Source organism: Corallococcus aberystwythensis (assembly GCF_003612165.1).
Taxonomy (GTDB): Bacteria; Myxococcota; Myxococcia; order Myxococcales; family Myxococcaceae; genus Corallococcus; species Corallococcus aberystwythensis.
Genome location: NZ_RAWK01000056.1, coordinates 1 through 41,220, shown reverse-complemented (window position 1 = coordinate 41,220; position 41,220 = coordinate 1). Strand labels below are relative to the sequence as shown.

Sequence of the window (41,220 nt, the reverse complement as noted above, 5' to 3'; positions counted from 1 at the left end):
GCTTCGAATCTCGTCGGCGCCGTCCAGTGACTTCCGCCGCTTCTTTTCGAAGGGGAGCGGCTTCTACTTCAGCGCCGCCTTCCCTGTCAACCGCTTGCTGTCAGCTTCTCTCACCGCTTGCCGTCCGCTTGTTGCCTGCCGGACTGCTGCTTCTTCGGTGGGGCGCGGCTTCTATCTCTTCGCCGCGTTCGCTGTCAACTCGCTCGTTGACTGCCCTATTTCTTTGTCGGTCCTGCGCTCCCCCCGAAGTGCCTTCCGCGCCAGTGCGCGGGCTTCGAGGTGAGGGGCGCGGCTTCTACCTCTTCGCCGCGTTCGGGATCAACAACCTTCGTCGATCCTTTTCTTCCCCCCGCGCTGACTTTCCGGGGCCCGGAGGGCAGCGGTTTGTTGCGCGGGGGTCCACTCTCTAACGCTTCAGTTCGACGACGTCAAACCCTAGTTGCCGGGGGACCTGAACCGCCCGAAGGCGCCCCTGCGAACCGCAGCGCGAATTCGCACAGGCCGAGCTCACGTGCAAGTCCCTTGTTGGTCGATGCCGTGGGGCCTGATGCGCTCCTTCGTGCTCGGACGAAGAGAGATCCAGGCAGGGCCTTCATGGCTGTCACGGGTGGCCGGCTGGGCGGTGGCCCGGACGCCTTGCCGCTGACCGGGCTGCCAGGAAGCAGCCGTGGTTCCCTCTGCTGCTACAGGGTTTGGGCATGCTCCCCGAGAAGATCTATCTCATCGACGTCCAGCCCCAGCTGGTGAAGGCCTGGGACGAGGCCTTTGACGCGTTCGACTTCGTCGCCGTGCGGCAGGAGGACTTCTTCGCCGTCCCCGCGGACGCGATGGTCAGCCCCGCGAACAGCTTCGGCATCATGGATGGAGGGCTCGACCTGGCGATCCGGGACACGCTGGGCCTTCAGGTCCAGGACTCGGTCCAACGGGCCATCTTGGAGCAGCACCATGGCGAGCTTCCCGTGGGTGCCGCCGTGGTCGTCCCCTCGGGTCACGACCGCTGGCCCTTCCTCGTCGCCGCGCCGACCATGCGCATCCCGGAGAGCGTCTCGCAGACCGTCAACGCCTACCTGGCGTTCCGCGCTGTCCTCCTGGCGGTGAAGCGGCATAACGAAACCGCTGGCGCTCCTGTCATCCGGACGCTGGTGTGTCCCGGGCTGGGCACCGGCATTGGCGGGATGGAAGCGCGGCGGTGCGCGACGCAGATGTTGCTGGCCCTGAAGCAGGTGCTCGCCCCGGCCCGCATCCCCTCCTTCCGCGACATCCATCTCATCCACCGGGCACTGCGCAGCGCCTAGGTCCACACATGACAAGGCCCCCGACCCGTTGACAGGTCGGAGGCCCCTTCTCCCTACGGATGCCGCTTCAAATCACGGCGTCGCGGGGTCGAACGTGGAGATGCTCCAGCCCATGCGCTCGTGGCCGAACTTGTTCCAGTCCGGGTTCTTGCCGTTGACGACCTGGCCGTCCGTGTAGGTCGGCGCCGCGGAACCGGAGCCCGAGCCCGAGAAGATGTTCACGCTGATGGTGGGGCCCGAGTACGTCGGGTGCGTGTTGTCCGACTGGATGTAGTCGTAGCTGGTGCTGCTGTTCGCCAGGTGCAGGTTCGCGTCGCGCAGCGTGCTGCGCAGGGTGACGCTGATGCGCTGCACGTAGGCGTCCTCGGTCTCGCCGGCGCGGTACGCGATGGCCGCGGAGTCAATCTGGCCGTCGCCGTTGCGGTCGTAGTCCGACGCCATCATCTCCGCGAACGCGTCCGCGCACTTGAAGCCGTACTTCGCCGCCAGGTTGCAGGCGCGCCAGTTGCTGCGCGCCAGGAGCGGCAGGAAGTACTGCTGCTTGTTCACCTTCTGGCCCGTCGTCGCGTCCGTGCAGGCCGTCAGCACGTTGTCCGCGTCATAGCCGGGGTAATAGATGTTGGAGATGACCTTCACCTTGGCGGTGGTCGCGTACTGGTTGATGGTCTGCATGCCACGCTCCATGTACGTGGTGCAGGCCGCCAGCGCGTTCTGCAGGCCGCTGTAGTTGCACGTGCCGGTCTGGTCCGTGAACGCGCTGCGCGCCTGCAGGTAGTCGTTGCCGCACATCTCGAACATCACGACGCGCGTCCGGGCGTCCTGCATGTACGAGCGCTCGGAGACGATCTTGTTGTTGTAGATGTCGTCCGCCTTCGCACCGGACTTCGTGCGGCGGATGACCTCCACGTTCGTGCCCCACTTCTTCGCCGCGTACTCACCCTCCACCACCGGGGCCGCACGACGCGCGACGCTGCCGATGCCGCCGTTGTAGCCGGCGAAGATGGAGTCGCCGTACGCCACCACCCGGTACGTCTGCGACGCCGAGCGGTTGATGGTCCACGACGTGTTCTGGTTGATGGTGCTGGCCATCGCGCTGCCACTGAGGGTGGTGGCGGCGAGGACGGCGGCGAGGGACAGCCCGCTGCGACGAACGGACATACCGGCTCCTGAAGAGGTAGGGGGTTCCCGCCCCGGCAATGGGGAGAGGCCGCGCACGGTACACGGGTTTGACTGTGGAATCACTTCTCAGACCCGAATTAACCCCGCAGTATGTATTCCATGTTGAACATGAATTCCGCCACGGCGCGTCAGACTGAGCCCCTTGCGTACCGTTCGCTGACGCGGCGCTTCAGATTGACGCGTTGTTTCACGGCTAGACTGCGCCGCCCATGAACCTCCCTCAAAGCGCCCGCGCACTGGGCCAGTGGCTGTTGCTGGGTGCCATCGTGGGAGGCGTATGCGGCGTGGCGTCCGCGGTGTTCCTGGCGCTGCTGGAAGCGGCCACGGAGTTCCGGCTGGCGCATGAGTCGCTGGTGTACGCGCTGCCCGTGGCAGGGCTCGTCGTGGGGGCGGTGTACGGCCGGTGGGGCGTGTCCATCCGGGGCGGCAACAATCTGGTGCTGGACACGGTGCACGAGGGAGACGCGGTGATTCCCCTGCGCATGGCGCCCATGGTGCTGCTGGGCACGGTGCTCACGCACCTGTTTGGCGGGAGCGCGGGACGCGAAGGCACCGCGGTGCAGATGGGCGCGAGCCTGGCGGACCAGATTGCGCACCGCTTCCGCGTGACTCCGGAGACCCGGCGCGAGCTGCTGGCGGCGGGCATCGCGGGTGGCTTCGGTTCAGTGTTCGGTACGCCTCTGGCCGGTGCGGTGTTCGGGCTGGAGGTCGTGTGCGTGGGCCGCCTGGGCTACGAGGCGCTCCTGCCCGCGCTTACGGCTTCCATCGTGGGCGACCTGGTGACTCGCGGGCTGGGCATCCACCACACCGCGTATCCTTCACCCCAGGTGTTGGCCTTGACGCTTCCCGTGCTGGGCCGGTGGCTGGTGTTCGCGGTGGGTGTCGCGGCCGTAGCGGTGGCGTTCATCGAGGGAACGCATGGATTGAAGCGGATCCTCGAGCGCCGTGTGCCGTGGCTGCCCGTGCGGATGGCCCTGGGCGGCCTGGGCGTGGTGGGACTGTGGAAGCTCGCGGGTACCAGCGACTACCTGGGCCTGGGCGTGCCCGGCATCCTTCGCGCGTTCGAGGATGTGTCGCTGCCCTGGGGGTCGTTCGCGTGGAAGCTCGTGTTCACGGTGGTGACGCTGGGGGCGGGGTTCCTGGGCGGTGAGGTGACGCCGCTGTTCTTCATTGGCGCGGCGCTGGGCAATGTGCTCGCCCGGTTGTTGGGGTTGCCCGTGGACCTGGGGGCGGCGGTGGGGATGGCGGCGCTGTTCGCGGCGGCGGCCAATACTCCGCTCGCCTTGTCCCTGATGGCGGTGGAGCTGGTGGGGGCTTCCGTGCTGCCACATGTGGCCATCGTCGCCACGGTGGCGTACCTGCTCACCGGGCACCGGGGCATCTATCCATCACAGCGCATTGCCCGGAAGAAGCTGGGCGGGCCGCTGCTGGACCGCATCGTCGCCTTGCGCGACCTGCACGCGGCGCCCCGGAAGGAACCCGAGGCGCCACGCTGAGCGGGCACTACTTGCAGGTGAACGACCAGCGGCAGGTGCCGGAGGCGCACTCCCTATCGCTGGAGCACGCCGCGCCCCGGCCTCGCTTGGTCACGCACTTGCCCGAGTTGAGCCCCCAGCCGCAGAACTGGTTCGCGCCACAGTGCGAGTCGCTGTCGCAGAGACAGCTGCCCGTGGGGTTCACGTAGCAGTCCGCGCTGCAGCGGTCGGTGGTGCACTCGCGGTCGGACTTGCAGGTCTGGCCGTACGCCTTGGAGCGCGGCGTGTAGCACCAGCCCACCGCGTTGAAGCAGCCTCCGCACGCTCCGGAGAGACACTGGCCGTCGCGGCTGCATGACGTGCCGTCCGTCTTGCGGTCCACGCAGTCGTTGTCGCTGGGGTTGGCCGGGATGTCGTTCTGGCAGTAGCGGGACGCTCCGCAGTCCCCGTCGTCGTTGCACACGCAGCGGCCGTCAAAGGTGGCGCAGAGCACGGAGGTGCACTGCTCGCTCTGGCACTCGTCGTCGAAGCGGCAGCCCTGGTTTAGCGTCTTGGAGTCCGGCGCGTAGGCCTTGCCACACACCGTGGGGTAGGCCTTCTCGCGCTCGTCCGGCGACACCCATGGCGCGATGCCGCTCGTGTCGATGTCCAGCGCGGGGTCCGCCATGCTGCCGTTGCGCGCGCTCGTCGCGGTGCGCTCCCACATGCGGATGAACACTTCCGACGAGCGGTCCAGCGGCGCCGTGTTCGCTCCCAGGTTGCGCACGTCCTGGAGCAGGTCCGGCAACAGGCCCACGTGAGCCAGGCCCTGCTCGTCGAACGGCGTGCCGAGCCGGCCCGGCGCTTCGAGCTCCTGCTGGTGGGCCTGCGCGTCGGCTTCCGCCTGGAAGCCCGCGGAGCATGCTCCGTTGGGGCCGAAGCGGGGCCGCGTCTGCTGGATGAAGCCGTTGAAGTCCGCGCCGAAGGCCATGGGGACCTTGAGTCCCTGGCGTCCGTACTCGTAGGCCTGGGCGAAGGAGCGGCTGGAGCCCTGGCAGTCGTTGGCGATGTTCGCGGGCGTGTACGTGCGCGTCTCGTCGTGCGCGGTGCGCAGGCCGAACATGCCTCCCGTGCGGCGGAGCATCTGCACCACCCAGGCAGGGGTGGTCTTCTCGTGCTGGGCGAGCTTGCCGTTCATCACCTCCCGGAAGTGGCCGTGGCTGACGAAGAGCGGGTAGTAGCGGTTCGTCTGGGAGACGGCGTAGGCGTCACGCACGCCCTTCTCCGACAGGTGGGCCAGGTCGATGAGCATGCCCTTGTCCATCATCGCCTGGAGGAGCTGCTGTCCGTCCGCGGTGAGGCCCTTCACGTTGCGGCACTGGGCGTCCACGTCGAAGCCCAGCGTGAAGCCGGCGGCGGTGATGCCGCAGTCCGTGTCGATGTGGCAGTTCTCCAGGAACTGCGCGGCCTGGAAGATGGCGTTGTGCGGGGCCGCTCCGCCGAAGCGGTTGTCCAGCTGGTGCACGGGCTGGAGGGTGCGCACGCCCAGCGCGTGGAAGCGGTTCAGCTCCGCTCGCCAGTCCTTCGCGCCGAAGAGCTTGCTGGTCTCGATGGAGAGCACCATGGCGAGCCTGCCCTGTGAGATGATGCGCCTGGCGTCCGCGGGTGACAGGGCGATCTCCACCCAGTCGTTGGCCGCGTCGAAGGCGTGGGCCATCTGGAGCTGGACCTCCACGTCCATCATCTCGTCACAGGCCCGCTTGCGGTTCTGCGGAGGCAGCGCTTCGCAGAGGAAGCCGTTGCTCACGGCGGACACCACCACCAGCGACATGCCTCCGTCGTGCGCCTGCTTGAGCCAGCCGCCCCAGGACTGCTGGTGGGCGATGGTGTCCCAGCGGGGCCACTCGGTGCCGGGCTGGCGGCGGCCCATGTGAAGGCCGGTGTCCCCTTTCGTGCCTTCCATCTTCCCGATGAACTCCGAGCCCACCGCTCCCGCGACGCCGAAGAGCTGGGACAGCACGGGCGCGCCGCTCAGGTCCACGCCGCCGGAGTTGGGACACAGGTTGAGCAGGCCGCTCAGGTCCATGCGGACGCGGGCGTGGTCGCTCTCCGGCCAGCCTCCGTCACAGGTGTCGAGCGCGCCGTTGACGCCGCCGTGGAACCAGCCGCCGCCGAAGGCCTCCTCGGCGAACATGTGGTGGTGCAGCTCCGCGAAGCCGGGCACGTCCACGCCCTGCTTCTGGGTGGCGGGAGATGGCGGGGGCTCCAGGTCCTCGATGGGGGCACAGGACAGCGAGGCCGCCAGCGTCAGGGCCAGCGGACTCCAGCGGAACCAGGGATGGGGACGGGACACGAACGCTCCAGGATGAGGGGAGCGTCCACATGCGTCAGCCCGGACATCGCGTGCAAGACGCGGTGTCCCAGGGTGCGTCCGGAAGCGTCAGCGAGGGGTCAGTCCCTTCACGGCACCGTCTGAGCCGTCAGCCCCACGGCTCCGTCGTCTCGCCTGCGGAGCTCCGGGGTGGCGACCCGGAACTCCGTGGGCAGCATTCTCAGGATGCGTTCGCGGCGGTAGCGGGCGTTGACCAGGCGCTGCTCCAGGGCGGCCTTCTCCGCTCGGGTCGCCTTGTCGGGCTTCGCGGTGCGCTGGGTCAGCGCGGTCAGCCTTCGCGAGACCTCTTCAATCTCACGGTCGATGAGCACCGGCTGGATGTTCCGCTTCGCTTTCGCCTTGCGGCCCTTGGCGTTGTTCTCAATCCAGACCGGCAACACCGAGACGTCTCCCAGGGACACCGGGGCTCCGGGCTCCGCCCTCGTCACTCCGACTCGCAGGAGCAGCGTGTCCCGCTTGTCTCCGTCCCTCCCCAGCTGCCCCTTCACGTGCCGGTAGAAGCGCGCCTGGTTCGCCACCAGGTTGCCCAGCGAATAGGCGATGAAGCCTCGGCGCCCGGACTTCGTGGTGTAGGCCTCCAATGGCTGGAGCACGTGCGGATGGTGTCCGATGACCGCGAATGCCCCCGCCTCCAGGAAGGCCTGGCCCAACGCCCGGTCCAAGGGATGCGGCGTGTCCGCGTACTCCGTTCCCCAGTGCCCCATCACGAACAGCGCGTCACACTTCGCCGCCGCGGTCCGCACTCGCTCCATTGCTTCTTCCGGCTTCAGTCCCCTTCTTGAGGCGTGCTCCGGATAGGTCAGCAGCGCCACGTGCGGCGCGTCCGCTTCCTTCGGGTTGCTGAAGCCGTTCAGGCTCCTCGTGAAGGACAGGAAGCCCAGCTTCACTCCCCTCACCTCCATGAACACCGGCTCCCAGGCCGCGTCCTTCGTGGTGCCCGTGCCCACGTGGCGCAGTCCCGCCGCGTCCAGGTGGCTCAGCGTCTCCACCAGGCCTTCCACGTGCTGATCCCTTGCGTGGTTGTTGCCCGTGGACACCACCTTCACTCCGGCGCTGACCAGCGCCTGCACCATCGCTGGAGGCGCGTTGAAGACCAGTTCCTTCGTGAAGGCCTTGGTGTTGGCCGTGACCGGCGTCTCCAGATTCACCACGCTCACGTCCGCCGTGCGCAGGACGTCCGACATTGGACCGAAGACGTGATCCCAGCCTTCGTGGTTTCCGTTTCGCGCGTGGGCTTTCGCTACGGACTTCACCTCGCCGTGCGGAATCACGTCTCCGCCAAAGACGAGCTCCACGCGCGCGGGCGCGGCCATCCCCCACAGCGGGATGAACAGCAGCAGGGTCCCCCACCCTCGCATCACTCCTGCTCCCGTACCCCGATGAAGACCTCCCGGTTCCAGGGGTCTCGCCGTGTCGTCGCGGGACAGCCGGCTTCCTGCATCCACTCGAGCCAATCATCCCGCCGGAACAGGCCGAAGCGGTGGCGCTCCTGCGACATGCTCACCGTGCCGTCCGCTTCCCTCAACAGGTAGGCGAAGGCCGTCTCGAACGTCTCGTCGTCCGGATCCGGATCCCACGTCCACATGAGGTAGCGCATGCCTCGCCCGTCCGGCGAGTCGTGGCCTCCGGATTCGGTGAGGGGCTCGAAGGTCTCACGCACGCAGTCCGGCAGGAGCACCACCCGGCCTCCCGGACGGCAATGCGCGGCGGCCGTGAGGACCGTGGCCCGCGCGTCCTCCCGCTCCACCGCGTACATGATGGCGTCGTGCACCATCACCCGGTCGAACGTGCGCCCCAGCCGCAGCGACCGCATGTCTCCCACCCGGTGCTCGCACTCCGGGTTGACGGCCCGGCTCACCGCGACCATCTCCGGTGAGCGGTCCGTCAGCGTCAGCGTGAAGTGCTTCTTCAGGTGGAAGGCCAGGCTTCCACCCCCCGAGCCCAGCTCCAACATCGTGCGCGCGGGCCGCTCCTCCGGACGCAACATGGGGAGCAGATCCTCCGCCTCCTCGCTGTACTCCTCCGGGGGCGAGAACAGCGGCCACCAGGCAGCGAGGTCTGTATAGAGGTGTGGCTCTTCCACGGGAGGGGGAATCACGGTGCGCAACGACGCCATGCGGGCTTCCTCGGAGACGGGTTACCGTTCTATCGCCCGGACAACCCGTGCGTCCATGAGGCCTAACGGACCTGGATGGCGTCCGCGACCACGTAGGTTCCCGCCGTCACCCAGCGGCTCAGCTGGACCTTGTTCCACCCCGCCGGGAAGCTCCACGTGCCCAGCGTGTTCCACCGCGCGCCGTTGACCGTCTGGTTCACCTTCACGTTCGCCAGCTGCGTGCCGGACGCGTTCGTGATGATGAAGGGCGCTGCCGTGGAGCGGTCACTCGCCGCCGTCCACCACGCGTCCACCGTCTTCGTTCCCGCCGCGGAGAGGTAGAACCAGAATGTCGCCGGCTCCGACACCGCCGCGCCCGGGGACACGAGGTAGCTGCTGCCGTAGTAGCCCGCCACGTTCGTGGACGAGGCCCAGCTCGAGCCCGTCAGCTGGATGTATCCCTTTGACTGGTCGTTGCTCGCGTTGTTGCTGTCGATGACCAGCCCCGTCGGCGAACCGCCGCCGGACGTCCACAGGTACGTCACGTCCACCCAGTCGTTGTTCGACATGCCCAGGTCCGTCCAGAACGTCCCGTCCGCGAGGTCGATGCCCGCGGGGTTCGCCGGCCGGCGCCCGAACTGATCCAACCCGCCGTTGAAGTTGTCCTGGTACGCCGCCTGCGCCTCCGGCTTGCCCTGCGGCAGCGTCTTCCACATCTCGCGCACGCTGGACGGGTTCCAGTAGTCGTCCTTCGTGTTCCACGGGCCCACGTCCCAGACGGACGTCGTCGCGCATTTGGCTGTCTTCGAATAGCAGACGCGCACCTGGTACTCGGAGCCGCCGTTGGACGCGAGCCCCCGCCGCGACGGCAGCGCCACGAAGCGGTCGTTGCTCTTGATGACGTGGCCGTTCGCCGTCGTGCCGCCCACCAGGCCCTCACGGGTGGCGTAGACGCGGTAGCTCAGCGGCGCGAGCGTCTGGAGTCCTTCCTCCGTGCCGGTGCCTTCACGCCAGCCCTCCAGCGTCACCTCCTGGACCGCCGGGCCCCGGCCTCGCTCGTCCGCGATGAGCGCGAGGCGCACCTGCACCTCCGTGCCCGAGCGGGGCAGACGCACGGCCTCGTCTCCGGTGGCGGTGCGCCATTCGCTCCAGGCGCCTCCGGGGGTTCTCACGCGCACGTCCACTTCGACGCCCTGCCCCAGGCCCACCGTCGCCTGGACTCGTGGGCGGAAGGTGTCCACGGGCTGCTCGAGCGTGCGTGACGGGAACTCGAAGAGGCCCGTGAGGCGGCTCAGTCCTTCGGGCCGGCGCATCACTGCGTTGGGTTCGTAGCGCAGCCCATCCCGTGTGCCCACGAGCTCCGACGTGCCCGTTCCGGCCGAAAGATTCTCCGCCCAGCGCTGTGCTCCGGGCTCCGCCGCCGCTACTCCTTCCGCGAAGACCGCGCCCAACATCACCGCCATCAGGGTGGACCGCCACGACGCGCGCATGCCTGGACTCCCGGGAAACGGATTTAAACGCTTAGACCGCTCAACGTTTAAATCCGTCTTTCCCGGTTCTCAAGAGTCAAGGCGTGAAACTGTCATGGCTCAGTGCATCACGTCCCATTGATGACGGAGCGGATCCACGGCGTGTACGTGGCCACGTTGGTGAACACGGAGAACGTGTCGCACTGGCTGGAGCCGAACCCGCTCGTAATCCCATACAGCGTGCCGTTGAAGGCCAGGGGGCCGCCGTCGTCCTTCGTGCAGACGTTCGCGTTGGCTCGCGGCGCCGTGCACAGCACCGTGCCGCTGACGTAGGTGTTCCCCACCAGGTCGCGGCAGGTGGCCGTGGAGGTGATGCTCAGGTTCACGCGCTTGAGCGCATCCGAGGTGGGCCCGGTCTGCGTGCGGCCCCAGCCGCTCGCCGTGTAGGTGGCACCCACGGGCGCGGGGGAGTCCGGTAGCGTCAGCGTCTGGATTGCCTGCGACAGGTTGAAGGGCTGGGCCAGTTGGAGGAGCGCCACGTCATGGACCTCTCCGTTGTAGGAGGGGTGCATCACCTTGCGCGACACGGCGCGGTACTGCTCGTCCACCTCCACGGCGCTCAGCCGCAGGTCTCCCGCGTAGATGCGCATGGACGCGGGCGTGACGCCCTGGACGCAGTGGGCGGCGGTCACCACCCAGCCGGCTCGGATGAGCGTGCCTCCGCAGGTGAACGCGCCCGAGACGTGGAGGCGTACCTGATGGGGCAGCTCGTAGCGGGCGGCGAGGCCTCCTCCGGTGATGGCCTGCTCCTGCTCGGTGGGCATGGGCTCCCCACCACAGGCGGCGAGGAGCCCCAAAGCCATCAGCGCTGATGCGAGACGTGATGTGTTCATGCGGTGAGACATGAAGGATTCACGTCTCACCGTCAACCGAGTAAATCAGGACTAGTCAGTCCGCCGACTTCGTGCCGAAGAGGCGGTCTCCCGCGTCACCCAGGCCCGGCAGGATGTAGCCGTGCGCGTCCAGCTTCTCGTCGATGGCGGCGGTGAAGACGCGCACGTCGGGGTGATGTTCGCGCAGGTTCGTCAGGCCCTCCGGACACGCGAGCAGGCACACGAAGCGCAGGGAGCCTGGATGGCTTCGCTTCACGCGCTGGAGCGCCGCCACCGCGGAGTTGCCTGTCGCGAGCATGGGGTCGCAGACGATGACGTCGCGGTCCTCCAGGTTCGCGGGCACGCGGTAGTAGTACTCCACGGCTCCGAGTGACTCCGGGTCGCGGTACAGGCCGATGTGGCCCACCCGCGCGGAGGGGACGAGTTGCAGCAGGCCGTCCAGGATGCCCTGCCCCGCTCTCAGGATGGGCACCAGCACCAGCTTCTTGCCGTCCAGCGCCCAGCCCATGGTGCGTGCCATGGGCGTCTCAATCTCCTCCTCGCGCAGCTTCAGGTCGCGCAGCGCCTCGTACCCGAGCAGGAGGGAGATCTCCTCCAGCAGCGCCCGGAAGGCCGCCGTGCTCGTGTCCGTCCTGCGCATCACCGTCAGCTTGTGCTTCACCAGCGGGTGATCCACCACCGTGCAGTTCGGGAAGTCCATGCGTCCTCCTTGATTGGATTTTCAGAACACCGTGCCGTCACTGCGGATGCGGATGGGCGGCACGCCTCCGGGGCGCAGCTCCGCCGCCACCCGGCGCCCCGCCGTCCAGGTCCCGCCCTGGAGCACCTTCGCCAGCGGCAGCTCCTCCGGGGTCAATTCCAGACGCCCGCGCACCAGCGCGGCCACGCGGTCCAGCAGCGCCACCGTCAGCGCCCGCCACTCCACGATGGGTGCGTCGCCCGGGGAGTACACCTCCATCGTCAGGCGCGGGTCCTGCGGCACCAGCACACCCAGGTCCACGAAGAGGCCGCCGTTGCGGTACTCCGGCAGGCCCGTGAGCGCGTCCAGCTCCGTCACCGCCACGCCGGCATCCGCCAGTGGCTCCACCAGCGAGTACGCCAGCCACTGGGACAACTTGTGGAAGGGCACCAGCGCGTCCGCGCTCCCCGGCGGCCCGAGCGCCGGGTGCGGCCACACGTCTCCCAGGTTCACGCCGTCCACCGTCGTGCGGCCCGGCCAGATGGGGCCCAGCACCTCCAGCACCGTGCCCAGCACCTCCGCCGCCCGCACGCTGCGGCGGTGCGCGGCCAGCATGTCGAACATGGACCCCGGCCTGGGCAGCACGCGCGACAGGCCCTGCAACAGGTGCAGCCTGCCCTCCACGCCCAGGAGCGGGTTGGACTCGGACACCTGGAAGCCGCGCTCCAGGTGCTCGCGCGTCATGCGGCTCAGTGCCTCCGCGTCCGCGCGCAGCGGCCGGTCTGGATCCGACGAGAAGCCGCCCGCCATGAACATGCGCAGCGACGCCACCGCCAGCCCCTCCGAGCGCACGTACGAGGCGCCTCCGGGCTCCTGGTAGCGCCACGCCGGGCCGCTGCCCGCGTCCAAGAGCACGCTCACCACCCCCAGGTCCACCTTGGCCCTGGCGCGCTCCTCTGGCGGCAGCGAGGCCAGCCTCGCCTCCAGCTGCGCGAGCCGAGGCACCCCTCCCGCGTCGAAGTGCCTCCAGCGGCTGTGCACCGGGATGTCCAGGCGGGGGTACGCCTCGTGCGTCACCGCCAGCACCCGGTCCACCACCGTGGGCAGCCGGGACGGCTCCACCTTGAAGTATTCGAGTCGTCCGGCGAGTCCCAGGTCCAGCACCTGGTGACAGCGTTCGCGGATGGCCGCCGGGCTGCGCAGCCACGCCACCGTGGGGGACACCTCCTGCACCCGGATCGCGTCAAGCATCGAGGTCCCGTCCCTTCACCTGCGCCAGCGCCCCCGCGTCCGCCACCGGGCCGCGCGTGAAGTAGCCCGCCGCCTTCTTCGCCTCCATCTCCACCTTCGCGTCCGCCGGAATCAGCCCGTCCGGAATGGGCACGCGTTCCAGAATCTCGATGCCCGAGCGCACGATGGCGTCGTGCTTCATGTCGCTCATGGAGACGAAGCGGTGGATGCGCGTGATGCCCAGCCAGTGCAGCACGTCCGGCATCAGCTCCTGGAAGCGCATGTCCTGCACGCCCGCCACGCACTCCGTGCGGTGGAAGTACGTGGCCGCGGAGTCGCCGCCCTCCTGCCGCTTGCGCGCGTTGTAGACGAGGAACTTGGTCACCTCGCCCAGCGCGCGGCCCTCCTTGCGGTGGTAGACGATGAGCCCCACGCCCCCCTGCTGCGCCATCCGCACGCCCTCCTCGATGCCGTGCACCAGGTAGGGCCGGCAGGTGCAGATGTCGCTGCCGAAGACGTCCGAGCCGTTGCACTCGTCATGCACTCGCGCCGCCAGCGGCACGTCCCGGTCCGCCAGCGAGGCGATGTTCCCAAACACATACAGCGTCAGCCCGCCGATGGGTGGCAGGAAGACGTGCAGGTCCGGGCGGGTGATGAGCTCCGGGTACATGCCGCCGGTGTGCTCGAAGAGGCCCCGGCGCAGCGCGCCCTCCGTGAGGCCGAAGCGCTCCGCGATGCCAGGCAGGTACCAGACCGGCTCCACCGCGGCCTTCACGACCTTCACGTCCCCGTTGGCTGCCACCAGGTCGCCGTCCACCTTGAGGCGCCCGGCGGCAATGGCCTCGCGCACCTCCGGCATGTTGATGTGGGCCCGGGTGACGGCGATGGTGGGCCGGTAGTCCACGCCCTGCTCGGCGTAGGCGCGGAACACCTGTGACGCCACCGCGCCCCAGGGGTCCAGCGACACGATGCGCTTGGAGTCGCTCCACGACGGATACGGGCCCACCTGCGCCGCGGGCGAGGTGTTGGTCAGGTCCGCCTTGTGGTCCTGCGGCAGCTTGCCCGCGGACACCGCCAGCGCGCGATAGATGGAGTACGCGCCCGAGTGCGTGCCGATGACGTTGCGGTTCGCGGCGTCCGAGAGCGTGGCCACCACCGGGCCCCGGCGCAGCGGCTCCGACTCGCCCCAGCGCAGGGGCACTCCGGGCACCTGCCCGTCGGGATGGGACGTGAGACGGATGTGATTGACGGGCTTCTTGTCAGCCATGGGTGCACCCTCCTTGTGGGGCGCGGGAAGAGGACAGATGTCTGGGAATGGGCGAAGCAGGAGGACGCCAGGGCGTGGCGTCAGCTCATCCAGGAGCCGTCGGTGCGCGCGGACCACTTGCGCGTCACCTTCTTGAGCTGGCTCCAGAAGTCGAGGCTCGACGGTCCGGTGACGTCCCCGTGGCCGTACTTCGACTCGCCCGTGCCGCCGAAGGAGAAGGGCTCGCGTGGCACCGGCACGCCCACGTTCACGCCCACCATGCCGGCCCTGGCGCCCTCCACCACCGTCTGCGCCACCGCGCCGTTGGTGGTGAAGATGGACGCCGCGTTGCCATAGGGCGAAGCGTTCTCCACCGCGAGCGCCGCCGACAGCGTAGGCACCCGCACGATGGACAGCACCGGGCCGAACAGCTCGCGCCGCGCGGCCTCCATCTCCGGACGCACTCCGTCCAGCACCGTGGGCCCCAGCCAGTGGCCGTTCGCGTACGCCTCGCCCGCGGGCCGCTTGCCGCGCCCGTCCAGCAGCACCCGCGCCCCGTCCGCCTGGGCCTTGGCGATGGCCGTCTCCAGCCGGTCCACCGCGCCCCGGTCGATGAGCGCCCCCATGCCCAGGCCGACCTCCAGGCGCGATGCGCGCCGGAGGATGTCATCCACCAGCGGCTGCACGTTCCCCACCGCGAGCATCACGCTGGCCGCCATGCAGCGCTGGCCCGCGCAGCCGGTGAACGAGTCCACCACCGCCTGCGGCGTGAGCTCTGGATCCGCGTCCGGCACGACGATGAGGTGGTTCTTCGCGCCGCCCAGCGCCAGCACGCGCTTGCCGTGGCGGCTGCCCTCCACGTAGACGTGCCGCGCGACGGGAGAGGAACCCACGAAGGCCAGCGCCTTCACATCCGGGTGCTCCAAGAGCGCGTCCACCGCGGGCTTCGCGCCGTGCACGACGGAGAAGACGCCGGGCGGATAGCCCGCCTCCACCATCAGCTCCCCCAGCGCGGTCGCGGTGAGCGGGACCTTCTCCGACGGCTTGAGGATGAAGGCGTTGCCCACCGTGACGGCGATGGGGAACAGCCACAGGGGCACCATCGCGGGGAAGTTGAACGGCGTGATGCCGGCGACGACGCCCAGCGGTTCGCGGCGGTATTCGCAGGTGACGCCCCGGCTCACCTCCAGGTGCGCGCCGCCATCCAGGTTCTGGAGCGACAGGGCGAAATCACAGACCTCCATCCCCTTGAGCAGCCCCGCGCGGCCCTCCGCCACCGTCTTGCCGGATTCGCTCGCGGCCAGGTGCGCGAGCCTTTCCAGGTGCGCCTCCAGGAGCGTGCGGAAGCGTTGCAGGAATTGGGTGCGCTCACGCAGCGGGGTGGCGCGCCAACCCTGCGCGGCGGCCTTCGCGGCCTCCACGGCCTGGGCGACACCCGAGGCGGTGGTCAGCGGCACCCGGCCGATGAGCGCGTTGGAATAGGGACTGCGGACCTCCTGCGCGGACGCTCCGGCGGGAGAGACCCACTCTCCGCCCACGAGGTTGCGACAAGAGACAACGCTCTCGGGTAACCGAACAAAGGACACGCGCACCCCCCCGGTGTTGCGTGACGAATTGGACGGCAAGGATAGACGCAAACCCGGAAGCCAGGGCAAGGCGGGGAGCGTCAGCGTGTCCTTGTCTGATCGGAAGCGATGGATCTCCCCAGGTTGCTTTGTCGCAAACCCGACCGATGCACGCGGAAGGGATTGCCACCGCCCGGGTGCGCGAACGTGCGCGCCGCGCTTCGTCAGGCCTGGGAGAGCATCCGCTGGTGCCGCTCCGACAGCGTGGTGACGTCGGTGAGGGTGCGCAGCTCCGCGATGGCGGTGGCGTCCTCGGTGTCCGGGTTGAGGCCGAGGGAGATGGCCTCCAGGTACAGCTCCAGCGACAGCAGGAAGCGCGAGTCGGCGGTGAGCGGGTCGCCCTGCTCGCGCATCAGCTCGCCGTCCTCGCGCACCAGCTTCGCGAGCATGCGCGTGCGCGCGGCGGTGCCGAGCAGGCGGGAGGTGGACTCGGCGTCCGCGAGGATGAGCGCGCCGTACTCCATGCCCAGCACGGTGAGGACGGTGTCGCGGATGAGGCTGCGTGCGTCCCCGTACCGCTTCTCCTTCCGGGCCTTGAGGATGCTGGCGATGGCGGCCGCGAACTGCTCCACGGCGCGCTCGATGAAGTCCTTGCGGAGGGACATGGGGCACGCAGGGTAAGCCCGTCCCGGGGCGTCCGCACCTTTCCCACCGTGGAGCCACCCTCCTGTCACATGAAACCCAGGAGGTTCCCTGGTTTCAGTGTCTTGGGGTGAGCGGGAGGGGCCTCCGGACGCACTCCGGGTGCCCGGGAAGCGCGGCGGCACGTGTACCGCGTGCCGCCTCGCATCAGGACCCGCGACTTCAGTCCGCGATGGACCACGAGTCCGCGCAGGGCTCGATTCGAGGTCCTCCGCCAGGACCGTCGTGGAACCCAACAGCATGCACATCGCGGCAACGACAGTCAGCAACCGCTTCACAGGCAATCCCTCCCGTTTGTCAGTGACTCCCAACCCCTACCAAACAAACTGTCGCGGTCCACGGCGCTGAGGCGCCACGCTCGCGAGGAATCCCAAGGGGTTCCAGACGGCACAGCGATTGCTAAGGCTTTCACCACAAAGGGGTCAGGCCATGCCACTGTTCATGATGAAGTCTGGGATTCGCGCCGCCGTGCTGCTGTCTGTCTGCCTTGCCGGGAGGACCGCCTGGAGCGAGGAGGTCCAGCTCACCGTCCAGGACGTGCCCCAGCCGCTCGCCGCCGCGGTGAAGCAGCTGGAAACCCGTGAGGGTTGGGGCATCACCTATGAGGAGCCGCCCGACAGGCCCATGCCGAAGGGTTCCATCACCCTGACCTATGCCGTCACGTATGCCTCCCGGGCGGACTCCAAGCTCCAGGAGGAGGTCCTCACGCGGCTGCTCGCGCAGCAGACCGGGAAGGACACCCCACGCTTCCGGTTGGTGCAGGCCGGAGGGCTCTGGCATGTCACGCCCGAGCAGGGCTCTCCGCTGGAGACCCCCATCACCCTGTCCCGTCAGGAGCGCTCCCTGGGAGAGCTCCTCCAGCTTCTCTGCGCGGAGGTCTCGAAGCAGGGCGGAACGCAGGTCGAGCTGGGGACCACGGCCGGGCTCCGGTTGGAGACACGGGTCACCTTGGAAGCCGTGACCCGGGAGCCCGCGCGGGCCGTGCTGGCGAGGCTGCTCAACAGCCCTCCCCGGCGCGCGGCGTGGACCCTGCGGGCGCAGGGACCGGAGCGGAAGTACGTCCTTGCTCCCCACCGGATCTTCCGTCTCACTGGCAGCCCGATGCCGGCCGCCGGAAACGCGCCGGGACCGGCTCCGGTGAAGTGACCCGCCCCGGCGCTCCTGAGGATGGAGGCTTCCGGCGGAGCGCGGATCCACGGCTGGCGAACGGAGGGAACGACCAGACCCGAGGTCCCGTTCCGTATTCCGTTCACGCGCGGATCCACGGCAGCCCCGGGGTGATTCGCGCACCCCCCGCCGTCCATCATCTGGAGAGTCCACCGTGGGAGCGCCTTTCGCTCGCGCACAGCTGCGCCCGTCGTCCGAGGCACCGGCCCTGGAATGGGAGATCCGGTGGGACGTCACCCATCCCGAGCGCATCCGCATCATCCTCGCCACCGCCGCCGCGCTGGGTTCGCCCGCGCTGCTGCGGCAGGGAGACACGGCGTCGCCGCTGCGGCTGGAGACGCTGGAGCCAGAGGGCGGAGTCCTCCACTGGTCCGGCCTGACGGTGGATCCGGGCGCGGACGCGTGGGAGGTGGAGGTGTTCGGCCACGGCTGCGTCTACCGGATGCTTCTGTCCGGTGAGTCGGAGGAGCCGGGGACGTGGGTGACGCCGCTGCCGCGCCAGGTGCTTCGACTGCGCCGCCGGGCCCACCGGCGTGCTCCCGCGCCCGAGGACCTGCGCATGCGGCTGCCGCTGCCGGGATGGCTGGGCCGGGAGCGCCAGGCGGTGGACATGTCCGCGAGCGGGCTGTCGCTGCGGATGGGCGCGGGGGAGCGCCTTCCGCCCGGCCGGGTGCTCCAGCCCATCGTGCTGCGCACGGAGGGAGGCGAAGCCATGTCGTTGCGCGGGGAGGTGCGCCATGTGTCCGGCCGCGCTGATGGTGAGCTCCAGTGTGGGCTCCACGTGACGCCGCTGACCGCCGGGGATGCGGAGCGATGGCAGGCGATGGTGGCCCGGGCGCTCCATCCGGCGACGCGCACCGATGGGACGCGCGTGGAGGAGCACTGGCGGCTGTTCATCGACTCCGGGTACTTCAACCTGGCGGGCCGGTCCGTGGAGGACTTCGAGGCGCGACGCCGGAGCTTCTTCGAGCTGGGCCGCGGAGCCGGCACGATGGGCGCGGTCCTCACCGAGGTGGTGTGGCCGTCCGAGCGCGGCGTGGAGGCGACGCTCTCCGCGATGAAGCCCTACCGCTCCGTGTGGATGGTGCACCAGCTGGCGCGGCGCCAGGACGCCGCGCGGTTCGAGCGTCTCAAGGGCCAGATGCTGCGCGACGTGTACGCGCACTGCGTGGAGCATGCGCAGCGGGACCCGGAGTTCCGCTGGCTTGCGTCGTACATCGAGTCGACCGTGCCCTTCACGCTCCGCTCGCATGTCGGCTTCGCCGACCGGATGGCGGCGACGGGACGGACGCTGCTGCTGCCGATGCGAATGATTGACGTCGAGTGCGGTCATCCCTCGGGGCAGGCCCCTTCGGGGCTGGAGCTCGGGCCCGCGACGGAGGCGGAGCGGCGGCTGCTGGTGGAGCGGATCGCCCTCACCCGCCCCGCCTGCTACGCCGAGGCGCTGGACCTGCGGATGGAGAGCCTGGACCTGCGGGACGCGACGCGGGCCTGGCAGGCGGTGGGCCTGGAGCGCGAGCGGCACCTGCTGGTCGCTCGCGAGGGGGCGAAGCCGGTGGCGGTGGCCGTGCTGGAGTCCGGGCCGCCCGGCACCAATCCCTTCGGGCTGCTGGACTCCGCGCGGCTGTTCGCGCTGTCGCCTCGAGCGCGGCAGGCCTATCCGGCGCTGATGGACGGGGCCCGCCGCTGGTTCGCCCAGCGGGGCCGCGACGGCTTCACATTCCTGGCCGAGGAGGCCGGCGACGTGGAGGCCGCGGGCCTGCACGACGCGGCCCCCGACATGAAGCCGTACCTGTGGCTCATCCCCGCCGACCTCGCTCCCGAGTTCCTGGAGCACATCCACGAGCAGACGGCACCCCGTCCGCTCTCCCACCCCCAGAAGGAGCTGTCATGAGCCACATCCAGACGCAGTACCTGCCGCACGTGAAGGAAACCCGCGCCCGCCTGGAGACGGAGCCCGTCGTGCGCACGCTCCTGTCCCCGGACATCACGCCGGACCTGATGGCGCGCTTCCTCATCGAGTGGTCCGCCCGGGGCGCGTACATGACCGAGCCCGTGGACGGGTGGATCCGCGGCGCCGGTGAGCGCTGCATCGCGCTGGGACAGGAGAAGGTGGGCCGGCAGCTCATCACCCACGCGAAGCACGAGGCCGGCCACCACCTGATGACCCTCCAGGACGCGCGCGTGCTGACGGTGCAGTGGAACGCGAGCCATGCGCAGAAGTTGGACGCGGATGCGCTGGTCGCCCAGGCGCCCACGGCCGCCATGCGCGAGTACCGGCAGGTGCACGACGAGGCCATCACCGGTGACCTGCCGCTGGGCCAGGCGGCCATCGAGTACGAGGTGGGCTACCTGGCGGTGGTGCTGGTGCCGCGCATCCTGGCGCGCGTGCGCGAGGTGCTGGGACAGGGGACGCTGGACACGCTCACCTTCCTGCGCGAGCACGCGGAGGTGGACGTGGGCCACACCGCGCTCAATGAGCGGATGATGGAAGGGCTGCTGGCCACCCACCCCGAGGAGGGCCGGCGGCTGGCGGCGTTCGGCACGCGCGGGCTGGACTGCTACCTGCGCTTCCTGGGCGACTGCCTGGAGGCGGCGCGCCGGAGCGTGGCCGGCATCACCGCGGCGGCGGCCTGACGTCTTCCGGGAGGGTCACGGAGCCGCGTGCTTCCGTGACTCCCAGTACTCGCGCCGCGCGGGCACGGAGACGAGCTCCCGCTCCGGATAGCGCAGCGCGGTCAGCTTGCCTCCGAACACACAGCCCGTGTCCAGGCAGACCGTGCCGTTGACCCACTCGGCTTCCGGCACGGAGGTGTGGCCGTACACGACCGTCGCCTGTCCCTGGTACTGCTGCGCCCAGTCGGCTCGCACCGGCAGGCCGTAGGCGTCCGCTTCGCCCGTCGTCTCGCCGTAGAGGGCGAAGTCGCGCACCTCCGGGGTGTCCCGGCCGTGCATGGGCTCCTTCAGGCCCGCGTGCGCCACCACGAGGCGGCCGTCGTCCAGGACGTAGTGCGGGGCGCGGGCTTCGATGAAGTCCGCCACCGCCTGGGAGAACTCCGGGGGCTCGCGCTCCAGCTGCTCCAGCGTCATCGCGAGCCCGCGCCCTACGCGCACGTCCTTGCCACGCAGCTTCTTGAGCAACTTGATTTCATGGTTGCCCGGCACGCACAGCGCCGTGCCCGCCTCCACCATCCCCATAGCCAGGCGCAGCACGTCCGTCACGCCCGGCCCCCGGTCCACCAGGTCGCCCAGGAACACGACCTTGCGTCCGTGGGGCGCGCCCACGCCGAACCCAGGCGCTCCGTCAGCTCGCGGCGCGACCGTGTAACCCAACTCCGTCAGCAGGGCCTTCAGCTCATCGAAGCACCCGTGGATGTCTCCGATGATGTCGAACGGGCCGTGCTCGTCCTGGCGGTGGCTGGGCAGCGGGCGGTGCTCGAATGCCACCGCGCCCGCTGTCTCCGGCGTGAGCACGTGCACGTGCCGGATGCCTTCCTTCGTCAGCCCCTTCAGCGCGTTCTGGAGCTGCTGCACCTGGTTGCGCAGCGCGCGGGGACTGGGGTGCGACCCGGTGCGCGTCCGGTTGCGCTCCAGGCAGAGCGCTTCCGGCGTGTCCATGGCCACCGCGACCAGGGCGACGTGGTGCTCGCGCGCCAGGGTCACGTAATGACGGCGCGACTCGGCGCTCAGGGGCACTCCGTCGATGACGGTGAGCGTGCCCTTCGTGAGCCTTCGCGCCACCTCTTCGTGGAGCTTCGTTTCGTTGCCGGCGCCGGGCAGCACGTCCTCCGGGAGGAAGTGCTGGTGCGCGAGGGTGGATTTGCCTGAACCGGAAGGGCCGATGAGGAGGACGAGCGACTGCTCGGGGATGGGAATCGTCATGGTGGGAACACCGAGGTGGAGAGGTCGGCGCGCCGACCGGCGCCCCTTCCGGGGCAGGGCGCACGCCACCACTCCAGCGCGCGATCCCTTCCAGCGTCCGGGTCACGCGAACCTTCGCGGACCCTCCGGCGACAGACGGGATGCGCTCCCTACGTGTGAACGGCTTCCCGCCTGACATGCGTTACTTCAGGGGCAGCAGGTACGCATCCAGGTACACGTCCGGGCGACGGTCGATGTCGCCCTCGGGCGCGCGCTGGTAGCCCCTGCGCTCGTACATGCGCGCGACGCCCGTCGCGCCCCGGCGCACATGGAGGGAGATGGCGTCCACGCCCCAGCGCTTCGCGAGGACTTCCGTCTCCGCCAGCAGCGGCTGGGCCAGTCCCTGGCCGTGGAAGCGCACCGACGTGGCCAGGGCGCGCAGGTCCGCCGTGCGGGGCAGCCAGGCCTCGGAGCCGGATGCGCCGGGCGGATACAGGGCCACCGTGCCGGCGACCTCCCCGTCCACCTCGGCCACGAGGAGGGTGCACACCTTGCGCTTGGAGGCGACGTCGCGCAGGAACGTCTTGCGCTCCTCGGAGTAGACGACCTCCGGCAGCTTCTTCGCGTACTGCGTGATGTAGGCCTCCACCAGCAGGTCGCCAATCACCTTGTCATCGTCGGGCCGCGCCTCGCGGATGACGGCTCGCTTCACCACGTCCGTGCTCATGCGCCGCCGTCTAGCATGACGACCTGGAGCCTGCGCGGGTGCTTCCGGGCAGGCAGCCAGGCTCCGGATGAACACCCGTCAACCCAGCGTCAGTGCGTCTGCGTCGTCCGCTGCTGCCCACAACTTCCACACAGGCGCGTGCGTCCTCGCGACGCGCGGCCAAAGCCGCGGCCTGACTCCTTCGTGGGGGCACGGTCACGCCCGGCCCCCGGACACGAAGGTTGTACACCCCCCGTCCGACGCGGCCGCGAGCGGTCCCAACTGGTCCGACTGTCGGACCAGTTCAAGCTGCCCGGCTGGAGCGGGCGCCCCCCAGCCGCGTTGTCCCAACTGGTCCGACTGTCGGACCAGTTCGCGCGCGGCGGCGCCGACAGGGGCTCCTTCGTCGCGGCCGTTCCAACTGGTCCGATTGTCGGACCAGTTCGCACGCGGCTCCGCCGACAGGCGGGCTCCTTCGTCGCGGCCGTTCCAGTTGGTCCGACTGTCGGACCAGTTCAGGCGGGGCGCCGCCGACAGGGGGCCCTGCTCATCCCTGGGACCTGTTTCAGGTCCAAGGGCTTGGCGCGTTGCGGCAGGCGTGGCCGCTTCGACTTTCCTTCTCTGCGCCTACTTCCTACGCGCGGGCACGGCCACTCGGGCGCGCTGACGACGCATCCCGCCGAGCGCCCAGGCCGCGAACAACAGGCCTCCCGCGACCGCCGCCGTTCCGCCTCCGCCCGTGGTGCATCCTCCCGCCTGTGCTTCGGTGTCCGGCGTCACATCCGAGGAGGTGGAACCGGGCGTCCCCTTCGGCGGGCCTCCCGGGGCCTCATCCGGCACGGGCGCAGTGCCTCCGTCCGTTCCCGGCTGCTGGGTGCCTGCGTCCGGCGGCGTGCCCGCGCCCGGCGTCTTCGTGGCGGTCAGTTCCTCATACCGCTGGATGAGCTTCAGCCTTGCCGCGTCGAACGCGGCGCCGTCGTCCGTTACTCGCGACGCGGCGGGAATCAGGTCCCTGGCCACCTTGCGCGCGAAGGCCGGGTCTCCCGCGTCACTCACCGCCTTGAGCCACTCGTAGTCCTGCATGCCCTGACGGATGAGCTTGAGCCGCAGCGACGCCACCGGCACGTCCGTCTTGCCTCCAATGGCCTCCGGCGTGCCCGGATAGAAGAGCGTTCCGTCCCCGTTGCCGTTGAAGCGGTACTGGTCCGCCCACGCCGTGGAGAGCATGCCCACCGTCTGGTAGTACAGCTCGCCCGTCGCGCCCTGGAGGAACGTCACCCACTCCATCGCTCGCGCCTTCGCCGCCGAACGGTCCAGCATGTACGACGGCCAACCCGCGCCCGGCTTGTTCTCCGGTGCGTTGGTCCCATACGCACAGCCGTGGCTCATGCAGCTCTGATACATCCACAACGCCGTTCCACGACGCTCCAGGAAGTCCGTGTACGTCCCGCGCTGGTCGCCCCGGAAGTTCGCGTCCGTGCCGTCCAGGTGGTTCACCAGCGGCACCGCCGTGTCCACCTGGTCCTCCAGGCCGTTGGCCCTCAGCTCGCGCGAGTTCGTCGTCAGCATCGTGCGCAGCCCGGGCGCCGCCTGGCGCACCAGGTCTCCCGTCGCGCGCACCTGCGCGAAGGACGTGCCGTAGGGCGGCTCGTCCCCCAGCTGCACGTAGGCCCGGTCCAGCCAGCCCTTCTCCTTCATGTGCGCCGTGAAGTCCTTCAGGTTCGCCGCGTCGAGCGGCCCCACGTACTCCAGGCTCGTCATCCGCGCGCCCCGCAGCCGGGTGGGCGCCGTCCCTTCCAGGTACGGTCCCCACGTCGCGTCGAAGCCGCTCCACTCCGGCGGCCACGGCTTGCGCGGGAAGAGGCTGGACAGCGTGAAGCGGTGCTCCAGCGCCATCCGCTGGTAGCGCGTGAGCAACGGCTGCAGCTCTTCCGGCGTGCAGTCCTCGCGGCCCGTGTGCGCGCGGCACACGTGCGGCGGCCAGAGCAGGAACGCCGACGGCAGCGAGGAGGTGCTCGGCAGCGCCGCGTCCACCACCGTCAGCCTCGCCGTCACCTGCCGCTGGAAGCCTCCGTCCGCCTCCACCGTCACCGTCCCCAGGTAGTCGCCCGGCGGCGCGTCGTGGGGCACGTGCACGTCCACCCAGAGGGCTCGCGCCTCTCTCGCGGGCACGTCGAAGGGGAAGGCTCCGCGCGTCTCACCGGCGATTTCGTCCGTGTCCGGCACCAGCCCGTCCGGCCACGCGCCCACCGGCTCTCCCGCCACCGACGCCTGCTTCGTGGTGACGAGGGTTTCGCGATACAGCGTCACGTCCGGACCCGTCAGCTTCGTGGGGCCCTCCAGCGAGGGCAGCTTCGCGCGCACGCCCTTGCGTCCCGTGTCGCCGCCTTGCAGCGCGACCTGGAAGGAGACGAACTCGTTGCGCGCGGCGGTGAGCCGCACCTCGGTGGCGCTCCGGGCGGCGGTCCCCGGCCGCACCTTCACCATCATCCCCTCGCCCCATACCGCGGGCCCTGCCGCGAACACCGGGAGGGCCACGGTCAGCGACAACAGGGCGGCTTGGAGCGGTCGAATCGAGGGCATGAAGAGACCAACGCGACCTGGCCCTGGCTGGCTTCCCGCGTTGACCATTCCCTGTCAGCTGGGCAGGGCGGGCACCGGCCGCTGGCTTGCTCCCACGCCGGGCGCGGTGGGACGCTTGATGGCCTCATGGCCTGGTTCGAAGACCTCACTCCCTGTTCCGACCCTGGCGAGGGCGGCAAGCCCGTGCTCGCGGTGGGATGGATCGACCACCTGCACCCGTATCCTCGCGGCCACGCGTCCCGGCGCTTCGTGATGCGGATGGTGGAGCTGCTGGAGGACCCGTGGCAGCCCCGGCGTTCGCTCGGGTGGCACGACTGCGCCCTGTGCCGGTTCACCGAAGGGCCTCGCACCTTCGAGCTGGAGGGTGGGCCTCGCGTGAAGCTGGGCACCAGCAACCTCTTCATCCCCGCGTATGACCGGCTCTACATCGCCCCGTCGATGATGGTCCACGCCGTGGACGCGCATGGCTACGCGCCGCCAGAGGAGTTCGTGAAGGCGGTGCTGGTGTGCCCGCCGATGCGCTCGCCCGCGTACCTGGCCGCGCTGCGCGACGTGGCCCCGCCGTGGCTCCTGGACGCGGGCCCCCTGCCCCGGATGTCCGCGGGCGCCAGGCTGCGGGCCCGGTCGCGCCGCACGCCCCGGCTCATAGGAAGTCGCCGATGAGCCACGGGAGCTGTTCGCCCAGCTTCTGAAGCAGGCCCCGCCGCTTCCAGCCGTGCCAGTGGACCTCCGCCGAGTGCGTGAGGTCCTGCTCGAAGGCGGCGGCCAGCTCCTCCGCCAGCACCCGGTCCTCCACCATCACCGAGCCCTCGTCGGTGTGGCTGAGCGCCAGCGGATCCAGGTTGGTGGAGCCCACGACGCTCAGCAGGCCGTCCGCGACCAGCGTCTTGGAGTGCATCATGGAGATCTCGTACTCGTAGATGCGCACGCCGGCCTCCAGCAGCCGCGCGTAGGACGCACGCTGCGCGGCGAACACGGGCCCCACGTCGTGATGGCGGCCGGGCACCAGCACCCGCACGTCCACGCCTTCACGCGCCTTGAGGATGAGCATGTCGCTGATGGCTTCCGACGGCAGGAAGTACGAGTTGGCGATCCACAGCCGGTGCTTCGCGGACGCGATGGACAGCAGCCACATCCTCGACGCATCCGACAAGAAGCGGTGGCCCGTGCTGGCGACGAAGAGGGCCCGCGCATCCCCGGCGGGAGCGAGCTCCGGGAAGGACTCCGGGGGCAGGAAGTCCCCGCCGGACTCCTGCCAGTTCTGCGCGAACGCGAGCTGCATGCCGCGCACGACGGGGCCTCGCACCCGGATGTTGGTGTCGCGCCAGGTCTCCGGCGCGTCGCCATTGCCCAGCCAGCTGCGCCAGATGCCGAAGCCTCCGGTCAGCGCGACCTCGCCGTCGCGGATGACCATCTTGCGGTGCATGCGCGCGCGGAACCGCACCGCGTCCAGGGCCGTCACCGCGCCCTGGTAGGGACGGTAGATGCGCACTTCGCAGCCGGCGTCCGCGAGCACCGGGGCCACGACCTCGAAGTTCACGCTGCCCAGCGGATCCACGATGACGCGGCACTGCACTCCGGGGGCCCGCTCGCGCAGCGCGATGAGCAGCCGGTCCGACGGGATGCCCGGACGCCAGATGTAGCTGGCGATGTGGATGCTGGAGCGGGCGGCGCGGATCTCCTCCTCGATGACGTCGAAGACCCGGCCGTTCTGCACCAGCTCCATGCCGTTGCCGGGCTCCATCGGGATGCCCAGCGTCTGCTCGATGGCGAGCTCGCGCGCTTCCGGGTCCTCCGGCAGCGCGCGCAGGCGCAGGTCCTGTCGGTGGTTCGGGTAGGGACACCCCGCGGCGAGCAGGGCGAGCAAGATGGGCCAGACCAGCCGCACGGCCCCGAAGCTAGGGCAGCCCCCGCCCTCGCGCATCCGCCGTGTGCCTCCAGGTGGAGGAAGGGGGGGGAATGGGCGTGGCCACCGTCCACCCGCTGACGGTTGAAGCCCGTGACACGAGAGGCCGGTGGTGCTGGACGCGCCGCGTGCGCACTGCTGGGTGCGGACTTCGGATGCGCAGGGAGGACGGACACGGCATGGAGCGACGGGGGATGGCACCAGCGCGCGGGATGCTCCTGCTCGTGGGCCTGCTGGGGGCACCGGGAGTGGGCGCGCAGGAGGCCCCTCCTCCACCTCCAGCGGAGGCCGCTTCCTCCACGCCTCGGGATGATCCGCCGCCCACGCCCGAACCTCCGCCGCCTCCGCTGGAGCCCACCGTCCTGGATGCGCCGTTCCTGGACGCGGAGCCTCCGCCTCCCGCCGTGCCTCCGCGTGCACTGCGGCCCTTCATTCCCCACGGTGAGCCCGACACGGAGGCGCCCCTGTCCGGCGGCACCTGGGCCGCGCATGGCGGCGTCGCGCTCCTGCCCCTGGGCGCCGTCTGGGGCGCGACCCGCGTGGGTGGGGACACACGCCTGGGCGCCACCGCCGCGGAGGCCGCCGCGGGCACCGTGCTCGCCTCGCTCCCCGGGCGCTTCCTCTTCGTCCACCCCTCGTATCCACAGGGCCGGTGGCTCGAGCTGGAAGTCGGCGCGTTCGGCGCCGCCATGGTCGTCACGCCTCCCGTCGCCGCGCTCGGCACCTGGGGCATGGGCGAGGTCGCGTTCGGCGACAGCCAGGACCGCGGCCGCGCGTACCTGGGCGCGCTCGGCGGCGCGACCGTGGGAATGCTCCTGGGCATCGCCGCGCATGAAGGCCTGCGCCACCTGGCCGGCTCCAGCGAACGGCTGGACTTCCTGCGCCGCTACCTCGCGCTGTCGCTCATCGGCTCCGGCGCCACCGTGGGCTATCAGTGGAGCCGCACCCCCACTCCCAGGCGTTGACGCGTCGTTTCGCCGCACCAGCGTTTCAATTTTCTTCCCGCGTGCGGCACCTCGGCGCCCCGCCCTCCACGCCAGCGCGCGGGCCTGCAACATCGCCAGTGGCGATGTCAGCCCCCGTCCCTAGAGTGCTCCGTGCAGCGCCAACACCACGCAAGGAGACGACACCATGCAGGCTCGCAAGAACGTCCGTCGCATCGCCTTCGTCCTCGCCGCCGCCGCCACCGTGATGGGCCTGGGCATCGCCGCCACGCCGTCCTCCGCCGACGCGCAGGACTGCACGCCCCAGTGTTTCAAGAACCCCATCAGCGGGCAGATCACCTGTACGTACCCCTGCCCGTAGTCCCGGGCAGGCCGCGACCGTGATGCGAAAAGGCCCCGCCCGCTTCATGCCGGGCCGGGGCCTTCTTCATGCGCGAGGAGGCAAGCCGCGCTACTCCGTGCGCATGGCCTCCACGGGGTCCAGCTTCGCCGCGCGCGCCGCCGGGTAGATGCCGAACCCCAGCCCCACCCCGCAGCTCATCACCAGCGACACCACCACGGACCACAGGGGCACTTCCGTGGGCAGGTTGATCATCCAACGGGCCAGGTGCGCCAGGCCCACGCCCAGCGCCACGCCCACCGCGCCGCCCACCAGCGACAGCACCACCGCCTCCAGCGCGAACTGCGCGAGGATGCGGTAGCGCTTGGCCCCCAGCGCCTTGCGGATGCCAATCTCCCGCGTCCGCTCCGTCACGGCGACCAGCATGATGTTCAGGATGCCGATGCCGCCCACCAAGAGCGACAGGATGCACACGCCGAAGCTGGCCGCGGACACCGCGGAGGAGAGGTTGTTGAACATCTCCGTGGCGCTCGCATTGGTGTAGATGAAGAAGTCGTCCGGTTCGTCCGGCTTGAGCCCGTGGCGGCGGCGCATGAGCAGCGTCACTTCATCCTGGGCCCGCTGGAGCACGTCCGGGGACACGGCCTGGATGCTGATGCGGAAGTCGCGCACGCCGAACATGCCCCCGAAGGTGGACAGGGGAATCATGGCCTGGTTGTCCTGGCTGCCGCCGCCCATGATACCGCCCCGGCGCTTGAGCGTGCCCACCACCTGGAAGGTGCGGCCCAGCAGGCGGAACTCCCGGCCCAGGGGGTCCAGGCCGGGCCACAGCGTGTCCGCCAGGTCCGCGCCAATCACCGCCACGCGCCGCCCGTCCACGAACTCCGCGTCCGTGAAGGGCCGCCCGGTGGCGAGGCTCACCGAGTTGGTGTGGAAGTACTCCGCCGTGCCGGCCCAGACGTTCACGTTGGGGCGCGACTCGCGCTCCGCGGTGGAGGCCTTCTGGCCGCCCTTGGAGTCCTCACCGGCGGCCTGCGCGATGGAGGGCTGCGTGCGGATGGCGTCCAGGTCCGCGTAGGTGAAGCGCGGCCGGCGCGCGAGCTCCGAGATGGACAGCTCGCCCTGGCCGAAGGGCAGCCGCTGCACCTGGAAGCAGTCGCTGCCCAGCTCCGACATCTGGTCGTTCACCTGGTTCTTGAGCCCCTCGATGAGGGACATCATGGACACCACGGTGGTGACGCCGATGACGATGCCCAGGAGCGTCAGGAAGGAGCGAAGGGGGTTGGAGCGGAACGTGCCGAACGCCAGCCGCACCGTGTCCCAGAAAGCCATCCACATGGTCTGAAGTCTCCCGCTCGCCTAGTCGTGGCGGAGCGCTTCCACGGGGTCCAGGTTCGCGGCGCGCGCCGCCGGCCAGATGCCGAACAGCAGGCCCACCACCGCGGAGAAGCTCACGCCCAGCACCACCGTCATGGGCTGCACCGCCGCCGCCAGGGGCGTGAGGAAGTTCACCAGCCACGCGATGGCCATGCCCACCGCGGTGCCCAGCGCGCCGCCCACCGCGGACACGCTGGCCGCCTCCATGAGGAACTGGAAGATGATGGTGCGCTTCCGAGCGCCCAGCGCCCGCCGCACGCCAATCTCCCGCGTCCGCTCGCGCACGGACACCAGCATGATGTTCATGATGCCGATGCCGCCCACCAGCAGGGTGATGAGCCCCACGCCGGTGGCCGCGCCGTAGAGCGCGCCGGTGAGCTGCTTGTACATGTTGGCCAGCTGGTCCGGCCGGTTGATGGCGAAGTCGTCCGGCGCGCCGGGCTTGGTGTTGCGCTCGCGGCGCAGCGTCTCCGTGAGCCGGTCCTGCACGCGGGGCACGTTCTCCTGCTGGTCCACCGCGAGCGCCATCACCACGTCGCGCTGGGTGCCGAAGTGCCCCTGGAACGCGGGGTACGGCAGCATCACCACCAGGTCCACGTTCTGCCCCAGCACCGTGCCGCGCTCCACGATGACGCCCGCGACGCGGTAGGGCCGGCGGTCCACGAGGATGCGGTGGCCCACGGGGTTGATGCCCGGGAAGAGCACCTTGCCGATCTCCGCGCCAATCACCGCGACGGAGGAGCGGTTGTCCACGTCCGCCTCCGTGAGGAAGCGCCCCTGCGCCATCTCCACGGAGGACGTCATGGCGTAGTCCGGGCTGGTGCCCATGGTCTGCACGGAGGCGAGCTTCCGGTTCTGGAAGGCCACCTCCGCGTTGATGAACATCATGGGGGCCACGGCGACCACGTGCTCGGAGGCGTTGCGCAGGGGCTCCACCAGGTCCAGCGAGAGCGCCTTGCGGTTGCGGTACGCCCACCAGTCCCCGTTCATCACCCAGGGGAACTTGGACACCTGGAGCGTGTTGGAGCCAATCTTGTTGAGCTGGTCCGCGAAGGAGCTGTTCAACCCCTGGATGATGCCGACGATGGCCAGCAGGGTGCACACGCCCACGCCAATGCCCACCGTGGTGAGCACCGTCCGCAGCCGGTTGGAGCGCAGCGAGGTCAGCGCGATGCGCGCGCCCTCCCACACGTCGACCCGGAAGTTCACGAAACCACCCCTTCATGCTGGAAGCCGCGCGGCCCACCGGCACCGGGAAGGTCCCCGGCGGGCGGGCCGCGTCAGGCACTCTACGCCCAGGAGGGCCGCCCATTGCACGCGGCCTTCACCGGACGCCTGTTTCCCAGCGGGGTTTCCCGGTTTCAGGGCAGCACGGTCACCGTGTCGCCAGTCAGGCGCACCTTGACGTTGACCTCGTTGGGCAGCACGTCGGCCTCGTCCACGATGTGGTTCTCATCCACGCCCACGCGCACGGTGTACTCGCCGTCCGGGGTGTCCGTGACGTCCAGCCACTGGCAGGGCAGGTCCGCGGCGTAGACGTCCGACCAGCCGGGGGAGATGCCCGTGCCCGGGTCGTACCAGCCGTAGGGCTGGCCGTCCGCGCAGTACTGGGTGAAGTCGATCATGTAGAAGCCCTGCTTGCGCCCCAGGGACATCGTGTTGCCCTCCGCGTCCTTCAGGTCGTAGCCGGCGAAGTTCGTCAGGTGGTGGTGGTCGTGGCACTCGTCGTAGACGAAGAGGTCCGGGCGCTCCTCGGGTGAAGGCACCACCAGCGGGCCCGTGCCCATGTTCATGATGGAGGTGGTGAAGCGCAGCAGGCGCCGCTCGCCGCCCGCGGGCACGCAGCCCTCCTTCACCTCGCACGAGTCCGCCGTGAAGGAGCGCCGCTCCAGGTAGAGCGTGCGCGCGAGGACGTCCCGGTCCACCGTGAGGTCCGGCTTGCCGTTCACCGGGTCCACCGGGAGGTTGCACGTCCGCGTGGGCGCCAGCGCGGGGGCGGGCTCCTGCGAGTCCGGCACCGCGCCGCCGCCGAACACCATCACCCGGCCCAGGGTGGCGTCTCCCGTGGATGCACCCGAGGGCGTGCCGCTGAGTCCCGGGGGCACGCCCACCACCAGGTCGTCGTACCCGTCCCCGTCCAGGTCGCCCGCGGAGGCCAGGCCCAGGTAGTCGGTGCCCAGCGACGTCTGGGGCAGGAGGCGGTTGGCGCGCGGCCACGCCCACACCGGCTCCAGCGGGCCGGACACGTTCGCGGTGGGGCGGAAGAGGTACACGCGGCCCACGGCGCCGATGGCGAAGTCGTGGCCCGTGCCGCCCTCCACCATGGCGCCCACGGAGGCGACGGGCTCACTGAAGGTGAGGAAGGACTGTCCCAGGAGGGGGAAGGCCGCGTCGTCCATGGGCTGCCAGGTGACCTGCGGCGCGTAGCCGGGGCTCGCTGCATCGGACAGGTGCAGGCGCTGGCTGCCGTCCAGGAGCAGCAGCGCCTCCGAGCGGCCGTCTCCGTTCAGGTCGGGCAACCTGGCGAAGGACTCGGCCTGGCCCGTCCACACGGGCTGGGCCGTGAGCGGTCCTTCACAGACGCGAGCGCTGCCCGCCTTGCACCCCAGGAAGAGATCCACCGTGAAGTCGTTGTGGATCACGGCCAGGTCCTGGACCCCGTCCCCGTCGGCGTCTCCCGCGGACCTGGGGATGCCGGTCAGCTTGCGCACGGCGGTGAAGGCCCCTTCCGGCGCGCCCGGCGTCGAGCGGTACACGGTGAGCTCCCTGGGGAGTGTGGAGGAGACGGCGAGTTCGTGCCTCCCGTCCCCGTCCAGGTCCAAGAGCCGCGCACCGTTGAAGCGAAGGGTGGTGGAGTCCGGCGCGCGGAACACCGGCTGCGTCAGCACCTGGGACAGGTCCGGCCCGCCCTTGAAGACGCTGACGCCGAAGGAGGTGGCGACGAGCACGTCCGCGTACGCGTCCCCGTCGATGTCGCCCGTGCTCACCGTCATCTTGTAGCTGGAGGCGAGCGGACTGGGGTGCACCCACGTCAGCGTCGTGGTGACGGGCGTCTTCGAGAAGTCGCGCGCCTCGCCCGCGTACACCATCACGCGGCCGGGGTCCGTCTTGAGGGCCGAGCAGGGCGCGGACGTCACCAGCAGGTCCTTGCGCCCGTCGCCATTGACGTCGCCCAGCGCCACGCTGCGGCCGAAGCACTCGCGGGGGCTGGCGCCGTCACCGTTCACCAGCCAGCGCGGCGTCTCGGAGAGGGTGGGTCCCGCGGAGGTACCGCCGTCGTCTTGAGAGCCCGCGTCCGGCGTGCCGGCGTCGGGCTGGGGCTTCGGATCATCCTTGCAGCCCGTCACGGCCAGCAGACCCACCACCGCGAAAGACCGCACGAACCGCATCCGCATGTATGACTCCCCGTGGAATGAACGGGCCGGCCTTCCACCGGCCCTGCCCCGAGGAGCCCCTTCGAGGAGAAACGATGCGCGCGGACTTTTTCGCGCCGCCTCAGGGCAGCACGGTCACGGTGTCCCCCTTCAGGCGCACCTTGACGGTGGCCTCGTTGGGCAGCGCGTCGAGCTCGTCGATGATGTGTTTCTCATCCACGCCCACGCGCACGGTGTAGTCGCCGTCCGGGGTGTCCGTGACGTCCAGCCACTGGCAGGCGGTGTCCGCCGTGTAGACGTCCGACCAGCCCGGGGAGATGCCCGTGCCCGGGTCGTACCAGGCGAACTGGGTGCCGTCCGCGCAGTACTGGGTGTAGTCGATCATGTAGAAGCCCTGCTTGCGCCCCACGGCCAGGGACGTGCCGGAGGCGTCCTTCAGGTCGTAGCCCGCGAAGTCCACCAGGTGGTGGTGTTCGTGGCACTCGTCGTAGACGAAGAGGTCGGGCCGCTCCTCGGGAGAAGGCACCACCGCGGACGCGGTGCCCATGTTCATGATGGAGGTGGTGAAGCGCAAGAGGCGCCGCTCGCCGCCCGCGGGCACGCAGCCCTCACGCACCTCGCAGGAGTCCTGCGCGAAGGAGCGCCGCTCGATGTAGAGCGTGCGCGCGATGACGTCCCGATCCACCGTGAGGTCCGGCTTGCCGTTCACCGGATCCACCTGGAGGTTGCACATCTTCGTGGGAGCCAGCGCGGGCGCGGGCTCCTCCAGGTCCGGCACCGCGCCGCCGCCGTACACCACCACCCGGCCCGGCGCGCGCGTGCCGTCGTTCTCTTGCGACAGGCCCACCACCAGGTCATCGAACCCGTCCCCGTCCAGGTCGCCGGGGCTGACCACGCTGGGGAGGGTGAAGCCCAGCATCGTCTGGGGCAGGAAGCGGTTGGCGCGCGGCCATGACCACACCGGCTCCAGCGGACCGGACACTTTCGCCGTGGGGCGGAAGAGGTACACGCGCCCCAGCGAGGCGAGGACGAAGTCGTTGCCCGTGCCGCCCTCCGCCATGGAGCCCACCGTGGCGCTCTGGTAGGCCACGACGGGGAAGGCCGGGTCGTCCATCAACTGCCACACGGGCGTGGCGGAGTAGCCCTGGATGGAGGCGTCCGACAGGTGCAGGCGCACGCTGCCCCTGAGCCCCGTGAGCAGGTCCGGACGGCCGTCTGCGTTCAGGTCCGGAATCCCCCGCATGCTCTCCGCCAATCCCTTCCACACGGGCTGCGTGGTGAGCGGTCCATCACAGGCGCGCAAGCTGTCCGCCTTGCAGCCCAGGAAGAGGCCATGGCTGTACTCCTCCTCAGGCAGGGTGATGAGCAGGTCCTGGGCGCCGTCCCCGTCCGTGTCTCCCGCCGACTGCGCGAAGCCGGACAGCACGCGCGCGTTGGTGAAGGGCCCCTCCGCCCCGCCGGGCGTCGCGCGATAGAAGGTGGTGCTGCCGGTGAAGGTCGTGACGAGCAGGTCGTCCAGTCCGTCGCCATCCACGTCCAGCAGCTGCGCGACGACGAAGCGCGTGGTCGAGGAGTCCGGCACGCGGAACACCGGCTGGGCGAACACCTGGGACAGGTCCGGTCCGCCCTTGTACACGCTGACGCCGTAGTAGCTCTTCACCAGCACGTCCGCGTACGCGTCCCCGTCCACGTCGCCCGTGCCCACCACCATCTGGTAGCCCGACGTGCGCGGGCTGGGATGCACCCACGACACCGTGGAGGTGACAGCCGTCTTCGAGAAGTATGACGCCTCGCCCGCGTACACCATCACGCGGCCCGGGTTCGTGGGGCGGCTGGTGCACGGTGGAGAAATCACCAGCAGGTCCTGGCGGCCATCGCCGTTGACGTCGCCCAGCGCCATGCCCCGGCCGAAGCACTCCTGCGGCTCCAGGCCATCCCCCGCGACCTGCCAGCGCGGCGTCTCGGAGAGGGTGGGCCCGGCGGTGCCGGCATCCTCCTGGGGGCCGGCGTCCGGGACTCCGGCGTCGGGCTGGGGCTTCGGGTCGTCCTTGCAGCCTGACGCCAGGGACATCATCACGGCGCAGGTCAGCACTCCACGGATCCGCATGTTCACTCCTGGGGAGGACGCGCTCACGTGCCCGGCCCGCCCGACGTCCGGCATGAAGGGAGGCGCAGGATAGGGCCGCGCGCCGTCTTTCCCGAAAGACCCCTGCCGGATGAACGGTACCTCCGGTAGATGCCCGACGGCGCACTGCCTCCAGGACGGAGAGCAGCCGGGCAGGCGGACGTGGCAGGCCTCCGCCGCCGTCCCCAGATTCGCGCGGATGCACGCGTCCCGTGCGCGTGCCCGAGCCATGGCCGACACCGCCGCCGACACCGCCCTGGACTCCCGCGCCGCTCCGGCGTCCGAGCGGTTCAGCCGTTCACAGAAGGCCTTCACGCTGGCGGGGGCGCTCTTGGGGCTGCTGCTGGCCGCGTTGGATCAGACCATCGTCGCCACGGCGGGGCCCACCATCCAGGCGGACCTGCACATCGCGCCGGAGCACTACCCGTGGCTCACCACCGCGTACCTGGTGGCGTCCACGATGATGGTGCCGGTGTGGGGCAAGCTGTCGGACCTGCTGGGCCGCCGCGCGGTGCTGGTGGCGGGCATCGTCGTGTTCCTCACCGGCAGCTTCCTGTGCGGCGCGTCCCGCTCCACGCTCGCGCTCATCCTCTGCCGCGCGGTGCAGGGGCTGGGCAGCGCGGCGCTCTTCACCGGCTCGCTGGCGGTGGTGGCGGACCTGTTCCCGCCGCGCGACCGGGGCAAGTACCAGGGCCTGTTCGGCGCGGTGTTCGGCCTGTCCAGCGTCATTGGTCCGCTGGCCGGCGGCTTCATCACCGACGCGCTGGGCTGGCACTGGGTGTTCTTCATCAACCTGCCGGTGGGCGCGTTGGCGCTGGCGCTCATCTTCCTGCGCATGCCGCCGCTCAAGCCGGACGGCGTGCACGGTGGGAAGCTGGACGTGCCGGGCGCGGTGGGGCTGGCGGTGGGCGTGGTGCCGCTGCTGCTCGCGCTCAGCCTGGGCCATGGGAAGGCGACCCCGAGGGCGGGCGGGTTCGCATGGAGCTCCGCGCCCATCCTGGGGCTGTTCGCGCTGTCGGCGGTGGGGCTGGGCCTCTTCGTGTGGCGGGAGCGGCATGCGAAGGAGCCGCTCCTGGATCCGTCGCTGTTCCGCCTGCGCGCGTTCTCCGCGGGCAACGCGGCGGTGTTCACCATTGGCGCGGTGTTCCTGGCGTCCGTCACCTTCCTGCCGCTGTTCATGGTGAACGTGGTGGGGCTGTCCGCGACGCACTCCGGGCTGACGCTCACGCCGCTGACGTTGGGCGTGGTGGCGGGCAACGTGCTGTCCGGGCAGCTGGTGTCCCGGCTGGGCCGCTACAAGGTGCTGATGGTGGGGACGCTGCTGTTCCTCATGGGCGGCTTCGCGGTGATGGGCTTCACGCTGACACCCGAGTCCAGCCAGGCCGAGGTCACGGTGAAGATGGTGCTGGTGGGCCTGGGCCTGGGCCCGTCCATCCCGCTGTACACCGTGGCCGTGCAGAACTCCGTGCCGCCCCAGCGCATTGGCGTGGCCACGTCCGCGACGACGTTCTTCCGGCAGCTGGGCATGACGGTGGGCGTGGCGCTGCTGGGCACCGTGTTCGCGGGCACGCTGGGGCGGGAGATGCAGTCGCGCACGCGGGAGGCCACGCACGGGCTGCCCGCGGACGTGAAGCAGGAGTTGCGCGCGTCCGCGCCCGGAGGCCTGGGCGGCGAGGGCGCGCCGCAGGGCCAGCAGTTCCAGCCGGAGCAGGTGAAGGCGAAGCTGCGCGAGGGCTTCGCCGAGGAGCGGCGGCAGGCCGTGCGGGAAGGGCCCGAGGCCCGCGCGCGCGTGGACGCGGACGAGGCCCGCGCGCTGTCCACCGTGGACCGCGTGGAGCGCGCGCTCAAGGAGTCCTTCACCCGCGCGACGATGGCGGTGTACCGCTTCGCCATCTTCGTCGCGCTGGCGGCCCTGCTCGTCACGCTGCTCCTGCCGGAGCTGCCGCTGCGGAAGGGCGGGCCGCGCAGGTCTCCGGCGGAGTCCTGAGCGCCCGGGCGCCCTACTTCTTCGCCGGCGGAGGCGTGTCCGACTCCGGCGCGGTGGGCCGCGCGAGCGTGCCCGGCGCTTCCGCCAGCGCGTACGCCATCCACGTCACCGCCGCGGTGCTGCGCGACAGGTCCTGCGGATCCACCTTGTCCAGCGTGTCCGCCATGGAGTGGTGCACGTCGAAGTAGCGGCTGCTGTCCACGCGCACGCCCACGAAGGGCACGCGCGCGGGCTCCATGGGGCTCAGGTCCGCGCCCGTCGCGTGCCCCACCAGGAACTTCGCCGCGCCCAGCCCCTCCAGCGGTGCCAGCCACGGCCGCAGGAGCGCCTCACCGCCCGCTCCCGCGTGCACGCTCACGCCCAGGGGCCGCCCGCCGCCCGAGTCCATCTCGATGGCGGCCACGTGCCTGGACAGCTCCTTCGCGTGCGCCTCCGCGTACGCGCGGCCTCCGCGCAGCCCGTTCTCCTCGTTCATGAACAGCACCACGCGCACCGTGCGCCGGGGCGCCTGGGGCAGCTTCGCGATGAGCCGCGCGGCCTCCATCACCATCACCACGCCCGCGCCGTCGTCGTGCGCGCCCGTGCCCACGTCCCACGAGTCCAGGTGCGCGCCCAGCAGCACCACCTCGTCCGGCTTCTCGCGGCCCCGCACCTCCGCCACCACGTTGGACGAGTCCGCCTCCGGCAGCTCCGAGCACCCCAGCACCAGCCGCACCTTCACCGTGCCGCCCTGGAGCATCCGGTGCAGCGTGAGCGCGTCCTCCACCGACACCGCCGCGGCGGGCAGGCGCGGGCCGCCTTCATCGAAGCGCGTGGACCCCGTGTGCGGCGTGCGCAGCGACGCCGTGGCCAGGGAGCGCACCAGCGCGGCCACCGCGCCCTGCTTCGCCGCCGCCGCCGGCCCCCGGCCCCGCAGCCCCGCGAAGCGGCCGTAGTCCGACGCCTCCGCCATGGTGTGGTTGAAGAACACGATGCGGCCCTTCACCTTGTCACCCAGCGCGGCGAGTTCCTCCAGGGAGCTCACCTCCACCACCTCCGCCGTGACGCCCTCCGGCGGCGTGGGCGCGCTGCCGCCCAGGGCCAGCAATGCCAATGGCAGGCCCCGCGTGCGCTCGGAGGGGAGGATTTCGCCGCGCTCCTCGCCCCGCACCCAGCGCGGCACCTTCACCGGCTCCTTCCACGCCTTCACCCCGTCCGCCTGGAAGGAGCGCAGGGCCCACTGCACCGCGGCCTCCGCGGACTCGGAGCCCGACAGGCGCGGGCCCACGCCGTCCGTCAGCTCCGCCAGCCGCGCGTAGGAGTGGCCTTCCGCGAGCGCGGGCCCCACCAGCTTCGCCGCCGTGGCCTGCTGCGCGGCGCTCAGCTTCGAGACGACCGGGGCCGCCGCCTTCACCGACGAGGTGGCCGGCGACTTCGGCGCGGGCTCCTGGGACGGCGCGGTGGCGGTGTTCTGGGGGCCGGGTGCCGCCGAGGTCAGCAGGTGCAGGGCCAGGGAGACGGGCAGGACGAAGGCGGACGTGGACACTCGAATCCTCGAAGGGACCTGGTGAGTGAGCGGGGCGAGGTGGAAGTCCCAGGGGCCACCGCGCGCCGAGAGGGGGAACGCGGCGCGCGGGGCTCAACTGGGACGTCACGCACCGGTTCCGCGGTTGGGGAACGCGAGGCCCGGTACATACGCCATCTTCCAAGAAGAAGAGGACGTGCGTGCATTCTTTAAAGAAATTCCTCGCAGCGTCAAGGCGGGAAGTGAGCATTGCGACCTGCGGGTGATGTGAGTGTTCACGACCCTGCGCTACGCAAGACGTCCCATGGCACCCAGCCCTCGCGGGTGACTCCAGACGTATTCCCTATCGCGCCCCGGGCCCCGAGGCCCTGGCCGCCCTGCGTCAAGCCGACGGAGCGGCGTCCTCGCGCTTCAGCGCAGCGAATGGGTGGCGCAACTTCGGGCACTTGCAGGCCCGGACGGGCTCGCAGACCGAGGCGGTTGTTGCGCTTTCGGAGGAATGAATCCCCCGGAATTCTCCGTTGCCCACCCTGGAGGACCCGGGCGACAGTCCCACGGCCGGAGGTCGCCCCCCGACCCGCGGTTCCCCCTGCATGAGCGCGCCCTCTTCCGACACCGAACAGGCCCTGAGGGCCGAGGTCGAACGTCTGCGGCTCCGCCTGCGCGCGGCGGGATTGGATGACGGCACCGGCACGGCTCCAGAGCCCTCCGCGTCTCCCCCGGCCGAGGACACCTGGCTGCGCGTGAAGCACGAGCAGCTGCGGCTGGCGCAGGAGGCGGGCGGCATCGGCGTGTTCGCGCTGGACATCGCCACCAACCGGCTGACGGTGACGCCGGAGTTCTGCCGGCTGTACGGCGTGCCGCGAATGGAGACCGTGCCCGCGCCGGTCATCGAGGCGCTCGCCCTGGAGGAGGACCGGTCCCGGGTGTCCAACGCACGCACGCGGGCCGCGGGGCAGGTCCCCCCTTCGGTGGAGTACCGCATCCGCCGGCCGGACACCGGGGAGGTGCGGTGGATCCACCGGCGCGCGTCGCTGGTGTACGACGCGGCCGGCAAGCCGGTGCAGCTCATCGGCATCACCCAGGACGTCACCGAGCGCCGCCAGGCGGACGACGCGCTGCGCACCGCGAACGAGCGCGTGCAGCTGGCGTTGAACACCGAGGTGATGATTGGCACCTGGGTGTGGGACGTGCCCGACAACCACGTCGTCGCGGACGAGCGCTTCGCGCACTCCTTCTCGTTGAACCCCCAGCTGGCGCGCGCGGGGCTGCCCATTGATCAATTCCTGGCCGCCATCCACCCGGAGGACCGGCCCGGCGTGGAGGCGGCCATCGCGCGCACGCTGCAGGCGGGCGGTTCGTACCGCGCCGAGTATCGCGTGCGCCGCACCGACGGCTTCTACCGGTGGGTGGAGGCCAGCGGCCACTGCGTCCTCTCCCTGAAGGGGGCACCGCTGCGCTTTCCGGGCGTGCTGGTGGACATCGACGCGCGCAAGCGGGCGGAGCTGCGGCAGGAGGCGCTGCTGGAGATGGCGGACCGGCTGCGCGAGGCCACGTCCCCGGACGCCGCCGTGCTGCTCGCCATGGAGGTGGTGGGGCGGCTGCTGGGCGTGCCGCGTGCGGGCTACGGCACGGTGGACGCGGCGCACGGGCTGGTGCGGATCCACCCGCATTGGGTGGCGTCGCCGGACGTGACGAGCATCGAGGGCGTGCACCGCTTCCAGGACTACGGCGTGTTCCTGGACGACCTGCTGAAGGGCGAGGTGGTGGCCATCACGGACGTGCGGGAGGACCCGCGTACGGCATCCCAGGCGGCCGCGCTGGAGCAGATAGGTGTCCGGTCCCTCTTCGACGCCCCCATCCTGGAGCACGGCCGGCTCGTGGCGTTGCTGTTCCTGCACGACACTCGGCCGCGCCCGTGGACGGAGGATGAAATCGAGCTGACGCGCAACGTGGCCGACCGCGTGTGGGCGACGGTGTCCCGGCTCAAGGCGCTGGCGGAGCTGAAGAAGGCCAACGAGACGCTGGAGCAGCGCGTGGCGCTGCGCACGCGGGAGCGGGACCGCGTGTGGAACGTGTCCCAGGACCTGCTGGTGGTGGGGAGCCTGCCGGAGGGGAAGTTCCTCAGCGTCAACCCGGCCTGGACGCGGATGCTGGGGTGGACGGAGGAGGAGCTGCTGGGCCGCACGTCGGAGTGGCTGGAGCGCCCGGACGACTACGCGCGCACCCGCGACGAGGTGTCCCGGCTGGAGGAAGGCCAGCCCACGATGAACTTCGAGAGCGCCTACCGGTGCAAGCACGGCGGCTACCGGCGCATCGCCTGGACCGCGGTGCCGGTGCCGGAGGACGGCGTGCTGTACGCCAGCGGGCGCGACGTCACCGAGCAGCGGCAGACGGAGGACCAGCTGCGGCAGGCGCAGAAGATGGAGGCGGTGGGCAAGCTCACGGGCGGCGTGGCGCACGACTTCAACAACCTGCTCCAGGTGGTGGGCGGGAATCTCCAGTTGCTCCAGCGCGACGTGGCGGGCAACGAGCGGGGCCTGCAGCGGGTGCGCTCGGCGCTGGGCGCGGTGGAGCGAGGGGCGCGGCTGTCCGGGCAGTTGCTGGCGTTCTCGCGGCGGCAGCCGCTGGAGCCGCGCTCGCTGAGCATGGGCCGGCTGGTGCAGGGCATGGACGACCTCCTGCACCGTGCACTGGGTGAGGACGTAGAGGTGGAGACGGTCATCAGCGGCGGCCTGTGGAACACGCTGGCGGATCCGCACCAGCTGGAGAACGTCATCCTCAACCTGGCCATCAACGCGCGCGACGCGATGAAGGGCAGCGGGAAGCTGACGCTGGAGTTGAGCAACGCGTCGCTGGACGACCACTACGCGCAGGCACACCCGGACGTGCTGGCGGGGCCGTACGTGCTGCTGGCGGTGTCGGACACGGGCGGGGGCATGACGCCGGAGGTGCTGGAGCGCGCATTCGAGCCCTTCTTCACGACGAAGGCGGAGGGCCGGGGCACGGGCCTGGGGCTGAGCATGGTGTACGGCTTCGTGAAGCAGTCCGGCGGGCACGTGAAGCTCTACAGCGAGCTGGGGCATGGCACGACGGTGAAGGTGTACCTGCCCCGCGCCTTCCAGCCGGAGGCGCCGGTGACGGAGG

31 protein-coding genes are annotated in these 41,220 nt (G+C 70.4%); 11 read left to right on the top strand and 20 right to left on the bottom strand.

Annotated features, from left to right (window positions below):
• Together D7W81_RS42970 and D7W81_RS11640 are read left to right on the top strand one after the other, a co-directional pair.
• Positions 1-283: hypothetical protein (locus D7W81_RS42970; RefSeq protein ID WP_208721267.1), on the top strand; the 283-nt coding region annotated here is incomplete at its 5' end.
• Between the two features lie 415 nt (positions 284-698).
• Complete coding sequence (locus tag D7W81_RS11640) at positions 699-1,295, top strand: macro domain-containing protein (RefSeq protein ID WP_120555430.1); 597 nt, start codon at positions 699-701, stop codon at positions 1,293-1,295.
• 72 nt (positions 1,296-1,367) lie between these two features.
• Here the strand turns inward: D7W81_RS11640 and D7W81_RS11635 are convergent, their stop codons facing one another.
• Positions 1,368-2,453: an SGNH/GDSL hydrolase family protein gene (locus D7W81_RS11635; RefSeq protein WP_120555426.1), complete on the bottom strand. Its 1,086-nt coding sequence runs from the start codon at positions 2,451-2,453 to the stop codon at positions 1,368-1,370.
• A gap of 230 nt (positions 2,454-2,683) precedes the next feature.
• On the opposite strand from D7W81_RS11635, the gene D7W81_RS11630 reads away from it, so the two are divergent.
• The gene (locus D7W81_RS11630; RefSeq protein ID WP_120555425.1) at positions 2,684-3,970 is read left to right on the top strand and encodes a chloride channel protein; all 1,287 of its coding nucleotides are present in this window, start codon (positions 2,684-2,686) and stop codon (positions 3,968-3,970) included.
• A gap of 7 nt (positions 3,971-3,977) precedes the next feature.
• Here the strand turns inward: D7W81_RS11630 and D7W81_RS11625 are convergent, their stop codons facing one another.
• From D7W81_RS11625 to D7W81_RS11580, 10 genes are all read right to left on the bottom strand, one after another.
• Positions 3,978-6,281 carry a membrane dipeptidase gene (locus D7W81_RS11625; protein ID WP_120555424.1) on the bottom strand — a complete coding sequence of 768 codons (2,304 nt, stop codon included), beginning with the start codon at positions 6,279-6,281 and terminating at the stop codon, positions 3,978-3,980.
• A gap of 107 nt (positions 6,282-6,388) precedes the next feature.
• Positions 6,389-7,678 carry a CapA family protein gene (locus D7W81_RS11620; RefSeq protein ID WP_120555423.1) on the bottom strand — a complete coding sequence of 430 codons (1,290 nt, stop codon included), beginning with the start codon at positions 7,676-7,678 and terminating at the stop codon, positions 6,389-6,391.
• Positions 7,678-8,436: a class I SAM-dependent methyltransferase gene (locus D7W81_RS11615; RefSeq protein WP_120555422.1), complete on the bottom strand. Its 759-nt coding sequence runs from the start codon at positions 8,434-8,436 to the stop codon at positions 7,678-7,680. Before D7W81_RS11615 ends, D7W81_RS11620 begins: the two co-directional genes overlap by 1 nt.
• A gap of 62 nt (positions 8,437-8,498) precedes the next feature.
• Complete coding sequence (locus D7W81_RS11610) at positions 8,499-9,905, bottom strand: DUF8814 domain-containing protein (protein ID WP_120555421.1); 1,407 nt, start codon at positions 9,903-9,905, stop codon at positions 8,499-8,501.
• 107 nt (positions 9,906-10,012) lie between these two features.
• On the bottom strand, positions 10,013-10,708 hold the full coding sequence (locus D7W81_RS11605; protein ID WP_158621556.1) for a serine protease: 696 nt from the start codon (positions 10,706-10,708) through the stop codon (positions 10,013-10,015).
• Positions 10,709-10,832: 124 nt separating this feature from the next.
• Complete coding sequence (gene upp / locus D7W81_RS11600; protein WP_120555419.1) at positions 10,833-11,477, bottom strand: uracil phosphoribosyltransferase; 645 nt, start codon at positions 11,475-11,477, stop codon at positions 10,833-10,835.
• Positions 11,478-11,498: 21 nt separating this feature from the next.
• A complete protein-coding gene (locus D7W81_RS11595) occupies positions 11,499-12,707 on the bottom strand; it encodes a URC4/urg3 family protein (protein ID WP_120555418.1) in 1,209 nt (402 codons plus the stop codon).
• Positions 12,700-13,953 carry a GTP cyclohydrolase II gene (locus D7W81_RS11590; RefSeq protein WP_120555417.1) on the bottom strand — a complete coding sequence of 418 codons (1,254 nt, stop codon included), beginning with the start codon at positions 13,951-13,953 and terminating at the stop codon, positions 12,700-12,702. The genes D7W81_RS11595 and D7W81_RS11590 overlap by 8 nt, the downstream gene beginning before the upstream one ends.
• Positions 13,954-14,033: 80 nt before the next feature.
• Positions 14,034-15,518 carry a CoA-acylating methylmalonate-semialdehyde dehydrogenase gene (gene mmsA / locus D7W81_RS11585; protein ID WP_120555429.1) on the bottom strand — a complete coding sequence of 495 codons (1,485 nt, stop codon included), beginning with the start codon at positions 15,516-15,518 and terminating at the stop codon, positions 14,034-14,036.
• Between the two features lie 203 nt (positions 15,519-15,721).
• Complete coding sequence (locus tag D7W81_RS11580) at positions 15,722-16,162, bottom strand: hypothetical protein (RefSeq protein ID WP_120555416.1); 441 nt, start codon at positions 16,160-16,162, stop codon at positions 15,722-15,724.
• Between the two features lie 466 nt (positions 16,163-16,628).
• Between D7W81_RS11580 and D7W81_RS11575 the strand changes: the two genes are divergently transcribed.
• From D7W81_RS11575 to D7W81_RS11565, 3 genes are all read left to right on the top strand, one after another.
• On the top strand, positions 16,629-17,345 hold the full coding sequence (locus D7W81_RS11575) for a hypothetical protein (RefSeq protein ID WP_120555415.1): 717 nt from the start codon (positions 16,629-16,631) through the stop codon (positions 17,343-17,345).
• Positions 17,346-17,520: 175 nt separating this feature from the next.
• Positions 17,521-19,260, top strand: coding sequence for a PilZ domain-containing protein (locus tag D7W81_RS11570; protein ID WP_120555414.1), 1,740 nt, complete (start codon positions 17,521-17,523; stop codon positions 19,258-19,260).
• Positions 19,257-20,003, top strand: coding sequence for a hypothetical protein (locus D7W81_RS11565; RefSeq protein ID WP_120555413.1), 747 nt, complete (start codon positions 19,257-19,259; stop codon positions 20,001-20,003). The genes D7W81_RS11570 and D7W81_RS11565 overlap by 4 nt, the downstream gene beginning before the upstream one ends.
• 15 nt (positions 20,004-20,018) lie before the next feature.
• On the opposite strand, the gene D7W81_RS11560 is transcribed toward D7W81_RS11565, so the two are convergent.
• The 3 genes from D7W81_RS11560 to D7W81_RS11550 form a co-directional block, all read right to left on the bottom strand.
• Positions 20,019-21,248 (bottom strand): AAA family ATPase, encoded by a 1,230-nt coding sequence (locus D7W81_RS11560; protein ID WP_120555428.1) that lies wholly within the window; start codon positions 21,246-21,248, stop codon positions 20,019-20,021.
• Between the two features lie 181 nt (positions 21,249-21,429).
• Positions 21,430-21,954 carry a GNAT family N-acetyltransferase gene (locus D7W81_RS11555; RefSeq protein WP_120555412.1) on the bottom strand — a complete coding sequence of 175 codons (525 nt, stop codon included), beginning with the start codon at positions 21,952-21,954 and terminating at the stop codon, positions 21,430-21,432.
• Between the two features lie 606 nt (positions 21,955-22,560).
• On the bottom strand, positions 22,561-24,516 hold the full coding sequence (locus tag D7W81_RS11550) for a DUF4091 domain-containing protein (RefSeq protein ID WP_120555411.1): 1,956 nt from the start codon (positions 24,514-24,516) through the stop codon (positions 22,561-22,563).
• A gap of 126 nt (positions 24,517-24,642) precedes the next feature.
• On the opposite strand from D7W81_RS11550, the gene D7W81_RS11545 reads away from it, so the two are divergent.
• The gene (locus D7W81_RS11545; RefSeq protein ID WP_120555410.1) at positions 24,643-25,179 is read left to right on the top strand and encodes a DUF7919 family protein; all 537 of its coding nucleotides are present in this window, start codon (positions 24,643-24,645) and stop codon (positions 25,177-25,179) included.
• Here D7W81_RS11545 and D7W81_RS11540 read toward each other — a convergent pair.
• Entirely contained in the window at positions 25,160-26,440 is a 1,281-nt protein-coding gene (locus D7W81_RS11540; RefSeq protein WP_244227143.1) for a phospholipase D-like domain-containing protein, read from the bottom strand. The two genes, D7W81_RS11545 and D7W81_RS11540, sit on opposite strands and share 20 nt — an antisense overlap.
• 176 nt (positions 26,441-26,616) lie before the next feature.
• Between D7W81_RS11540 and D7W81_RS11535 the strand changes: the two genes are divergently transcribed.
• Together D7W81_RS11535 and D7W81_RS42765 are read left to right on the top strand one after the other, a co-directional pair.
• Entirely contained in the window at positions 26,617-27,387 is a 771-nt protein-coding gene (locus D7W81_RS11535) for a hypothetical protein (RefSeq protein ID WP_147445438.1), read from the top strand.
• A 166-nt stretch (positions 27,388-27,553) separates the two neighbouring features.
• A complete protein-coding gene (locus D7W81_RS42765) occupies positions 27,554-27,727 on the top strand; it encodes a hypothetical protein (protein WP_167508051.1) in 174 nt (57 codons plus the stop codon).
• Positions 27,728-27,817: 90 nt separating this feature from the next.
• Here the strand turns inward: D7W81_RS42765 and D7W81_RS11530 are convergent, their stop codons facing one another.
• The 4 genes from D7W81_RS11530 to D7W81_RS11515 all read right to left on the bottom strand — a co-directional run bounded on the left by D7W81_RS11530 (position 27,818) and on the right by D7W81_RS11515 (position 34,564).
• Complete coding sequence (locus tag D7W81_RS11530) at positions 27,818-29,044, bottom strand: ABC transporter permease (protein ID WP_120555408.1); 1,227 nt, start codon at positions 29,042-29,044, stop codon at positions 27,818-27,820.
• Between the two features lie 21 nt (positions 29,045-29,065).
• Complete coding sequence (locus D7W81_RS11525; RefSeq protein ID WP_120555407.1) at positions 29,066-30,292, bottom strand: ABC transporter permease; 1,227 nt, start codon at positions 30,290-30,292, stop codon at positions 29,066-29,068.
• Between the two features lie 152 nt (positions 30,293-30,444).
• Positions 30,445-32,478 (bottom strand): lysyl oxidase family protein, encoded by a 2,034-nt coding sequence (locus D7W81_RS11520; protein WP_120555406.1) that lies wholly within the window; start codon positions 32,476-32,478, stop codon positions 30,445-30,447.
• A 100-nt stretch (positions 32,479-32,578) separates the two neighbouring features.
• Positions 32,579-34,564, bottom strand: a complete 1,986-nt coding sequence (locus D7W81_RS11515; protein ID WP_120555405.1) for a lysyl oxidase family protein — start codon at positions 34,562-34,564, stop codon at positions 32,579-32,581.
• A gap of 217 nt (positions 34,565-34,781) precedes the next feature.
• Between D7W81_RS11515 and D7W81_RS11510 the strand changes: the two genes are divergently transcribed.
• Complete coding sequence (locus D7W81_RS11510) at positions 34,782-36,569, top strand: MDR family MFS transporter (RefSeq protein ID WP_120555404.1); 1,788 nt, start codon at positions 34,782-34,784, stop codon at positions 36,567-36,569.
• Between the two features lie 13 nt (positions 36,570-36,582).
• Here D7W81_RS11510 and D7W81_RS11505 read toward each other — a convergent pair whose 3' ends face one another.
• Positions 36,583-38,094, bottom strand: coding sequence for a M20/M25/M40 family metallo-hydrolase (locus D7W81_RS11505; protein WP_120555403.1), 1,512 nt, complete (start codon positions 38,092-38,094; stop codon positions 36,583-36,585).
• A gap of 572 nt (positions 38,095-38,666) precedes the next feature.
• Here D7W81_RS11505 and D7W81_RS11500 point away from each other — a divergent pair.
• Positions 38,667-41,220, top strand: a 2,554-nt coding sequence (locus tag D7W81_RS11500; RefSeq protein WP_120555402.1) for a PAS domain-containing protein, incomplete at its 3' end; no start/stop codon positions are given.

Excerpts from the sequence above, each read along its gene's own strand:
- D7W81_RS11640 (WP_120555430.1), top strand. The coding sequence starts at position 699 with ATGCTCCCCGAGAAGATCTATCTCATCGACGTCCAGCCCCAGCTGGTG.
- D7W81_RS11635 (WP_120555426.1), bottom strand. The coding sequence starts at position 2,453 with ATGTCCGTTCGTCGCAGCGGGCTGTCCCTCGCCGCCGTCCTCGCCGCC.
- D7W81_RS11630 (WP_120555425.1), top strand. The coding sequence starts at position 2,684 with ATGAACCTCCCTCAAAGCGCCCGCGCACTGGGCCAGTGGCTGTTGCTG.
- D7W81_RS11620 (WP_120555423.1), bottom strand. The coding sequence starts at position 7,678 with ATGCGAGGGTGGGGGACCCTGCTGCTGTTCATCCCGCTGTGGGGGATG.
- D7W81_RS11615 (WP_120555422.1), bottom strand. The coding sequence starts at position 8,436 with ATGGCGTCGTTGCGCACCGTGATTCCCCCTCCCGTGGAAGAGCCACAC.
- D7W81_RS11610 (WP_120555421.1), bottom strand. The coding sequence starts at position 9,905 with ATGCGCGCGTCGTGGCGGTCCACCCTGATGGCGGTGATGTTGGGCGCG.
- D7W81_RS11605 (WP_158621556.1), bottom strand. The coding sequence starts at position 10,708 with ATGCCCACCGAGCAGGAGCAGGCCATCACCGGAGGAGGCCTCGCCGCC.
- upp (WP_120555419.1), bottom strand. The coding sequence starts at position 11,477 with ATGGACTTCCCGAACTGCACGGTGGTGGATCACCCGCTGGTGAAGCAC.
- D7W81_RS11595 (WP_120555418.1), bottom strand. The coding sequence starts at position 12,707 with ATGCTTGACGCGATCCGGGTGCAGGAGGTGTCCCCCACGGTGGCGTGG.
- D7W81_RS11590 (WP_120555417.1), bottom strand. The coding sequence starts at position 13,953 with ATGGCTGACAAGAAGCCCGTCAATCACATCCGTCTCACGTCCCATCCC.
- D7W81_RS11580 (WP_120555416.1), bottom strand. The coding sequence starts at position 16,162 with ATGTCCCTCCGCAAGGACTTCATCGAGCGCGCCGTGGAGCAGTTCGCG.
- D7W81_RS11575 (WP_120555415.1), top strand. The coding sequence starts at position 16,629 with ATGCCACTGTTCATGATGAAGTCTGGGATTCGCGCCGCCGTGCTGCTG.
- D7W81_RS11565 (WP_120555413.1), top strand. The coding sequence starts at position 19,257 with ATGAGCCACATCCAGACGCAGTACCTGCCGCACGTGAAGGAAACCCGC.
- D7W81_RS11560 (WP_120555428.1), bottom strand. The coding sequence starts at position 21,248 with ATGACGATTCCCATCCCCGAGCAGTCGCTCGTCCTCCTCATCGGCCCT.
- D7W81_RS11555 (WP_120555412.1), bottom strand. The coding sequence starts at position 21,954 with ATGAGCACGGACGTGGTGAAGCGAGCCGTCATCCGCGAGGCGCGGCCC.
- D7W81_RS11550 (WP_120555411.1), bottom strand. The coding sequence starts at position 24,516 with ATGCCCTCGATTCGACCGCTCCAAGCCGCCCTGTTGTCGCTGACCGTG.
- D7W81_RS11545 (WP_120555410.1), top strand. The coding sequence starts at position 24,643 with ATGGCCTGGTTCGAAGACCTCACTCCCTGTTCCGACCCTGGCGAGGGC.
- D7W81_RS11540 (WP_244227143.1), bottom strand. The coding sequence starts at position 26,440 with ATGCGCGAGGGCGGGGGCTGCCCTAGCTTCGGGGCCGTGCGGCTGGTC.
- D7W81_RS11535 (WP_147445438.1), top strand. The coding sequence starts at position 26,617 with ATGGCACCAGCGCGCGGGATGCTCCTGCTCGTGGGCCTGCTGGGGGCA.
- D7W81_RS42765 (WP_167508051.1), top strand. The coding sequence starts at position 27,554 with ATGCAGGCTCGCAAGAACGTCCGTCGCATCGCCTTCGTCCTCGCCGCC.
- D7W81_RS11530 (WP_120555408.1), bottom strand. The coding sequence starts at position 29,044 with ATGTGGATGGCTTTCTGGGACACGGTGCGGCTGGCGTTCGGCACGTTC.
- D7W81_RS11520 (WP_120555406.1), bottom strand. The coding sequence starts at position 32,478 with ATGCGGATGCGGTTCGTGCGGTCTTTCGCGGTGGTGGGTCTGCTGGCC.
- D7W81_RS11515 (WP_120555405.1), bottom strand. The coding sequence starts at position 34,564 with ATGCGGATCCGTGGAGTGCTGACCTGCGCCGTGATGATGTCCCTGGCG.
- D7W81_RS11510 (WP_120555404.1), top strand. The coding sequence starts at position 34,782 with ATGCACGCGTCCCGTGCGCGTGCCCGAGCCATGGCCGACACCGCCGCC.